This is a genomic window from Frankia sp. CpI1-P (genome assembly GCF_001421075.1).
Classification (GTDB): domain Bacteria; phylum Actinomycetota; class Actinomycetes; order Frankiales; family Frankiaceae; genus Frankia; species Frankia torreyi.
Genome location: NZ_LJJX01000021.1, coordinates 57,672 through 114,753, shown reverse-complemented (window position 1 = coordinate 114,753; position 57,082 = coordinate 57,672). Strand labels below are relative to the sequence as shown.

The window sequence follows — 57,082 nt, the reverse complement described above, 5'->3', positions numbered from 1 at the left end:
ATTCGGCCGCGGACAGGTTCGACATCGGCGCCAGTGCCCGGTTCGCGACCAAGGCGAACAGCACCCGTTCCACCGCGGTGGTGAACCGCCGGTCGGCCACCGCCTTCTCGATCGCCGCGGCGATGCCGAGCTCGTGCCACAGCCCGTCGACGTCGACTGCCTCGATCCGGCCCAGGTTCATCGGTACCCGCGGCTTCGTCGTCCCGCCGAGCCGATGGTTGTACGCCAGCGCGACGTAGCAGACCATCGAGCCGTCGGCGTTCCATCGCCGCGTGAACCGCAGGTACATACTCACACCAAACCATGTCGACCCAGGTGCAGCGACCACGAACAGGCCCGTCGTGTTACCACACCTTCCGCTTCGCAAGCCCGATTTCCATGGTCGACAGCCCCGCTACCTNCACCTTCATGTCAGCGATCTTCACCGTGTGCCCACGAACCGCGGAACCCGGGTCTAACGGACAGTGGATCGAAGNCAAGAGCAAGTGACATATAGGGCATCCACCACATTAAGCGCAGACTCAAACATTCACCAACAGAGGCAAAAAGGAAGCTTGACCCCGAATTCTCCCTGCAGTTAGCATCAAAGAAATTTGATCTTCTCGCTTACAGTATGTGGACGCTAGACTCCGGAGGAACTCGTGGGCGCCCTACTTCTCCGTCGAGGATCAATTACATTCAGCCTGCCAGAGGGCGACGATAAGGATACAGATACCGCCGTCTCCGTCTTCATCCGCGCACCCTATGCGGCAAAATTCAAGATTACAGTTGCCAGGAAGCAGNACTTCGCCAACACCGACACCTGGGAGGACACCGGCGATAAATCCTACACCTATCAGCTCGATACCACTCCGGTCGATATCGAAAAGCTGACTGGAGACATACAAACAGAGATAGACATCTTTCCCGTGGGGAACGATACAGTCAAGTTCGGTTACGATTTGGAACTAGTCTTTATTGACACAGAAGACCCGGAAAATATAGTCCCGCTCGGTCAGAGCTACGGCGGCATCACTTTGAGTCAAGATCGCAGGCAATGGCTTAGTCCGTGACGGCTACACTCGGCTCCGACATCNGGGCGCGGAAAATGCTCAACAAGGCAGTCTTCACCCGGCTGTACCTCGGCAAGGTCCACGCCGGACCTGTCGTGACCGCTGACGATCTCAACGAGCCGTTTGCTACCACCGTTGGCGGCAGGGCGGGCTTGGAGCCTTGGGGGGACTATTGACGACGTGCCGGTGGAGCGCGCTACGCGCGTGGCCCCGGCACGCGAAAGCGGCGTCTCCCTGACGGGTGACGCCGCTTTGCTGGGATTTACTACCACGNCATCGCCGAGCACCGTCTCTGCGGACGAGTGTTCGAGTAAGGCCGTAGTGGTGGACCTTCAGTTGACTGGCAGGGTGCTGATATCCGAACCCTGCGATATTCGACGATCTTGGTGCTGCGTGACGCCGGCATCGGGTCTCATCTCCTGGAGCCCGCCGGTCCGGAGCGAGCTGTCGCGGGCGCGGCGTGACCATCTTCCTGATTGCACACCAGCTGGCCAGGGCGGAGAGGCTGTCGACCGGGTCTCCATCCTGACACCACGCTGTGCCCGATCGGCCCGCCGGCGGAGTTGCGCACCCAGCCGTTCGCCCGCACGCTAGAGATCTGCATCCGCACCGCGCCGCCTGACCCGGACTTCATCGGTGGCGGTGGATGGCACCGCGATCTGTCCGGCGTTTCCTGCTGACCCTGCGGGTGGGCGGCTTGGCAATCGACTGTGTTGTCATGTCCGGTCGTGCCCAACTGGGTGAGATCTTCCGGCGGGCACGGAATGGGCGGCTGTGGACGAACATCGGCAGCATCGCAAACTCTCGACGATGCCGTCGCGACCTTCGGTCCGACCGAGCGGATCGGCGGGCAGACGGTCATCCGTGTTCGTCCGTGAGCGACACGCACCCATCACTGCGCCTAAGTGCTTGTTTTAGATATTGATGGTCTTCGCTCCCGGTAGCTCTCGATCGCCCTTGCGGAAACGATCATCGTCTGCTTCATGGTGACGAGCGAGTCGCCGAGCCATGATCCCGATCATGGCCCAGTAGACGAACGACTCGGAACTGTCCGGCCGGCGCTCNTAATCCCGGGCCAGCCGCCGCCAGGAGGTGACCCACGCCAACGTCCGTTCCACCACCCACCGTTTCGGCAACGGGGAGAACCCCCTCTGCCCGGCAGGCTTACGGACGATGTCCACCGTGGTGCGCAGCACGGTACCGGCCCAGTCGGCGAACCCCCCGGCGAACCCGCCGTCAGCAAAGACATACCGGGTACTCGGGCAGTCGAAATACAGGTCCACCAGCAGCGGCCGGCCGCCGTCACGGTCCTGCACCGACGCCGGGCGCACCAGCACCGCCAGCAGCAGACCCAACGTGTCCACGGCCACGAATCGCTTGCGGCCGTTGACCTTCTTCCCCGCGTCGTAGCCACGGCTGTCCCGCCCGACCGTGGGCGCACCCTTCACCGACTGGGAGTCGACCNCCCCCGCCGACGGCTCGGGATCCCGGCCTTCGAACAGACGGACCTTCCGGCGAAGAGCGGCGTTGATCCGTACGGCGGTGCCGTCCTTCCGCCAGCGGCGGAAGAACCCGTACACCGTCTCCCACGGCGGGAAGTCCGACGGCAACGCTNGCCACGAACAGCTGTTCCGCGCCACGTACAGGATCGCGTTCACGATCTCTCGGCGGGGATGGGCCTCATGACGCCCGTCCTTCGACGGAGCCGGCAGTTCGGGTTCGATCTGCGCCCACTCGGCATCGGTCAGATCCGAGGGATAGTGGTGTGTCCGTGCCATGACCAGCCCCTNCCGCCAGCACCCCCACCCAAACCCCACCATCAACATCCACACCAGTATTCGGTCACGGTCCGCACACAAAAGAAGATCTAAAACAAGCACTAAGACAAATGACCGGGAGGCAGTTGCCCATGAAGGCGATCGTCGTGACAGACCAGGCTGCGGGAACGGCCGGGATGAGGCTGGTGGAGCGGCCCGAGCCGTCGGCGGCGATAAACGATGTCGTCGTTGAGGTCCATGCGTCGGGATTCGTTCCGACTGAGATGGCGTGGCCCTCGACCTGGACCGATCGCGTCGACCGTGACCGAACACCGTCGATCCCCGGGCATGAGCTGGNCGGAGTGGTCACCGCCCTCGGCTATGGCACGACGGGGCTGTCGGTGGGACAGCGGGTGTTCGGCCTCTCGGACTGGCATCGCGACGGCACCCTGGCGCAGTATGTGGCCGTCGAGGCACGCAACCTCGCACCGCTCCCGGGCGACGTCGACTTCACGGTGGGCGCGAGCTTGCCGATTTCGGGGCTGACCGCGTGGCAGGGGCTGTTCGAGCACGGCCGCCTTCAGACGGGGCAGAGCGTGCTCGTGCATGGCGCGGCCGGCGCAGTCGGGACGATGGTGACGCAGCTCGCGCGCGAGTTCGGTGCGTACGTCATCGGCACCGGACGCGCCGCCGACCGGCAGAAGGCGCTCGACTTCGGCGCACAGGAATTCGTCGACCTTGAGAACGACGCGCTGGAAGACGTAGGCGGAGTCGATCTGGTCTTCGATGTCATCGGCGGCGATATCCAGAAGTGGTCCGCGGGTCTGGTTCGAGCCGGGGGAACGCTGGTGTCCGTCGTCGGACCGACCGAGGCGCGGCCCGCCGACGGCCTGGCAGTCGACTTCGTTGTCGAGTCCGATCGCGCTCAACTGGGTGAGGTCGTACAGCGGGTGCGCGACGGGCGGCTGCGAACGAACATCGGCAACGTCGCGACCATCGACAATGCCGTCGCCGCCCTCAATCCGACCGAGCGACGCAAGGGAAAGACGATCATCAACCTTCGTCCGTGAGGACTTCGGGGACAGCGACCGCGGTCCTGCCCTCCTNATGGATCAGCGTCAGCCGCGTGGCCAGGCGGCGAGGGGCCGATTGGTCCGCCACCCGAAGGGCAGGCGGGCTATCTATCGCAACGGGTGGCCACGGNGATACTTACGTTGTCTACGGTCACCGCCTCGTCCACAGATTATCGACCCCAACATTCGCGAATAGAGCTCATTTAACTGGTGGAATGCTGTTATTCNCAGTGTGCAGCGGGAGCGACAGGTCGCGGCGCTACACCGGGCCATCGCCGACACCGAGGCCCGTAGCAAACGCCTGCTACGCAGCTTCGAGCTGGTAGACGACCCGGACCAGGACATGGGCCGCGACATCGCCGAGCGGCGGATCGAACTGAGATCCGAACGAGTGGCTCTTCAGCAGAAGCTGGCCGCGCTTGAGGACGAGAAAGCCGCGGCACCCAATCCCGGCCTACTGCGGGCGCTGCCGGTGGGACCCGTCGAACTCGACGAGCTGCCCGAGGACCTGTCCCGCCGCCTCTTCGAGGCGCTTCGGCTCGAAGTCCGCTACAAGCGCGCGACTAACATCGCAACTTGCCGGATAACTCTGACAGGCGAGACCATCCCGGCCACCGCCCGCGTCGGCGTCGATGCGGTCAAGGCTATGCAAGACGTCCCAAGAAAGATCAACAGGGAGGAAGCAGTCATGCCCGTGCAGATCTCGGAAGGGATCATGCACGGGTCTGCTTGGTGCCCCCAACGGGATTCGAACCCGTGNTACCGCCTTGAAAGGGCGACGTCCTGGGNCGCTAGACGATGGGGGCGCGGTGACGATCACAGGCGGGGCAGAGCCGGCGCTCAGCCACGTCGTCGATCGTCTGAAGCACTGCAAGCATAGGGGATGGCCAGGGTGGCCGACAAACCCGTCCGCGCTGGGTCCGGTCAGTGGCTGCCGGCGGCGTGGGCACGCAGGGCCGGGCGCGGGTCGGCCCACCGGTAGCGAGAGTGGAAGAACGCGCGCACCGGCCGGCCGCCGATCGCGATCGAGTGGGAGATGCGCACCCTGCCGGGGGCACCGCCTGCGCTGGCGAGATCGAAGGACATCGTGACGTCGTCGGCCCGCTCGAGCGGGGTGTTCGGGTCGTAGACGCGCAGGGTCACCGCCATGTCGACCTGGTCGTAGGCGTAGGCCAGGACCTGATGGTTCAGGCCGAGTTGCAGGGGATCCGCCGAGTGGACGGTGATGACGCCGACCGGGGCGAGCCGCCCGGAGTCGAGGTCGAGCCGGATCCGCGGCCATTCGTCCGCGAGACTGCGCAGCCCCACGCCGAGGCGGCCCAGCGCGCTGCCGGGCCGTCCCGGAGCAGAGCCGGGACGATTGGGGACGGAGCCGGGACCGTCAGCGGTGGAGCCGCGGGGGTCAGCGGCAGAGCCGCAAGAGGCAGAGGCAGAACTGCGGCGGTCCGGCCGGCTCGCGCCGGGCCACCACGCGCCCCCGCGGCGCGGCTGGGGGTAGGCGTCGGCCGCTCGCATGAGGCCGTAGTAGCGGGCGACGCCGCGGGGCAGGTCGAAGCTCGCCAGCAGGCGGCGCACGAGGTAGCCGTACAGCGGGGAGCCCCGCCGGGGCGGCTCGACGTCGGGCGGCACGGCGAGGCCGGCCTCGAACAGGTCGCGCACCGCGAAGATCATGCCGCCGCACAGGCCGCGGCTGGCGTCCCCGATCCCGAGGCCCCAGGGCAGGCCGGGCAGCCGCAGGGCCAGCAGGGGCTGGACGTCGAAGCTGTTCGTGAACCGGAACGCGCTGACGCTGGGCAGGAACCCGGGCACGGCAGAGCGAACCACCCAGCTTTGGGGGCGGTCACGGTCCATGGTGCTGCCCCTCGCCCGACCCCACACCGCCTGGCAAGACCAGACGGCGGGTGCCGGTCATCAATCGGTGCACGACGCCGCCAGGCCGCGGTGGCCCCGTCCGACGTCGCCACCGCGTGCGAGGCCGGCGGACGGCCCACCGGGCCGTCCGCCGGTTCCCCAACAGGTCCACCCTGCGCCCTCCCGGTGCTCAGGTGGCCCTTGATGCGGACGTCGACGCGAACCGGACCCCGCCCGGCGGCCTCCCCGCCGGCCGGGCAGCCCGGCGTTCGGATCTTCACACTTCCTTTACGCCAGGTGGCCCGAAGGTGGGGGCCCAGACCGGCCGGCTTGTCCGGTTCTCAACCGAACGGACAGCCTTCCGAGCCTTCGGCCCTGTTCCACAAGGTCAGACCACCGACACCCTCGCACTGGCGGCGGCTGCCGCCCGGACGAGGGAAAGGAGGTGCTTCCGGCTACGCGCCAGGTCAGCGCGATCTAGATGTCGCCTCCGATGCTCGGGACCCCCTTCAGCAGGGCACGCACCTCGGCCTCCCGGTACCGGCGGTGCCCACCAAGGGTCCGAATCGACGTCAGCTTGCCGGCCTTCGCCCACCGGGTCACGGTCTTCGGGTCAACCCGAAACATCGTGGCTACCTCGGCGGGCGTCAGCAGCGGCTCGGCGTCCGGCGTTCGTGTCGTCATTGTGTTGGCCTCCCGTCACAGAGCGTCGCTCCGTCCCATACAGATCGTGCATCCTTCGGGGGCATTTCGGACATGGCACGTCAGGACCATCTGNTGACTAGTCACAGCTCGTCCGAAGCGGACGGCGACTCTCGGTTAACGGAATGCGTCGATCAGCTTGCGGATTCCCGCGCCTGCAAGGGTCTCCACCTCATCAGGACCCGTTCGTAGGCTTCGACCGCTAGGTCTGTTCGCCCACGNCGTAACGCGCTGACAGCCTCGACGATGTCCTCTACCGAGCTGTCGCGCCGAAGCATGTCATCGTCGAGCAGGTCAACTAGCCCGTCGTAGTCCAGTTCGACCCTGCTCTGCGGATGGAAGGACCCCAGCCAACGGGCCAGATCGCCGANGCCCTCGACCGCGGGGGCTTCACTCGAACCCCCCCGCAGCGTCTCCACCGCCTCCACCGCGCGGTTCGCCCGGCGCCGGGCCAGGCTCATCGTCGTCCGGTAGATCATCGACCGCTCGGCGGTGTCTCCGGTCACCAGCGACCGCTCGGCCGGGTCGAACAGCAGGAACCACGGCGGCGGGACCATCCAGGTGCACGTCTGGACGTGGACCTTCAGGCTCGGCCGGCGGGCCTTCCAACGGTCCAGCTCGATCTCGGCCGGCTCGGTGATCCGCCGCGGCAGGAACGCCTCGGCGACCCGCTCGGGCATCAGGCCGCGGAACTCCAGCGCCGCCTGCCACACCCGCAACTGGGTCGACCACGGGCAGACGAACATCAGCCCGTCGATCCACTGCACGAACGCCGACTCGTCGGCCACGTCGAGGGTCGGCCGGATGGTCGCGACCAGGGCGACGACGCGCTCCCGGCGCGAGCCGGCCCGCCGGGACGGCGGCCCCGCGGCCGCGTACCGCTGCCAGCGCCCGCGCTCGGCGGCCGGAAACGCCGCAAGCGGCTCATACACACGCAGGTACGCCGCGGGCGACACGACAGCCATCTCAGCTCCCACAGACCGCGTCCGGCCCGGGCCCCGGCCACGCGTGAGCGGCGTGCCACCCACCCCGCGGGGCGAACCNCGTCACACGCCGCAGCGCCGCGAACGACACCCACGCGGATGCCCTGGAACCTGGCATGGCTCGATCCTGGCACGTCCGCACGCAAGCCGTGCGCGCTACCGGGGCCATAGGGTTCGCCAGGACCCGGCCTACCCCGCCGCCCGCGCCCAGCCGGCCACCGACCCGCAGGTCCGCCTGGCGGACGGCGCCGCGACGGTCCAGGTCCCACGCCGGGTCCGTCCCCCAGGAGGTGNACGATGACATCGTTGTTCGGTGCCGTTCGCGACCACGAACAGGTGCTGCTGTGCTCGGACCAGCGGGCCGGGCTGCGCGCGATCATCGCGGTCTACTCGACCGCGCTGGGCCCCTCCCTCGGAGGCACCCGCTTCCACCCCTACGCCGCCGACGACGACGCGCTCGCCGACGCCCTGGCGCTGTCCCGGGCGATGGCCTACAAGGCCGCCTGCGCGGGTCTGGACCTAGGCGGCGGCAAGGCGGTCATCATCGGCGACCCCGCCCGCGACAAGTCCGAGCCGCTGCTGCGCGCCTTCGGCCGCCACATCGCCTCGCTGGGCGGGCGCTACATCACCGCCTGCGACGTCGGTACCTACGTCGACGACATGGACGTCATCGCTCGCGAGACGCGCTGGGTGACCGGGCGCTCGCCGGCCCACGGCGGGTCGGGCGACTCCGGCGTGCTGACCGCCTACGGGGTCTTCGAGGGCATGCGCGCCGCCGCCCGGCACCGGTGGGGGACGACGGACCTCGCCGGGCGCCGGGTGGGGATCAGCGGCGTCGGCAAGGTCGGCCGCCGCCTCGTCGGGCACCTGTTGGCGGATGGCGCCTCGGTGATCGCCGCGGACGTCGACCCGGCGGCCCTGGCCCGACTGCGCGCCGAGTTCCCCGCCGCGCTGACCGTGGCCGACCCCGACGAGCTGTTCGACCTTGACCTCGACGTCTACTCGCCCTGCGCGCTCGGGGGGGTGCTGGACGCCGAGACGATCGGCCGGCTGCGCGCGGAGATCGTCTGCGGCGGGGCCAACAACCAGCTCGCCACGCCCGAGATCGGCGGGCGGCTCGCCGACGCCGGGGTGCTCTACGCGCCCGACTTCGTCGTCAACGCCGGCGGACTCATCCAGGTGGCCGACGAGATCGAGGGGTACTCGCCAGAACGGGCCCGGGCCCGGGCGGCGCGGATCTTCGACACCACCGTCGAGGTCCTCCGCCTCGCCGAGGACGAGGACGTGACGCCGACGAAGGCGGCCGAACGGCTCGCCGAGCGCCGGATGGCCGAGGTGGGCCGGCTGCGGGGGCTCCTGCTGCGCTGAGTCGGACGCGCTGCGCCGGGTCATCTGTGCCGCGCCGGGTCACGTGCGCCTGCAGTGGGTGACACGGCCCGACCCCGGGCGCCGGGTCACGGCACGTCCGCGCAGGTCAGGCGATCGAGAGAATGTGACGGTGCGCACACCACGGCGTGGCGGGTCGGGTCGCCCGCGAGCCGGTGAGCGGCCCCGATTCCCCGATCGAACCCGCCGGACAGCAGGCTTCACGGAGCGCTTCCGATCGTGGACATCTTGTCCGAGGACAGGCAACTGTCGGGTTGGCGTGCCGAGAAGCCTCCGGTCCCTGTAGTCTCGGGAAGCACGAGACAGTGAGAGCACCGGGGCGGGTCCCCGTCGTCATGTTCGAGGGGGTCGAGCCATGGGGCGCGGCCGAGCTAAGGCCAAGCAGACGAAAGTCGCCCGCGAGCTCAAGTACAACTCGCCCAATATGGATCTCGACCGATTGAAGGCGGATCTGGGCGCGGGCTCGACGCGCGAGAACAACAGCGACGACGCGTATGTAGATGACGATTACGGATACGACGCTTACGCAGACGACGAGGACGACCGCCGTTCCTCCCGCTGACATAGCGTCACGTCGGTAGCCGTCCCGCCGCGGCAGGCTCACCCCGGCGGTCGTCGCCGATGGTGGCGGCCCGGGCTTCGGTCCGGGCATCCACCGCCATGTCGTGCTGCCTCCGTGCACGCGCGATGACGCTGACTGCCGTGCCCATCCTTGGGACGCGGCCGATAAGTGCAGCGTCGCCCTCGCATGCGCCCCGTCGTCGTGGCGCGCCCCGCGTTGGGCACGCAGTCGTCGGCCCGCGGCCCGTCCTCGCCTGGGCGGGCGTATCCCGCGCAGACCGATGGCTGTAGACCGGCCGCGCCGCGGCCCGATGGCCTCGCAGACCAGTGGCGCCGAGGTGGTGCTCCGGCAGTCCGCGCTGCCCGCGCGCCTCGCCCGCAGCGACACGCGCGGGCAGCCCTGGCCGGCGGACACCCGCCGGCCACTCGCTCCGGCGGGGGGCGCGCCCCGGGCCGGGCACCGGCCCGCCTCCGCCGACCGGCTCAGGCCGGGCGACGCCCGGCCGCGAGCGGCTCAGGCCGGGTGCCGGCCAACCAGCCGGGCCCGGGGCGTGGCGTCCGCCCCCGGCTCGCCGGCCTCCGCCGTCTCCCGCACCCTGGCCGCCCTGCCCTCGCCGGGCTCACCGCCGGGATAGGTCTCGTCGGCCACGGCACCGATCTCGCCGACGATCCACGAGGGCACCTCTCGCTCCGCGAGCAACGCGAGCGCCTCGGGGACGACGTCGGCCGGCAGTATCGCGACCATGCCGATGCCCTGGTTGAAGGTGCTCTCCATGTCCGTCTGGTCCACCGCGCCGCGCTCGGCGAGCAGGCCGAAGATCGCCGGGACCGCCCAGGACGCGCGGTCGAGGGTCGCCACCAGGCCGGCGGGAATCACCCGGGCGATGTTCGCGGCGAGGCCGCCGCCGGTGATGTGGGCGAAGGCGTGCACCTCCACCGCTGCGGCCAGGGCCAGACAGTCCCTCGCGTAGATGCGGGTCGGGGTAAGCAGGGACCGGCCGAGTGTGTCCCCCAGGGAGGGGACGTATGNCCTCAGACCCGCCGCAGCGGTTTCGGAGACGCCACCGGGCTGGCCAGAATCGACAGGACCGAACAAGATGTGCCGTACGAGCGAAAAGCCGTTGGAGTGGATGCCGGATGATGCCATCGCGACCACCACGTCCCCGGGCCGGACCCGCTCCGGCCCGAGCACGCCGTCGGCCTCCACGACCCCGACCCCCGTCGCGGCCAGGTCGTAGTCGTCGCTACCCATGAGCCCGGGATGCTCCGCGGTCTCGCCGCCGACCAGCGCCGCGCCGGCCTGCTCGCACCCGGCCGCGATTCCCGAGACGATCTCGGCGATCCGCGCGGGCACCAGGGCGCCGCAGGCGATGTAGTCGAGCAGGAACAGCGGCTCGGCGCCGCAGACGACAAGATCGTCGACCACCATGGCGACCAGGTCGATGCCGACCGTGTCGTGCGTGTCGAGAGCGCGAGCGAGGGCGATCTTGGTGCCCACACCGTCCGTGGACGAGGCGAGCAGCGGCCGCCGGTAGCGCGTCGTGTCCAGGGCGAACAGGCCGGCGAACCCGCCCAGCGAGCCGACCACCTCGGGCCGCGTCGCCCGCGAGACGTGCCCGCGCATCAGCTCGACGGCCCGGTCCCCCGCGGCCACGTCGACCCCCGCGGCCCGGTACGAGGCGCCCGCGGGCGTCGAAGTGCCCGCCGACGTCGGAACGCCCGACGCTGCCGGAACGCCCGACGCTGCCGGGGCGTTCGTCGTCGCCGGGGTGGCCGGCTCGGCCGTGATCCGCTCGGCGCCGTTCATGCCGGCCTCGCCCCGGCCGGCTCGGGCCGGTGCGCGCCGCGGCGCTCCGCCGCCGACGGCGGGTCCAGGCCGGGCACGGGCGCCCGACCGTTCTCCCCTCGGGTCGGCGGCCCGTCGACCGCGCGGGACACGGGATCAGCGCCGTCGGCCAGGCCAGCGCCGTCGGCCAGGCCGACGTCATCGGCCAGGTCGACGTCATCGTGGCCGTCCGGGGACGGATCGCCCCCGTTCATGCCGAGCGTCACCTCCCGGCGCATCGCCTCGGCGATCATGTCTGCGGTCGTCTGCGCGCCGGCCATCGGCTCCAGGCGGTGCTTGCCGAGCTTGTCGGACTCGGTCAGCGGCACCGGGTAGACGCCGTCGAAGCAGGCTCGGCAGAGGGACTCGGCCGGCTGGTGGGACGCGGCGACCAGGCCCTCCAGCGAGACGTAGGCCAGTGAGTCCGCGCCGAGCGAGGCACGGATCTCCTCGACGCCGGCGTCGCTGGCGATGAGTTCGTCGCGGGTGGCGAAGTCGATGCCGTAGAAGCAGGGCCAGCGCACCGGGGGTGAGGAGATCCGGATGTGGACCTCGGCGGCGCCGGCCTCGCGCAGCATCCGGACCAGCGCCCGCTGCGTGTTCCCGCGCACGATCGAGTCGTCCACGACGACCAGGCGGCGGCCCTCGATGACGTCGCGCAGCGGGTTCAGCTTGAGCCGGATCCCGCGCTGGCGGATCGTCTGCGACGGCTGGATGAAGGTGCGGCCCACGTAGGAGTTCTTGACCAGCCCCTCCCCGAACGGGATGCCGGACTGCTCCGCGTAGCCGACGGCGGCAGGCACGCCGGACTGCGGCACCGGGATGACGAGATCCGCCTCGACGGGCGCCTCGCGGGCGAGCTGGCGGCCCACGTCGACCCGGGTGGCGTGCACCGAACGGCCGGCGATCGCCGTGTCCGGGCGGGCGAGGTAGACGTACTCGAACAGGCAGCCGTGCGGATCGGCCTGGGCGAAGGTGCGCGACCGCACGCCGGCGGCGTCGATGACGATCATCTCGCCGGGCTGGACCTCGCGGACGAAGGTCGCGCCGACGATGTCGAGCGCGGCCGTCTCGCTGGCGACGATCCACGCCCCGTCCGGGTGGTCGTCGAGCCGGCCAAGGACGAGGGGATGGATGCCGTGCGGGTCGCGGGCCGCGTAGAGGGTCGAGGCGTCCGAGAAGACCAGCGAGAAGGCGCCGGCGAGCCGGGGCAGCACGGCCATCGCCGCGTCGGCGAGGGTGGGCCCGGGATGGTCGGCGAGCATCGCGGTGATGAGGTCGGAGTCGGTGGTCGCGCGCAGCCGATCCCGCCCGGCACCGAGCCCCCGCGCAAGTTCGACGATGTTGGTGAGGTTGCCGTTGTGGCCGAGCGCGATCGGGCCGCCGAAGCTGGCCGTGCGGTAGGACGGCTGGGCGTTCTCCCAGGTGGAGGAGCCGGTCGTCGAGTACCGGGTGTGCCCCACCGCGACGTGGCCGCTCAGGCTGGACAGGGTGATCTCGTCGAAGACCTGGGCGACGAGCCCGAGCTCCTTGAACACCACGACCGTCCGGCCGTCGCCGACCGCGATGCCGGCCGCCTCCTGGCCGCGGTGCTGCAGGGCGTACAACCCGTAGTAGGCCAGGTTCGCCACGTCCTCACCGGGCGCCCAGACGCCGAAGACACCGCAGGCATCCCGGGGGCCGGGATCATCGGATAGCTCGGACCCCGCTGTGGGGATGGCGCCAATGCGGGCGGCGACGTCTGGCACCAGGACTCCTCGACTGGTCAGGGACACCGGAGAAATGCGGAGGGTTACGCGCGGGACCGCGTCCACGCCGGCCCGTCCTCACTCGTGACGAGACGTGGCGGACCGGTTCCGGCCACCGCCTCGACCGGCAGCTACCTCTCTCCACGCTAGCAGCGACGACGCACATCGGCCCTTGCCTCGCGTGCCGGCCCTTTGCCCCGCAGCCTCCCCCGCAGCCCACCCCTCCGTCACAACAGCGGCAGGTAACCGCTCAGATCGGCCCGCTCGCCGCTGGCGGAGATCCGCCCGTCGGCCACGGCGTCGCCCCACGCCAGCCGCCCCGCGCAGAGCAGGACGAACGCGACCGGCCCGGCCTCGACGACGTTCGGCGGGGTGCCGCGGGTGTGCCGGGGCCCCTCGACCACCTGGACGGCGGCGAAGGGGGGCACGCGCAGCTCCACCGTGTGCCCGGGCACCCGGTGGACGAACAACTCGGCGAACAGCCTCGTCACCACCTTCAACGCCGGCCGCAGCGGCTCGACGCCGAGGTCGAGCCCGTGCACCACCGCCTCCACCGCCCGGGTGCGCAGGAACTCGGTCAGCAGCATCGGGCCACCCGGAGTCGCGACCACCGGGTCGCCGTCGGTGACCCGCGCCAGCGCGGCCGCTGCCGCCGATACCTCGCCCGCCAGCCCCGCGCGCGTCCCGGCCGGTCCGGTCTGCGCCGCCAGGGCCCGGGCGGTGTCCGCGATGGCCTCCGCCTGTGCCCCGGTGCCGCTGAGATAGTCGACCGCCGAGACCAGCCGCGGCGCGGTTGCGGGCGCCGTGGCCGGCCCGTCCGCGGCGAACGGGGCGAGGGCCAGCGACAGCGCGGTCGCGGACCGGCCGACGTGCAGAACCAGCTCTCCGACCGTCCAACCGGGTAACACGCTCGGCGCGGCGAACGCGCCGTCCGGCAGATCGGCCACGGCGCCGGCGACACGCTCCCACTGGGGCACGACGGCCGCGGCGAGCTCGGGCAGCGCCGCCGAGGCGTCCCGGCGGCGGGTGCGGGAGGGCATCGCCCCATCCTGCCCGGTCGGCGCCGGCCCGAGCGAGGCCAGCCTGAGCGAGGCCAGCCCGAGCGGTGCCAGCCCGAGCGGTGACAGCCCGGCCACTGCGCCGCGCGCGATCCGGGCCAACCCGCTCCCGCCGTGGGCGGCGCGGGAAGACGAGGATGGGCGGGTGTCAGTGACCGCCGCACATGCTGCGGCAGACGTGTACGGGACCGCGGCGATCCGGCGGCGGGTGCTGGACGCCTGGGTCGCCTCGCCGGCCCGCTTCCGGGAGGACGCCAACGCGGAGGAGGACGCCGCCCTCGGCGCCTACCACGACCGTCTCGTGGTGGAGCTGCTGCAGAACGCGGTCGACGCCGCGGGCGAGGCCGGCGTGCCGGCACGGGTGCTCCTCCGGCTGAGCACCGACGCCACCGCGCCGGAGGCCGGGCCCGGCGGCCTGCTGGAGATCGCCAACACCGGGGCGGCGCTGTCGGCCGCCGGTGTCGAGGCGCTGTCGACCCTCCGGGCCTCGACCAAACGTGACAGTGCCTCCGTGGGCCGGTTCGGTGCCGGCTTCGCCGCGGTCCTCGCGGTGACGGACGAGCCCGCAATCGTCTCCCGCGGCGGCCCGGACCCGCTGGCGACCGGCGTGGCCTGGTCGAGGACCCGGGTGATCGAGGCGGTGACGGCCCTCGCCACGCCGGCCACCGCACCGAACGGTGGTGACGTAATCGGTGGCGACGTAACGAATCGCGACGCAACGAATCCCGGCTCATCCCTCGACGTTCCCGGCGGCGTCGGCAGCACTCAGGCGGTGCGCCTGAGCGAGGAGCTCGCCCGGCGCGAGGGCGCCGTGCCGATCCTGCGGCTGCCGTTCACGATCACTGCCGGACCGCCGCCCGAGGGCTACGACACCGTCGTCCGGCTCCCACTGCGCGACGGCGCCGCGGTGGCGCTCGCGCGGGAGCTGCTGGCCGGGCTCGATCCCACCCTGCCGCTGGTGCTCGGCGGCCCGGGCGAGATCGTTGTCGACGTGGACGGCGCCGTGCGGACCGTCACCTGTCACTGGCTGCGCGGCGGCCGGGACGGCGGGTGGGACGGCGGGTGGGACGGCGGGTGGGATGCGGCACCGGCGGGCAGCGCCGGGCCGGCCGGCGATCCGGTCATCGAACGCGTCGAGATAGCCGACCTGAACGGCGAGCGGTGGCGCGGGATCGCGCGCAGCGGCGTGATCCCCGCCGCCCTGCTCGCCGACCGCCCGGTCGAGGAGCGGGGACGGACCGGTTTCACCGCCCGGGTGATGGTCCGCGACGGCGGGTGGCCGGACGGCGTGGCCCGGGTGCTGCGGGCGCCGCAGCCCACCGACGAGCCGCTCTCGCTGCCGGTCCTGGCCAGCGTCGAGCTGCCGCTGGATCCATCCCGACGGCACACCGTCGGCGGCCCGTTGCGTGATCGGCTCACCGACGAGCTGGCAGCGGCCGCCGTCCTCCTGGCCGAATACCTGGGCACCGGGCTGGAGCCGGGCGACCAGGCGCAGGCCGGCGGCGGCCCCGGCGCGCAGGCCGCACCGGTCGGGCAGCCGCCCGATCCGCTGGCCGCCCTGACCCTGATCCCGACGGGGCTCCCCCTCGGCGCGGTCGACGGGCGGCTGCGCGAGTCCCTGCTACGGCTACTCCCCGACTCGGCGCTGTTCCCTGGCGCCCTGCGCGGCCGGGACTGCTCCGTGGCCGACCTCGGCCCCGCCACCGACGCCGTGACCGAGCTGCTGCGTGCCCCCGGCCCCCCGGCCGACCCCGCCGGCCAGATCTATCCCGCCAACCCGGCCGACATCGCCAGCCCGCCCGACATCGCCAGCCCGGCCGATCCGATCGCCACGGGCGGTCCGCCGGGTGCGGGCACAGATCCGGGTGCGGGCGGGGCGGAGCTGGTGGCAGGCCTGCTCCCGGCGACGTACGCCGCCCGGCGGTGGCGCACCGCGCTGGACCTGCTCGGCGTCCGGCGGGTGGACAGCGCCGCGCTGGTCGAGCTGCTGTCCGGAGTCTCCCGCCCGCCGGACTGGTGGGGACGGCTCTACCCCCTGCTGGTCGCAGCGCCGGACCGGGACGCCCTGGGGGCGCTGCCGGTGCCGCTCGCCGAGATCGGCGCGGACGGGTCCGACGCGGCCGACGCGCTCACCGCCCCCGCGGCAGCGGGGCCGACCGACGATGGCGGCCTGCGGACCCGCATGGTCACCGGCCCGCGCGGCACCCTGCTGCCCACCGCTGATCTGGACATCGTCGCCCTGGTGCGCTCGGGGCTGCCGCTGCGGGTGGTCCATCCCGACGCCTGCGCCGGCGGCGCTCGGGACGCGCTGCGCACCCTGGGCGCCCTGGAGGGCACGCCGGCCGGGGTGCTGCGCGATCCGGCGGTGCGCGAGGCGGTGCTCGACGCCGAGCCGGACGACCATCCCGACGACCTGCTGGCGCTGGCCGCAGCCGTGCTCGCCCTGGTCCGCGACGCGGGCGAGGAGCACCCGGCGGAGCTCGGCTGGCTGGAGGACCTGCTGCTACCGGCCGCCGACGGCGAGTTCACCCCCGCCGGGGAGCTGCTCGTCGAGGGGGGCCCGCTGGACCGGGTGCTGGCGCAGGACGCTCCGTTCTCGACCCTTTCGCCCGAGGTCGCCCGGGCATGGCCCGCGCAGGTGCTGGAGCGGGTCGGCGTGCTGCACTCCTTCGGCGTGCTACGCACCTATGACCTGCCGCTCGACGCCGACGAGCAGATCCTGCTCGATCTCGACGACAGCGACATCTGGGTCGACGACGTCACAGCGGACGATCATGGCGGCGCGCCGGGAGGCTCGGCGAACCTGCGCCTCCCGCCGGCCGGCGGGCCGCCCGCGCCGGCCATGATCGGGGTGTTCGTCGCGGTGCGCGACCTCGAACTCGTCGACCCGGCGGCCTGGCCAGAGGCGCTCGCCGAGCTGGCCCGCCCGCCGCTGCGCGAGGCCGTGTTCGCCCCGGAACCGTCGTACACCCGGTGGTGGCTGGCGCGGCACGCGGTGCTGCCCGTGGCGGGCACCGACCGGGTGCTGCCGCCGCGCGAGCTGCTGCTTCCCGCCGCCGATCCGCTGCTCGCCGGCCTGTTCGCCCCCGCTGCCCCGCTGGCCGGCGTCGATGACGAGTTCCTGCGCCACCTCGGCGCCCGGCTCACCCTCGACGACGTCCTCGGCGACCTCGGTGCGGTCATGGACCTGCTCGACCGGCTGGGCGACGCCGACCGGGACGTCCCCTGGCCGGCGGCGCGGACGCTCTACATCGCCGCGGTCGACGCCGTGGCCCGGGTGCTCGCGGCACCGGACCGATCCGCGGGCGGCGAGCGGTTCGACCCGCCGCTGACCGTACGGACACCCGAGGGGGTCGTGCCGAGCGGGCAGGCCGTCGTCGTGGACGCGCCCGACCTGCTGGACCTGCTGGGAACCGGTCGGGGCGCGCTGCGGCTGCCGCTGGACCGCGCCGCCGAGGTCGCCCACGTCCTCGGGGTGCCGCTGGCCGCGGAGATCGCGCCCTGCGAGATCGCGGCGGGCGGGGCCGGGGCCGCCACCACCGAGTGGGCCCCGGACGGCCCGGACGGCCCGGAGGGCGAGCCGCGGCGGGCGCCGGACGGCACCCCGTACCGCGTGCACCGCCCGCTGCTGGTCGAGGACCTGACCGGACGGCCGACGCGGGTGCCGTGGCGGGTGCTCGGCGGGATCGGCGGTGAGGTGCACGTCGATGCCGACGCCGGCCCGGACGCGCTGGCCCGGGCGCTGGCCTGGCGGGGCGGGCAGTGGGACCGGCGGCACGCGCTCGCCGCGGAGCTGCGCGACCCGGCGGGCGCGGCCTTCCGCGCGGCGGAGGACGATCTCGACGAGACGTGAGCCGGCGAGAGCCGGCTACCCCTGCCGGCCCCGCAGCCGGTTGCGGCGACGGATCACGATCCACAGCCCGGCGAGCCCGAGCCCGAAGCCACAGATCGCGGTGGCCAGCCACCACAGGTGGCCGTCGTCGCGCAGGTCGTCCAGGAACACCAGCATGACCAGCGCGGCGACGGCCCACAGCACCGTGCCGACGGCGACGGAGACGACGCCGTCGTAGGGCAGCGGCTGGAGCGCCGGCGGGTCGGTCGAGGCCGACCCGCCGGCGACGCCCCCGGCGGGGTCGCTGTTCGCTGACGCACTCATCCCGCCAGACGGTACCCGCCGCCCGCGGGCCGGGATCGCCGGGACGCCCCCACTCGACCGGAACGCGGCACACGATCCCGGTCCGGGGCTTTCCGCGGAAAACTCCATAAACGACTCGGGCGAGTTTCGGAAAATCATTGCGGAAGCCATCGGCTTCCCGTTTTTAGGGAATGCAAACCAAGAGGTCCGACGCTACCGTTACACCATGACTCAGAGCAAAGTAGCGCCGCGGCACGGTACGGTCTCCGAGCCGGCCTCCCGCGCGCACATATACCTCGCCGAATGGCAGTCCGCAGGCCTGGAATCAGGGAAGTTCTTCCCGGAGACGCAGGCCGGGCTGGCCGATCCGTCCGCGCCGGACGATGTCCGGAACGATGCCCNGCCCACCGACGGAAAGATTGCCAGTGCCGGCCAGGATTTTGCCGCCGAACTGGACAAGCCGGGCTCGGACTGGCAGAAGCACTCCGTCGCCGCCGGCCAGCGGCTCACCATCACCTGGAGTTTCCACGCCCCGCACAAGACGCGGCGGTGGAACTACTTCCTGACCCGGGAGGGCTGGGATCCGAACGCCCCACTGAGCCGAGCCCAGTTCGAGCCGGACCCCATCCATCAGGTCCAGAACAGCGGGCAGCCCTACTGGTCGGCCGACGACCTCCTGCCGGAGAACCCGACCCGGCACACGATCGTGCTGCCGCAGCGGCAGGGCTACCACGTCCTGCTCAGCGTCTGGGAGGTCGCCGACACCGCCAAGGGCTTCTACCAGGTCATCGATCTCAATTTCACCGGGTGACGCCAGGTCCCGTCCGCCGGCCGGCTCCGGTCGGCGGATGGGGCGGCCCCGGTCACGACCACGGACGACCACCAGGCACCAGACGAGTACCAGTCACCAGACGACGACGAGGGCAGGTGGGTCACCATGCGCGACGCCGACCGCGGCGTACGAGCTCGGCCGGCTGGGCTACCGGTGCACCGTGCTGGAGGCGTCGGACCGCGCGGGCGGTCGTAACCGCACCGCCCGCGGCGGCGACGTGCTCCGCGAGCTCGGCCCGACCGGCGAGCCGGTCACCACCCACCGGTGCTCCTTCGACGACGGGCTCTACCTCGACCTGGGCCCCGGCCGCATCCCCTACCACCACCGCCGGGTGCTCGACTACTGCCGCGCGTTCGGCGTCGACCTCGAGCCGTACATGACGAAGACGACGGCGAACGTCGTTCACCTCGCCGACGGCCGGGGCGTCCGGTGGCGCAACCGGCAGGTCGCCAACGACACCCGCGGGCGCCTCGCGGCCATGCTCGCCGGGACGCTCGAGCAACGGGACGCCGGGGCCGGGGAGCTGCTGGAGTCGGGATTCTGGCGGCACAGCTTCTACCAGCCGGTGGATTATCTTTGGCAGGCCACGATGTTCCAGCCAGTCGGCGGCATGGATCGCATCGTAACCGCCTTCGAGCGGGAACTTGGCAGTGAATTNGGCGAGGTCGTCGAGCTGAACTCCGAGGTCACCACGATTCGGCTGCTCGATGAGGGTAAGGCGGCCGTCGACTACCGGCGCGACGGCCTACCGCGGACGCTGGTCGCGGACTACTGCGTGAGCAGTATCCCGCTGCCGGTACTGCGGGGAATCTCGACAAACTTCTCCGCCGAGTTCGATGCGGCGATCAGGGCTGTCGAGTTCGCGAGCACCTGCAAGGTCGGCTGGCAGGCCGAGGAGCGTTTCTGGGAGGGCGACGCCGACCAGATCTACGGCGGGATCGGCTGGACGAATCATCCGATCACCCAGCTCTGGTATCCGAGCAACGACTACTTCTCGGCGGCGGGCCTACAAGCAGCTCCTCCAGCCCGCGAGCAACGGGCGTTTCTACGTGCTGGGTGATCAGAGCTCCCCGCTGCCCGGCTGGCAGGAGGGGGCGATGATGCCGGCCCACTACGTCATCGGGCAGATCCAGGGCATCATCCCCCTCACCGTGCCCGAGGCTGTCCGGGTGCCCGATTCGGTCGCCCTCACCCAGGGATCCCGCTGACCCGGCGGCGGCGCTGGGCGTCGAGCCGCCTCGGCCGCGGACAGGTCCGTGCGGGGATTCAGTCCGGGGTCGGACCGAGCGCCCAGCGCCGTCCCGTCACCTGGTCGAGCAGGTCGAGATCGGCGCCGAAACCGGCGCGCAGCCGCGCGGCCACAGCCGGATCGAGCCGCCGCGCCGCGGCCACCACCGCCGGATCGGCGCACCGCGCGCCGACCGGGTCGCCGCACCGCTCGACCAGGACCTCGGCGGGAGGGCCCGCGCGATCGACACCGGCGGGGCCGCGGTGGCGGCCGAGACCGAGGAAGCGGTGGACACGACCCAGCGCGATCGCCGGATCCGCGCTCAGCTCGGGGTAGGGCACGAGGAGCACCTGCTGACGCGGGAAGAGGGTGTACAGGCGCTGCACCTGGGCGCCGTACCGGCCCAGGGCCAGATACCGCCACGGCCAGGACGAGGGGGTGCAGGCCCGCGCCGACTCCGCCGCCAGGGCGCCCTCGAAGTCGGCGATGGGCTCCAGGCCGGACGCACGCATCCGCAGCCAGTGCGCGTGGGCCCGCGCTGCCGGATCCCGCAGCAGGGCGATGAGCCGCACGTAGGGCAGCATCTCGTGCAGGTGCCGCAGCGCCGTGAAGTCCGCCAGGTGGTACGGGGCACTCACGCCGCGCAGGACGCCCGCGGGCGCCGGGTCGACCAGGGCCTCGAACCGCGCCCGGCGACGCGCCGCATCCAGCCCCCACACCCCTGCGCCGCCTTGTGCCGTTTCCCCGGCACCTGACGCGGCACCGGAGTCCGGATCGCCGGGCGGACCGAGAGCGAGAGGCGGACCGAGAGCGGTGATCGGCGGGAAAGTGGTGATCGGCGGGAAAGTGGTAGGCGGGGTGAGAGCGGTGGCGGGCAGGAAGACGGCCGGGCAGCGGCGCAGGTCGGCGAGGAGGATCTCCATGCCCGCGTCCGGCGCACCGATCACGAGGAAATCAGGCAGCGCCATGAGATCTCCTGTTCTCGGCTGCTTCGCGTCCCCGAGCAGCGGATGCCGAACGATCCGCCAGTATATTCCGGCTTCCCCACCGGAAAAATCGACTTTGCTCGACCATCCGCGCGACTCGCGAGCTTCCGAACGAAACCTCCCTAATCGGATAAATAAGGACACGATCCGTCCGTCCGGANCCCCTGNCCCACCCGCCGATCGACCGCGCGGACCTGGAGTCCCAGGCCCCCGCTGCCGCCCGTTCGGTACATCTCATAGCGCCATGTGAAGCAAGTCACACTTTTATTCTCTTGGCGGCGACCGGAGCAGTGTGCTTCCGTTGCTCTTGTGTTGAAGCGGCTGATCCTGGTCACCCGGAGCCATATCGATCTGCTCCGCGTCGCCTCGGCTGCCTGTCCGGCTGTCTGACGGGCGGCCGCCAGCCGCACCACCGGCGCCCGCGCCTGCGGGCCGGCCGGAGCCGCCGCACGGGCTCCGGATTCCCGGCCCAGTGAGGTCCGGCCCCGGCCTGCCGAGGCCCGCCGTCATCGCCACGGGCCCGTAGTCGATCAGGCGCACCCCGTCGTCGCGGTGGCCACCACGTCCCTCCACGCCACCGGCGAAGACGGCCGACACCGTCGACGTCGCGCCCCGGTCCACACCAGCTCGGCCGCCCCATCGTCGCGGTGCCCGAGCGCTGTCCGGCCCCTGGCCCGCGCCCGCCGAAACCGGGACCGGGACCAGCCCCGCCGCCACCGCCCGCTCAGGATTCCCGCCCAGGCCAGGGACCGCCCGACGCCAAGGCCCCGCCAAGGCTCCAAAGCCTGCCAAGACTCCAGGTTCCAAGGCCCACCCGGCTCCACAAACCCACCCGGCCCCGCGCCCACAGCTCCCGGCGACCGGGAGAACCACTGACCGAAAGGCCAGCGATGCCCCCGCAGACGACCACCCTCCCGTACCGGCCGCGCCTGGTGACCACGCCGCCGCGCACGCCCGTCGGGACGGCGGCGACCCTCCCCCGCCAGCCCGCGCCCGCCCCGGCTCACACGCGGGCGACCACGGCACCGGCCCGGCCCGACCACCGCCCGACCACCCAGACCCCGCCCCGCTCGGGGGTCTGGATCGACCGGACCGCCTGGCTCGCGACCGTGGACGGCCGGGCGCTGCAGTTGACCTACCTCGAGTTCGAGGTGCTGGACTTCTTCGTTCACCACCCCGGGCAGGNGCACAGCCGGCAGGCGCTGCTGTCATCGGTGTGGGGGCACCAGGCNGACGACGCCACGTCCCCGGACGTGCGCACGGTCGACGTCCTCGTGACCCGGCTGCGGCGCAAGCTCGGCCCCGAGCACCGGTACCGGATCGAGACGGTCCGCCGGGTGGGTTACCGCTACCGCCCGATCATCGACCCGGCCGTGGCGTCCTGAGGGCGGCCGTCACCGGCCGGTGAGCGGCCAGGACGCCTCCTGCCGGTAGACCGGGGCGGCGCCCGGGCCGCCGTCGACGCTGCGCATCAGGACCAGCCGGTCGACGGTCCACGGCAGCGGTTCCACGTCGGCCCGCAGCAGCTCGACGAGCGGGCCGAGCCCGCGGTGGCCGCGGTGGCCGCGGTCGGGCACCCGGGCGAGCGTCAGGTGCGCTCGCAGCGGCCGGTCGTCCGCCCCGGCGGCGGCGCCGGCCCGCTCGGCCGCCCGCCGCACGCCGGCCGCGAGCGCCCCAAGCGCCCCGGCCGGCGCCGCCGCGGCCCCAGGCCGTGCCGCTGCGGCCCCAGACAGTGCCGCCGTGCGCCCAGGCTGTGCCGCCGTCGGCCCAGGCTGTGCCGCCGTGCGCCCAGGCTGTGCCGTCACGGACCGGGGCCGCACCGCCGTCCACAGCACCCGGTCACCGAAGTGACCGCCGCCGACGGTCTCGACGGCGATCGGGCCGTGCCGCCGCGCCACCCGCGCGAGCCGGGCGTCCAGGTCGCCGCGCCGCTCGTCCGGCACCTGGCCGAGGAAGGCGAGGGTGACGTGCCACCGGTCGGGCGCCGACCAGCGCAGATCGGGGGCGGCTGCCCGGGCCCGGTGCACCGCGGTGCACAACGCGTCGGTCACCGCGGCCGGCGGCACGGCCGCCACGAACAGCCGCGCGGTCAGCTTCGCGCTCCCGGGCGGGCACGCTCGAACACCGCCTACCTCCCCTTTCCGAACCGGCGCCCGTACTTCTTGTGCGCGGCCTGCCGGCTCACGCCGAGCACGTCGGCGATCTCCTGCCAGGACCAGCCCTTGTGCCGGGCGCTGGCGACCTGGAGCTCCTCAAGTGATCCCAACAGGGCTCGCAACGAGGCGACGGCGGCGAGACCCACCCGCGGGTCGTCGTCGCAGGACGCCCCGGCGAGCTTCGTGGNGGTCATGTTCATGGCCGTCAACCCACGTTGACACAGGCAGGTGTGTCAACCCTGATGGACACGACGGCGCGCTGTCCGCTCTGCGCGACAATCGGGGCCATCACCGACCACCGCGGGCGGCCCGGGGGGTGGAACTGCCGTCGGTTTAGCGCCAGGTAACGCCAGTGAGCGCCGTATAGTGGTGGTGTGAACCTGAAGGAATGGGCGGCTGCGAACGGGGTCGGGTACTCCACTGCCCGTCAGTGGTTCCTTGACGGCAAGCTCCCGGTCCCCGCGCGTCGGGTGGGTGGGTTGATCCTCGTCGATCAGCCCGCGCGACCGGTCCCGTCGGGGACGGTGGCGGTGTATGCCCGGGTCTCGTCCGCCAACCAGATGCCGAACCTTGACCGGCAGGTCGCCCGGATCGTCGCCTGGACTGCCAGCCAGAACTTGGCGGTCGGCAGGGTCGTCACCGAGGTCGGGTCCGCGCTTGACGGGCATCGGCGGAAGTTCCTCGCACTGTTGCGCGACCCGGACGTGACGACGATCGTCGTCGAACACCGCGGCCGGTTCGCCCGGTTCGGCGCAGAAGACGTTCAGGCCGCATTGGAGGCGTCGGGCCGGCGGCTGCTGGTGGTCGACCCGGCTGAGGTCGACGACGACCTGGTCCGTGACATCACGGAGATCCTGACGTCGATGTGCGCCCGGCTGTACGGCCGGGGGGCGGCGGCGAACCGGGCCGCCCGCGCGGTCGCCGCCGCCACCGAGGACCGCCCGTGAAGACGCTCCAGGCGTACCGGTTCGCCCTCGACCCGAACGACGCCCAGCTGGCCGGCCTGCGCAGGCATGCCGGAGCGGCCCGGTTCACGTTCAACTGGGGTCTGGCGCGGGTGAAGGCGGCACTGTCGCAGCGCGCCGCCGAGGAGACCTACGGCGTTACCGGCGGCGGGCTGACTCCGGTGCCGTGGACGCTTCCCGCGCTGCGCCTCGCGTGGAACGCGGCCAAGCGGGAGATCGCGCCGTGGTGGGACGAGTGCTCGAAGGAGGCGTTCTCCGCCGGCCTGGACCAGCTTGCCCGCGCGTTGAAGAACTTCACCGACTCCCGCAAGGGACAACGCAAGGGCCGGCGGGTCGGCTTCCCCCGGTTCAAGAAACGCGGGAAGGCCCGCGACTCGTTCCGCTACACCACCGGCGCCTACGGCCCGGCGAGCGACCTGTACGTGAAGCTGCCCCGGATCGGCCGGGTGAAGGTCCACGAGCCGATGGGCGCGCTCACCGGCCGTCTGGCCGATGGCCGGGCCCGGCTGCTCGGCGCGACCGTGTCCCGCACGGCAGGCCGCTGGTTCGTGTCGTTCACCGCCGAGGCCGACCGGGACGTTCCCGCCGAGCCATCGCGCCGGCAGCGGGCGGGCGGGACAGTCGGGGTCGACCTGGGCGTGCGACACCTCGCTGTCCTGTCCACTGGCGAGATGGTTCCCAACCCGAAGCACTACCAGCGCGCCGAGCGGAAACTGCGCCGGGCGTCCCGGGCCTACGCCCGGTCGAAGCCCGGCAGCGCTGGCCGCCGCCAGTGCGCCGCCGAACTGGCTCGTGTCCACGGCCGGATCGCCAACCAGCGGCGCGACGGACTCCACAAGATCGCGACCCGGCTGGCGAAGACCCACGACGTTGTGGTCGTGGAAGACCTCAACGTCACCGGAATGGTCCGCAACCGGCGCCTCGCGAAAGCCGTCGCCACCGCCGGCTTCGCAGAGATCCGCCGCCAGCTTGCCTACAAGACCGGCTGGTACGGATCGGCACTGCACGTCGCGGACCGCTGGTACCCAAGCTCGAAGACCTGCTCCGGCTGCGGCTGGCGAAACCCAAGCCTGACCCTGGCCAACCGCACCTTCCACTGCCAGTCCTGCAGGCTGGTCCTCGACCGTGACCTGAACGCCGCGATCAACCTGCGTATCCTTGTCGCCGCCAGTACGTCGGAGACACAAAACGCCCGTGGAGCCGACCGTAAGACCCACTCCGGTGGGCAGGTGGCTGCGAAACGGGAACCCGGCACGGCTCGCGCCGGTCAGACCGGGAGTGCCGCCCCGCAAGGGACGGCGGCATGAAGCGCCCTATCCTGCGCCCTCATGCAACGGCACTATCAGAGCCGTGACGACGCTCCCCGAGCTGGTGCCACCGCGTGATCCGGCACTGTCCGCGAGCTGGCGGGAACTGCGGCGGCTCGTCCGCCGCCGCCAGCCCGACCTGCCGCTCGCAATGGCGCTGGTCACCGATGGCTCCGACAGCACGACGGCCGAGGTCCTGCGCGACGCCGGGGTCGCGGTCGTCGGCCTGCTCGCCCCGGAGCCGCTGGAGTCGCTGGCCTGGGCGGCCGAGGCGGGGGTTCCCCGCGCCTACGCCGACCTGCTCGCCCTGCTCTCGGACGACATCGAGGCGGTCTGCGTGGAGACCCCGCCGCCCGGCTCGGACATCGTCGCCCGGCGGGCGGCCGAGATCGGCCTGCACGTGCTGCTCGCCGGCCCCGCCACCGCCGAGGCGGAGACACTGCGTGCCGTCGCCGACCTGGCCGAGGAGGCCGATCTCGCCCACGTGGTGGCCCTGGACGGGCGGGCCTGGCCGGCGGCGATCCACGTCGCGGCCACGGTCCCGTCGCTGGGTCGGCTCACCCAGATGACCGTGGTCGGCGCGCCGACCGGCCCGGCCGGCCGGGTCGAGATCATCGATCTCGCGATGCGCTGGTGCGGGGAGATCCTGGCGGTCTGCGCCGATCCCGCCGCGATGCCCGCCGCCACGCTGACCCCCGATGCGCCCGTGACGCTGGCCCTGCTCTCCGCCAGCGGCGCCACCGTGCTGATCAACGAGCGGATGGGCGGCAACCTGGACACCGCCACCATCACAGTGTGTGGGGACGCCGGCCGCATCGTCGTCCAAGGCCGCCGCGTCCGCCGCCAGGACGACGCCGGCGTGCGCGACCTGCTGATGCCCACCCCGCCGACCGCCCGACCCGGACTGATGGAGGCCACCTACGACGTCGTGCGGGCCACCGAACTCGACGACGCGCGGCTGGTGCGGGGCGCCACCTTCCACGACCTGCTCACCGCGAACCGGCTCATCGCCGCCGCCGGCACCTCCCACCAGCGAGGCGGCTGGGTCGAGCTGTGAGGCGGCAGTGCCGTCGCAGTACTACGAGCCGGCGAGGGCGTCCAGGATCGGCGCCGCCCGGGTCAGGGCGGCGATCTCCTCGGCCGACAGCGCGGCGAGCCGGTCGGTCAGCCACTCGTCCCGGCGCCGACGATCGTCGCTGAGCAACGTCCGCCCCTTCGCGGTGACCTCGGCGATCACCTGCCGCCCATCGGTGGGGTGCGGGCGGCGCTCGACCAGCCCGGCGACCGCGAGATGCGCGATGACCCGCGTCATCGACGGCGGCTGGACGCGCTCGTGCGCCGCGATCTCCCCGAGCGTCATCGGGCCGTGGCGCTCCAGCGACGCCAGCGCGGACGTCTGCGTGGGGGTGAGTTGACTCGACCGCTCCTGGCGCATTCGTCGGGAAAGACGCATCACCGACAGCCGCAGCGCGGACGCGAGTTCGGCGTCGCTCGCCGTCTCGGTCTCCATCTTCTGACGGTACTCGTCCNGGGGACCGGAGAAAGGGTGATTTCGGGGGATGCATCGCCAAGAGGACGAAAAGGGGTCGGCCGCCCCCCGGCGGCAGCCGACCCCCCGCACGGCGCGATGTCCTGCGTACGGATGCGACCACCGACGACACCGATCCCGTGCCACCCAGGTTCCACCGCCGCGCACTCGCTGACTTCGGGGAGAGCTCCACAGTTCGCCGGGGGATCTCCTGGCGGGAAGTGGGGGGTAACCCGCAATCCGACAATCGGCGTGTGCGACGCTTGCCGGGTGAGATCCTGGCTACATAACGTCGCCTGACGTGCNGCATCCGCGTCTGCCCGGTCGACTGTCCGCGTGCGCCGCCCGCCACCGCCCGTGGTGTCTGGCAATCGGCGGCTCCGCCACCACCGCTGGTGCGATTGCGTGCCAGTGGCCCGTCTTCGGGCACAGCCCGCTCTTCGCGACCCTCAACGTCGTCGTGGCGCTCGCGTTCGTGCTCACCGCCGCCATGCTCAACGGCGAGGAGTCGCTGGGCAGCGTCACCGCGGCGCTGGTCCTGGGCGGGCTGCTGTGGCCACTGTCGTGGACGTCGAGCTGGGATGCGGGCCCCTCCGCCCTCGTGTCGACGTTCGCCTACACCCATTTCTGGGTCTGCCTCGGGTGGGGCGTGCTGCGTTACCCGGCCGGGCGGCTGCAGAACAACGGTGAACGGGTGCTGCTGGGCAGCGCGGTGCTCGTCATTCCACTGGCAAACCTCGGGCTGATCGGTATCGGCCGACCGGAATGGTTCGGCTACTCCGGGCACCCCGACCTGTGGTGGTACGGCAAGCCGATCGGCCACGGAGCGTTCGACACCGTGGTCTGGATCCTCGACAGCGTGACCCTCGTGCTCGCCGTCGCCTTCCTGCTCGTCGTCCGCGGGCGGCTGCGGCGGTACTCCGAGCTGGACCGGCGGGTCTTCCGGCCGGTGGCGCTCGCGTTGCTGTTGGCGTTCGTCCTCGCGGCGACGGTGAACTTCTTCGTCTACAACCCGAGCGACGGCGACATCGGGCCCGAGTTCGTCGTCATCTCCCTCACCCTGCTGGCGATCCCCCTGGCGTTCGCTGCGGCGGTGCTGCGCCGGGTGTTCGTCCGGGCCCGCATCGCGCAGCTCCTCGCGACGCTGCCCACCCCGCCGGACGTGCGGGCGGTCCGTGCGGCGCTGCAGGCGGCACTGCACGACGGATCCGCCGAGATCCACCTGTGGCTACCCGGGGAGGACCACCACGTCGACGCCGACGGGGCGGTCCGGCCCCCGCCGCCGTCCGGCGCGCCGGAGCTGGTCATGGCGGTGCGGACCGCGGCCGGGGCGCCGCTGGCGGTGATCACCGCCGCACCGGCCATGCGGCGCAACCGCGACCTGGTCGAGGCGGCCGTGCGCGCGAGCGCCATGGCCCTGGAGAACGCCCAGTTGCACGCCACGGTGGCCGCGCAGCTCGACGCCGTACGCGCCTCCCGGGCCCGGCTGGTCGAGGCCGGCCTGCACGAGCGGCGCCGGCTGGAGCGCGACCTGCACGACGGCGCCCAGCAGCGGCTGCTGGCGCTGGCCACCAGACTGGGTCTCGCCCGGACGAAGGCCACCGATCCCGATACGATCTCCGCCATCGAGGCCGCCCGGGAGGACCTGCGCCACGCCCTCGCGGACCTGCGCAGCCTCGCGCGGGGGATTCATCCGGCCGTGCTCAGCCAGGGTGGGCTGCTGCCGGCTCTGGAGGTCGTCACGGCCGCGCTGCCGGTGGAGGTCGAGTTGGACATCCCCGCGGCGCGGTTCGAGGCGGTCCTCGAGGCGGGCGCCTACTACACGATCTGCGAGGCGCTCACGAACACGGTCAAGCACGCCGGGGCCAGCCGGGCCCGGGTCGCGGTGCGCCACGACGGCGACGTCGTCCGCATCGACGTCACCGACGACGGCAAGGGCGGCGCCACCGCGGTCGAGGGTGGGGGGCTGGCCGGCCTCATCGACCGCGTCCGGGCACTCGACGGCGCCCTGGTGATCGTCAGCCCGTCGGGCGGCGGGACCCGGCTGACGGCGAGTATCCCATGCTGACCGTCCCGGCCAGCATCGTCCCGGCCAGCATCGAGCAGAGGAGAACGGACCTGTGCGGGTAGCGATCGCGGACGACTCGACCCTGTTCCGCGAGGGGCTGGCGATGCTGCTGACCGCCGCGGGCGCCGAGGTCGTGGCGCAGGCCGCCACCGCCGAGGACCTCATCCGCGGGCTCGGGCGCAGCCGGCCGGACGCGGTGATCCTGGACATCCGGATGCCGCCCACGTACACCGACGAGGGTCTGGTCGCGGCCGAGCGGATCCGCGCCCAGCACCGCGCGATCGCCGTACTCGTCCTGTCGACCTACGCCGAGACGCCCTACGCGCTGCGTCTGCTCGGCGACGGCAGCGGCGGTCTCGGCTACCTGCTCAAGGACCGGGTCGACGACGTCGGGGCGCTACAGGACGCGCTGCGGCGGGTGATCGACGGACGCCTCGTGCTCGACGAGGAGATCGTCGCGGGCCTGCTGGCCCACCGACGGCGCGCCGACGAGCTGGCCCGGCTCACCCCGCGGGAGCGCACGGTGCTCGCGCACATGGCCGAGGGACGGTCCAACCAGGGCATCGGTGCCCGCCTGCATCTGGCGCCCAAGACCGTGGAGAACCACATCGCCGGGGTCTTCAGCAAGCTCGGGATGCCGGCGTCCGCGGACGACAACCGTCGGGTGCTCGCCGTGCTCACCTGGCTGCGCAACGCCGCCGAGGCGGGCGAGCCGGGTGCCGTCACGGGAACCCCCGCCGGCGCATCTTTCGGTATCACACCGGGAACCCGCTCGACGAGTGGCTCCGGGCACCGGAGTGACCTCTCCCCGTTCGGGTAGGTGCAGGCCGCCCGCCCGGTGGATGGCCGCATGCTCACCGAGCGTGCCACGCACCATCACCGCAGCCAGGGGATGTGTTCTCCGACAAGGGGTGGCGCAGCACACGTGGGATGAGGCTCACCGATCACGCGCATGTGCAGCCNCGAACGGCCAGACTTGGGAAGAACCATGTGAGCCAGCAAACCGGCGTGAGCGCTCCGTACCCGGATGCGCGCCCCGGCTGGGGCCAGAGCCGTCACCAGCGGCATCGCCACCGCGAGAGGAGCCCGGCGTGTCCGAGCAGGTCAGCACACTGACCGTCACCGACAACCGAACCGGTAAGACGTACGAGATCCCGGTCACGGACGNCACGGTACGCGCGAGTGCGTTGCGTTCGATCAAGACGAACGACGACGACTTCGGGTTGATGGCGTACGACCCGGCGTTCACGAACACCGCGAGCTGCCGCAGCNCCATCACCTACATCGACGGCGACGCCGGCATCCTGCGCTACCGCGGCTACCCGATCCAGGAGCTCGCCGAGAAGAGCAGCTTCCTCGAGGTCGCCTACCTGTTGCTGGCGGGCGAGCTTCCCTCCACCGACGAGCTGTCGACCTGGGAAGACGAGATCACGCACCACACCCTGGTGCACGAGTCGATCAAGAAGTTCATCGACGGGTTCCACCACGACGCCCACCCCATGGGCATGCTCGTGTCCACCGTCGGCGCGCTGTCGACCTTCTACCCGGACGCCAAGACGATCGACGACCCGGGCCTGCGCCGGCTCCAGATCGTCCGCCTGATCGCCAAGATCACGACGCTGGCGGCGTACTCCTACCGNCACTCGGTCGGCTTCCCGTACGTCTACCCGGACAACGACCTGTCGTACGCCGGCAACTTCCTCAACATGATGTGGAAGGCCACCGAGCTCAAGTACGAGCCGGACCCGAACCTGGAGCACGCCCTCGACGTGCTGTTCATCCTGCACGCCGACCACGAGCAGAACTGTTCGGCGAACGCGATGCGCGCCGTCGGCAGCTCGCAGGCGGACCCGTTCTCCGCGGCCGCCGCCGCGATCGCCGCGCTGTACGGCCCGCTGCACGGTGGGGCGAACGAGCAGGTGCTGCGGATGCTCGCCGAGATCGGCTCGGTCGAGAACATCCCCTCCTTCATCGCCCAGGTGAAGGACGGCAAGAAGAAGCTGATGGGCTTCGGCCACCGGGTCTACAAGAACTACGACCCGCGCGCCCGGGTGATCCGCCAGGTCGCCGACGAGGTCTTCAAGGTCACCGGCACGAACCCGCTGTTGGACCTGGCCATGGAGCTGGAGCGGATCGCGCTGGAGGACGAGTACTTCATCGCCCGCAAGCTCTACCCGAACGTCGACTTCTACACCGGCATCATCTACCAGGCCATGGGCTTCCCCGTGGAGATGTTCCCGGTGCTGTTCGCCATCGGCCGGATGCCCGGCTGGCTGGCCCAGTGGGAGGAGGGCCTGCTCGACCCCGAGCAGAAGATCGCCCGCCCGCGCCAGCTNTACGTCGGCTACGACCAGCGCCCGTACGTCCCGATGGACGACCGCGGCGCGATCGCCGACACCGAGGCCGACCCGATCGCCGCCCAGGCCGCCCAGGCCGCCCCGGAGCGCCCCCTGCGCTGAACGGCGGATGCCGCCGCCGGCGAACCCGGTCCCCGTCGGCTGCCGCGCCGACGACGACGGCCCGCGGGAGAGTCTCTCCCCGCGGGCCGTCGTCGTCTCCGGCTGCGGACCCGCCGCTACAGGCGCTCGACCACGTAGTCGATGCTGGCGACCAGGGCCTCGACGTCGGCCGGTTCGATCGCCGGGAAGCAGGCGACACGGAGCTGGTTGCGGCCGAGCTTGCGGTACGGCTCGACGTCGACGACGCCGTTGGCGCGCAGCACCTTGGCCACCGCCGCGGCGTCGACCCCGTCGAAGTCGATCGTCACGACGACCTGGGAGCGCTNCGCCGGGTCGGCGACGAACGGCGTCGTGTACGCCGTCTTCTCGGCCCAGGTGTAGAGGATCGACGAGGACTCGGCGGTGCGGCGCACGCACCACTCCAGGCCGCCCTGGGCGAGCATCCACTCGATCTGGTCGGNGAACAGGAACAGCGTCGCCACCGCCGGGGTGTTGTACGTCTGGTCCTTGGAACTGTTGTCGCGGGCCGTGGTGAGGTCGAGGAACGGCGGGATCCACCGGTCGGTCGCGGCGATCTCGGCGAGCCGCTCGATCGCCGCCGGCGAGAACAGCGCCGTCCACAGGCCTCCGTCGGAGGCGAAGCACTTCTGCGGCGCGAAGTAGTAGACGTCGGCCTCGGTCACGTCGACCGGCAGGCCGCCCGCGCCGGAGGTGGCGTCGACCAGGTGCAGGGCGCCGGCGTCGGCGCCGACCGGGCGGCGCACCGGGCGGGCGACGCCGGTGGAGGTCTCGTTGTGCGGGCTGGCGTAGACGTCGATGCCGGCCTCGGGCGCCCAGTCCGGGTGCGTGCCCGGGGCCGAGGACACCACGGAGGGCTCCGCCAGGAACGGCGCGCCCTTTGTCGTGTCCGCGAACTTTCCGCCGAACTCGCCGAAGACGAGATGCTGCGACCGGGTACGGACCAGGTTGAACGCGGCGGCGTCCCAGAACGCGGTGGCGCCGCCGATGCCGAGCACGACCTCGTAGCCCGCGGGCAGCGAGAACAGCTCCGCGAGCCCCGCGCGCACCCGGCCGACCAGGCCCTTGACCGGCTTCTGCCGGTGCGAGGTGCCGAGGTAGGTCGCACCGCTGGCGGCCAGGGCGGCGACGGCGTCCGGGCGGATCTTCGACGGGCCGCAGCCGAAGCGGCCGTCGGCCGGGCGCAGGGTCGGTGGCAGTTCGATCGCGGCGGCGTCAGCCACGGGGCACCCCCGGCGAGACGTCGCCGAGCGGACGCGGGTCCGGGCCGACGTAACGGGCGGACGGGCGGATCANCCGGCCGGTGCGCTGCTGCTCGAGGATATGGGCGCTCCAGCCCGCGGTGCGGGCGCAGGTGAACATGGACGTGAACATATGGGCGGGCACCTGTGCGAAGTCCAGTACCACGGCCGACCAGAACTCCACATTCGTGCGCAGCGGGCGGTCGGGGAAGCGGTTGGTCAGCTCCTCGATCGCCGCCNCCTCCAGCGCCTCGGCCACCTCGTAGCGGTCGGAGCCGAGGTCGCGCGCGGTGCGGCGCAGCACCCGGGCGCGCGGGTCCTCCGCGCGGTACACCCGGTGGCCGAAGCCCATCAGCCGCTCCTTGCGGTCCAGGGCACGGCGGACGTAGCCGAGCGGGTCCCCGGTGCGCTCGACCTCGTCGAGCATCGCGAGCACCCGGGAGGGGGCGCCGCCGTGCAGCGGCCCGGACAGCGCGCCGACGGCGGCGGACAGCGCGGCCGAGGCGTCGGCGCCGGTCGAGGCGACCACCCGGGCGGTGAACGTCGAGGCGTTCATGCCGTGCTCGGCGGCCGACACCCAGTAGGCGTCGACGGCCTGGACGTGCTTCGGGTCCGGCTCGCCACGCCAGCGGATCATGAACCGTTCCGTTATCGTCCGCGCGCGGTCCACCTCCTTCTGCGGGACCGCGGGCTGCCCCAGGCCCCGGGCGGACTGGGCGACGAAGGACAGCGCCACCACCGACGCGCGGGCGAGGTCGTCGCGGGCCTGCTCGGGGGTGATGTCGATGAGCTGGCCCAGGCCCCAGTAGGGGGCGAGCATCGCCAGCGCGCTCTGCACGTCCACTCTTATGTCACCGGAGTGCACCGGCACCGGGAACGGCTCGGCCGGCGGCAGCCCGGGCTCGAACGCACCATCGACCAGCAGCCCCCAGACGTGGCCGTAGTCCACCTTGCCGACGAGGTCCTCGATGTCGACCCCGCGGTAGCGCAGCGCGCTGCCCTCCTTGTCCGNCTCGGCGATCTCCGTCTCAAAGGCGATCACGCCCTCCAGACCTGGCTTGAAATCGCTCGTCTTCTCGGCCATCGAGTCCGGATCTCCGCTTCTGTCTGTTGGTTCGACCGGCGATCTGTTGCTTCGACCGGCGGCCCGCCGTGCCTGCCTCGTCGGTCCTGCTCCATCCGATCCTGCCCCGCGGCATCCGGACGCGCCAGAGCGCCGCCGCTTCGCGCCGTTCCCGCCGGCCCGCCGACGGACGCAGCAGCCTCACACTTCGCCAACCCCGACACACTCACCTGACAATTTATGAGATACCTCACAACCACTTTGTCCGTTTGTGAGGCTATTTGCAGCAACCTGCCGGAAGCGACGTCAGGGACGGCCGACCAGCGGCGATCTCGCCGCGCTACGGTCGGCAGGAGGAAAGGGCCCGCCTGACCGGCGGTCACGCTGCGCAAAAACTGGATCAGGAGCTCGGGAGATCATGGCGTTCGTCTTCATCAGTCATCGCGCGGCGGACATCGCCAGCGCCGAACGGCTGGGGCGGGCGGTCAACGCGGTGGGCCATGCGGTGCACCTGGACCGTTGGGAGGTACGCATCGGCGATACCGTGCCCATGTTCATGAATGACACACTCGCCACCGCGGATTTTCTCGTGCTGGGCCACTCCACCCTGGGAATTCACGCGCCATGGATAGCGCAGGAATTTCTGCCAGCGCTCGCCGCGGACCTCTCGTCTCGCGNGATCATCATGCTGCCCGTGATCCTTTCCGGCGCCGAGGCCCCCACCCGACTCGGCGGGCGGCCCTGCCTCGACCTGACCACCAACTGGGATCGCGGGGTAGCCGCGGTCCTGCGCGAGCTCGGCTGAGCGCGGGGGCGCGGCTGGCACGATTCTCCGATGGCCTCCCTCCCGCCGTCCGACGCCTCCCCCCGCCGCACAGCCGTCCCCACCGGCACAGCCTCCCCCGCCAGCACAGACTTCTCCGCCAGCACAGACTTCTCCGCCAGCGCAGACTCCCCCGCCAGGACGGATTCTCCCGCCGGCGGAGACTTCCCGGACGGGCCCGACCCGGCCGGCCAGCGGCAGAGCTACCACACCGGTCGGTTGGAACCGGAGCAGCTTGCGGCGACCTGGGTCGACCAGTTCGCCCGCTGGTTCGCCGACGCGAGCACCGCGGGCGCGGGCGTCCCCGAGGCCAACGCGGCAGTCTTCGCCACCGCGTCCGCGGACGGCCGGCCGAGCGCGCGCACGGTACTGCTCAAGGGTTTCGACCACCGCGGCTTCGTGATCTACACGAACTACACCTCCCGCAAGGGTCGGGAGAGCGCCGAGAATCCCTTCGGCTCGCTGGTCTTCCCCTGGTACGCGCTGGAACGGCAGGTCGTGNCCATCGGCGCGGTGGAGCGCGTCAGCAGGACCGAGACCGAGCACTACTTCGCCTCCCGGCCCCGCGGGTCCCAGCTCGGTGCCTGGGCCAGTCACCAGTCGCAGATCATCGAGTCCAGGGACGTCCTGGACGCCCGCGCCGCCGAGCTCGCGGCCCGCTGGCCCGCGGGGACCCCGGTGCCCACTCCGCCGTTCTGGGGCGGGCTGCGCCTCGTGCCCGACACCGTCGAGTTCTGGCAGGGACGGACGAACCGGCTGCACGACCGGCTGCGCTACCGCCGCGCCTCCACCACGGACCGCTGGGCCGTCGAGCGCCTGTCCCCCTGACACCCAGCCCTCACCCGGCCCTCGCCCGGCCCTCGCCCGGCCCAGGCCGATCCCGGCTAACGCCCTGTCGTCCACGCTCTCGGCGGGGGTGCCGGCGACGTCCTCGCCGACCGGTGTGATTGCGGAGGCTCGGGTCCGGCGGCAACCGGTGTACCGGCACCTGGTGTTCACGCCGTCGCCCACCTGAATCGCCGCCCCGAACCCGGCCGGTTTTCCGGATCCGGTTGTCCGGACGACATTGTTCGGAACCGTCCGTCCGCGGCCGGATTCCCGTCGCGCGGATCCGACGGACAACCCGCCGATGACGCTCTGCGTGGTAGTGCGGCCGTGACTCNGTCGCCGTCCCGCGGGCTGAACTCGACCGGCCGAACCCAAGGGGACGCCGCCGAGATGAAAACACGCACAGTCCGTCGGGTTCAGCCGGTTCCCCCACCGCGAAACCTGCCGTGCCGGAATCCGCGGCGGCCACGGGCCGGGCCAGCGCGCCAACCCACGCCGACGGAAAGAGCGCCAACCCACGCCGACGGGGTAGGACGGACGGCCGCAACGGGCCAGCCCACGTGGGGCGCCGCAGACAGGGGCGACGCGGACGGGGGCAGCCGGGAGTGGGACGGAGCCGTCAGGAACCTCGCCGCCGACGCAACCACCGGCCGAGCGGACCGCGGTGGCGACCGGCGGGGCACCGAACCGCCCCGCCTTCCTCCGAACGCGGATACCGCCGGCGAACGCGCGGCGAACGGCGTCGTTCAGCGCCGGCGTTCATCCGGACGCCACTCGGCTGCGGCGAACACCACCGGATGACCACGAATCACCGCGCCGTTCACCCAACGGTCCCGCTACGACCGACCCGGACGTAGCGGGACGTCCGCCGCGTTGCTACCTTCTTCCCGATAAAAGCTTCCCGTCGAGGTTTTCCTGACCCGGCAGATGTCGAGGGAGACGGATTCATGCGCAGCACCAGAATGCGGGTCGTGGTGGCCGGCGTTCTCGGCGTGGCGGCGATCGCACTGGCCTCGCCAGCGTCCGCCGCGACGCCGCCACCCGCGCCGACCGAGACCGCCGCCGTCAGCTCACCCACTCCGACCGCCCCCGCGGCCGCCGGCGCGTCTTCCAGCGCATCGCCGACCCCGACCCCGACCGCCACTGCGCTTGCCGCGACCAGTCCGTCCGCCGGCCCGAGCGCGACCCCGAGTGTCGACCCGAGCGCCACGCCGAGCCCNGTGGCCGGCGCCACGGCGAGCAGCGACCCGAGCGCCTCGGCCTCGGCCTCGGCCACCCCGGCCGCCGCGGCGGCCTCGACCGGCGGCACCGGTGACCCGACCCTCGACGGGTTCCTCGACCTGTTGCCGTTCAAGGTGCCGCTGGACAAGGAGATCAACGGCGTCGAGGACATCGACGTCAACCCCCTCGTCCTCACCTTCACCTGCAACGGCAGCGAGCCGGCCTGGAAGCTGAAGAACACCGGCGACAAGAGCTTCGGCTTCGGCTGGTTCGACACCAACCTCGGCGGCGGCATCCTCGACATCGGTCCGAAGCAGTCCGTGGACATCCCGTCGAAGGCCCTCGCCGTCGTCGGCTCGCCCTGGGACGCCGAGACGAAGCTCCTGCTCGTGACCGTGCCCACCGTCGGCGTGTCGAACTGCGGCGGCGCGACGAGCGCACCGCCGGCGATCGCGGCGCCCGCGGCGCTGCCGATCGCCGCACCCGCCGCCAGCAGCTCCGTCACGGCCGAGCCGTACTACACCGGATGACCATCAGCCGGTTCAGCTCCAGGACGNCCGCGGGAATCCTTGCGGCCGTCCTCGGCGGCGTGGTGCTCACCGGGTGCGGCGGCGGCGACGGCAGCCACGACGCCGCCACCAACCTCTCACCGCAGATCCGTAACCAGCTCGCCGCGATCGCGGGCCTCGGGCAGAGCAAGAGCACGGTGGTCACCGCCGTCGGCACGAGCGTCGACATCTACAGCGCCCCCACGGACACCCAGCCATCGTCCACGCTGGCGAGTCCGAACGAGAACGGCGTCAGGCGGGTCTTCCTGGTCCAGGCCAAGATGNCCGGCTGGTGGCAGGTGATGCTGCCCGTCCAGCCCAACGGCAGCACCGGCTGGGTCAAGGCCGACCAGGTCAGCGCGTCGGAGACGCCCTACCGCCTGGTCGTGTCCCGCGGTCACCACCTTCTGCAGGTGTTCAGCGACGGCAAGCAGATCGCGCAGGAGCCGGTGGCCATCGGCACCACGGACACGCCGACCCCGGGCGGCCGCTTCTACCTGATGGAGCTGCTTCGGCCGCGCAACCCGAACGGCCCGTATGGCCCGTACGCATTCGGCCTGAACGGCTTCTCCACGTCGCTGAGCTCGTTCGACGGCCGCAAGCCGGTGATCGGCCTGCACGGCACCAACGAACCGAAGATGATCGGTAAGGATGTCAGCCACGGCTGCATCCGGCTGAGCAATGACGCGATCACCCGCCTCGCCCAGACCGTCCCGCTGGGCACTCCGGTCGACATCGTCGCCTGACCACGCCGGCCGTCTCGGCTCGTCGAGATGGCGGCTCGTCGAGATGGCGGGTCCGGGCGGCGGGTCCAGCCAGGCCGCCGTCCGATCAGGCGGGCGGGGAGCCCCGCTCGCCGCCGACCGGGGCAGGCCGGGCCGCGGCGGCGATCCGCAAGTCGGCGACGAACCCTCCGTACACCTCGTCCCGGCTTGCCGGGTCCGCCCGCAGCACGGCGCTGGGATGCAGCGTGGCGAGCAGCTGGGCGTTCGACCCGGGCGGCCCGGGCAGCAGCCGTCCGCGCATCCGCGTCACCCGGAACGACGGCCCGAGCAGGGAGGCACCCGCCGTCGCGCCCAGCACGACGACCAGCGACGGCCGGATGACGTTCAGCTCGGCGGCAAGCCAGGGACGGCAGGCGGTGATGTGCCGCGCCTGCGGCGTCTGGTGGATGCGCCGGGGTCCGTTGCCGGTGCGGTAGCCGAAGTGCTTCACGGCGTTCGTCGCGTACAGCTCGGCCCGATCCAGCCCCGCCTCGCCGAGCGCCCGGTCGAGCAGCTTGCCGGCAGGGCCGACGAAGGGCTGGCCACGGCGGTCCTCGACGTCTCCGGGCTGCTCGCCGACCACCACCAGCCACGTGCGCGCGGGGCCGGCGCCGAAGACGGTTCGGGTGCCGGGCAACTCGGCGAGGTCACAGCCCCGGCAGTCCGCGGCGGCCGCGGAAAGCGCCGGCAGGTCCGCGCCGGGAGGCACCACGACGGGCTGCATGCTCATCCTCAAGATTCAAGCGGACGCGCCGGTCTGCGGCCCCGCCGGGGTGGGCGTGGCGCGCCACGCGTGGGTTGCCCTCCACACCCCACGCGGGCGCGACCACCTCCGGCGGAGCCCGTCACTTCTCCACCGGGCTTCGAGCGGGAGATCCCTGCCCACACACTCCCTGCCCTGGAACAAGGGTGGCCAATCCCCGCCCGCCGTACCCATCGGACCGCACAACCCGCGTGTCGGATTCACGACACGTGTCGCGCTTGCGGGCAAGCCATCCATCCGCTAGATGATCCCGACGATGACCGGCTCCGTTTCCCGAGTTCGGAGCTGTCCGAGCCGGCTCAGCCGCGGCGGCGGGCCGCCTCGTAACGGGCCAGCGCCTCCCGCCGCTCGGTGGCATGGTCGACCACCGGCGCCGGATACCCCGCGGGCGGGCCGCCGGGCAGCGTCCACGGCTCGTGCACCTTCGCCCCCGGCACGTCACGCAACTGCGGTATCCACCGGCGCACGTAGATCCCGTCCGGGTCGTAGGTGCGCCCCTGCGACACCGGGTTGAACACCCGGAAGTACGGTGCCGCGTCTGTACCCGTACCGGCCGTCCACTGCCAGCCGTGATGGTTCGACGCCAGGTCGCCGTCGACGAGATGGTCGAGGAACCACCGCGCCCCGTGGGTCCAGTGGACGTGCAGGTCCTTGCACACGAACGACGCCTCGATCATGCGCACCCGGTTGGGTACCCAGCCCTCGGCGAGCAACTGGCGCATGCCCGCGTCGACGATGGGGAACCCCGTCTGCCCCCACTTCCAGGCCTCGAATCCGGCCTCCGGCGGGTCATATGCCATGTCGGCCAGCGCGCCGGTCAGATCCGTCCGCGCGGATGCGGGATTCGCCGCGAGCACCTCGGCGTAGAACTCCCGCCACGCGAGCTCCGACCGGAACTTCTCCGCGTCACGCTCCCGGCCGGCCGCCTGCTCCCTCCCGCCGGACCCCGCCGACGCAGGGGAGGCCGTCGACACAGGGGAGGCCGTCGACACAGGGGAGGTGGCTCGGTTCAGCTCGGCGAGGATGGTCCGCGGATGGATGCAGCCGTACTTCAGGTAGGGCGACAGCCGCGAGGTGGTGTCCAGCCCGGGCAGGTCGCGCCGCTCGGCGTAGCCGGTCAGCGATCCGTGCAGGAACTCGGCCAGCCGCTCGCGCGCGGCGGACTCGCCCGCCGCGGGCAGCCGGACATCCCCGAGGTCCGGATCGGCCGGGATGCCGTCCGAGGCCAACCGCGCCCAGCACGCGCCGGCCGGCTCGGCGATCGGGCGGCGCCAGCCGTGCTCCTTCCACGCCCGGTAGAACGGCGTGTAGACGCGGAACGGCGTTCCGCCCGCCGTGGCCAGCCGGCCCGGCGCGACCGCGTACGGCGACCCGGTCCGGACGAGCTCCCGGCCGTCGGTGCGCAGCGCCTGCTCGACCTCGCCGTCGCGACGCCGCCCGTAGGGCCCGTAGTCCGCGGCGATGTGCACCCGGCGCGCGTCGACGGCCCGCGCGACCGCGGGGACGACGTCCACCGGATCGCCGCGGCGCACGCACAGCCGGCCGCTCAGCCGGTCGTCCAACTCCCGCAGGCAGCGGTACAGGAACGCGAGCCGGACCGGCCCGGCCGGGCGGCACAGCACGTCGTCGAGGACGAACAGCACCAGTACCTCGTCGCCCCCGTCTGCCGCCGCGTGCAGCGCCGGGTTGTCGCTCAGTCGCAGATCCCGCCGCAGCCAGCAGACCGACACCGTCATGCGACCGGACGTTAGACCGGCACCCGGACCGCGCCGTGGCAGCGCGGGACGACGCCCGGAGGACCCGCCGATCTATAGCTGTGCGTCATCAAAAGATTACCGTGAGCTTATAATCGGTGGGTGCAGGTGACCGTCGCCATCGCGTGGGATCGCGGCTTCTCGGACGCCTGGTCCCGCATCGCGGAGACCGGGCCGAAAATCGGGGTCTTCCTCGCGATCTGCCTGTTCGGCGGCCTGCTGGTCCGGGCCGGGGCGCGGCTGCTGACCGCCCTGGCGACCCGGCTGGGAGTCGATGGGGTCCTCGACCGGGGCGGCCTGCCGGCCCTGCTGCGTCGGCCGGCCGCGGACGTTCGCACGGGCGCGGTGCGGATGCTCACCGGCCTCGGCCTGCTCGCGGTGCTGCGCGTCGCCGTGGGGGTCTTCGGCCCGAGCGCCGCCGAGGACACCGTCACCGACCTGCTCGCGCTGCTGCTGCACACCATGCTCGCCGCCGTGATCATCGCGATCGGGGTCAGCCTCGCCCGGCTCGCCCGGACCTTCGTGCGCGAGGCACTGCGGGAACTCAGCTACGCGCGCGCGGCCGGNAACACGGTGGCCGCCGTGCTCGTGATCGCGTTCGGCAAGGCCGGTCTCGACGAGGTGGGCATCGCGACGTCGGTCACGACCCCCGTGCTCTGGGCCGTCCTCGCCACCCTGACCGGGGTGATCGTGGTCGGGGTCGGCGGGGGCCTCGTCCGCCCCATGCAGTTGCGCTGGGAGGAGATCCTCGAACATGCCGAGGACACCGCCGCCCAGGCTCGGCTGACCTGGCGCGCACGCCACCCCGACCCCCATCCCGCCGACCCCCATCCCGCCGACCCAGGCCCCGGCGCCGTCGACCCCGGCGACCCGAATCCCGGCGACCCGAATCCCGGCGACCCGAATCCCGGCGACCCGAATCCCGGCGACCCGGACCTGATTGGCGCGGACCCCGCCGATGTGCGCCCCGCCGACGGGGAAGGCTCGTACGTCGACACCGCCGGGCCGGGAGGCAGCGGGCCGGGGCTCGCGGAGCTGGCCGCCGACCCGGACGTGCCGGTCGAACCCGATCCGACCGCCGGCCCGGTGACGCCGTCAATCCCGGCCCCGGCGTCGGGAGCGGTCGCCGCCACCGCGCCCCGCCCGTCGATCCCGCCGCCGAGTGAACAGGTCCCCTTCGAACCCGCCGCGCCCGACCGGACCTCGGCATCCGCCTCGCCGCCACGGCTGAACGACCCGTCCCGGCCCGCCGACCGGCCCCGACCGGAGGGACCCCCGTAGCCTGTGGCTCGCTCCCGCCTCTACCGTCACGCAGGGACCAGTGGATGTGCGTTAGGCGAACTACGGCGCGTTCGGCCCCTGGGTGGGGCACTCTGGGAGAGGACGGGATGTCAACGCCGGTCGTGGACCTGAACCGCCCATACCGCCCGGACCCGGATACCTGATCCAGACACCTGACCCAGCCAGGAGACCCGCCGATCGATCTCCACATGACCGATCTTCGCGGCAGGAACCTCATCAACGTCACGAGTGGCGAGCGGAGGGACATCTCGGTGGAGGAGCTTTCGGACATGGAGCGTTCCCGGCTGCTCCTCGGCTGGCTGGCGGCGCGGCGCGCGGTGGACAACTGTCTGTCGGACCTGCTCGCCGCCGGTCCCGCGGGAGAACGTCGGGTGCGCGAGTCGCTGGCGCTCGTCGACGACCTGGAAAGTCGCGCCCAGGAGGCATTCGACCGCTACCGCACCGCCGCGGAGAGCACCCCGGCTCCCCCGCCGCGTCCGGCCGGCCGCTGGGCGCCGCCGGTTGGTGCGGAGCGCCCCCGCCTCAATGTGGTCCGCGCCCCGGAGGGCGACCTCGCGCGTAGTAGTTCCAACACGAAGAGTAATCACCGACACCGGTGACGCCCAGCCCGCGCCCGGCNGGTCAGAATGGCCACCGTGCCGGCCGTTCGTCGCCGCCGCGTCACCGCGGTCTGGCTCCTCACCTTCCTGCTTCCCGTGATACTGATCGTAACTGGCTGTAGCGGGTTGAGTGGAACCCGCCGCGGCGGTGTGGTCCCCGGGGGCACCCCGACCGCGACGCCGACCACCGGGCCGGACGCATTCGAGCGGTCCGGCCGCGGCATGCCGATCCGCATCACGCTGCCGCCACCCGGCACGCCCCGGCCGTACCCGCTGATCGTGGCGCTGCACAGCCTGCACTACGACGGCACCGACCCCAAGGCGCACTGGGATCTCGACGGCCTCGCCCGCACCGCGGGCCTCGCCGTCGTCTACCCGGACGGCATCGGCAAGGCCTGGAACGCCGGGACCTGCTGCGACACCGCCAAGATCAACAATACGGACGACGTCGGTTGGCTGCGCGCCCTGATCGCCCACCTGAGTGAGAACTACCCGATCGACCGCACGCGCGTCAGCCTCATCGGCCTGTCCAACGGCGGGATGCTCGCCTACCGGTACGCCTGCGAGCACGGCGACGAACTCGCCGGCATCGCCGTAGTAGCGGCGAGCCGGCAGGTGGCGCAGTGCCAGCCGGCAGCTCCGCTGACCGTCGTCGTCGTGCACGGCGGAGCAGACGGTCACGTCCCCTACCTGGGCTCGCAGTGGTCACCGGTGCTGCAGACCGCGATCACGCCGGTCGAGGAGAGCATGGCGCCGTTCCGCGTGGTGGACCAGTGCCCGCTGCCCAGCCAGCCCGGCGACACGATCCTCACCGACTCCACCGGGGTGCCCTGGCACGCCGCGCAATCGCCCACCGCCCTGTCCGCCGGGCAGCAGCCCGCAGTGGCCATCGGCTCGTCCGCAGCGCCGACGCCGCCCTCCGGGACGCCGACACCGCTGCCCGACGGTCTGACCGCCCCCGCCGGCCCGCCGGCCGTGCCCGTGACGACCGCACCGGTGGCCGTCCGCCGCGAGACCCGGTGCGCATCCTCGGCCCGGGTCGTCCAGTACCTGCTGCCCTCGATGGCCCACGGCTGGCCGCCTGCCACCGGACCGAACTCCTTCGCCACCACCGGGGTGATCTGGAACCTGCTGGCGCCGGCCCGGTCGGCCCGTCCCGGGCCCCGGCTGTGACGGTGAACGCCGGTCAGGCCGCCGGGGAGAACGACGCGCGCAAGGCGCCCATCAGCGTGTTCAGCGTGGCGGCCGCGCTGGTCGAGACCCTCGCGATGAGCACGTAGACGGCGCCATTCGTGGCGACCGTCCGCATCAGGTAGGACACGCGCTGGCCCTCGCGGTCATAGGAACCAGCCAGCTCCTGGGTCGGCTGGCCGCTGGTGTCCGTCGCCGCGCCGGAACGCTCCTTCGTCAGCCCCGAGACCGCGTCGAACTCGCCCGCCTGGACGTGTGTGAGCGCCGCCGTCTGGTCAGCACCGGCGATCCGGGCGACCCCGATCATCTGCGGGCCGTAGTCCGAGACGGTGCCGGGCTCACCGTAGAAGATGCCGGTGTTGTCGCGACGCTGCTTCCACACCGGCGGGTGGGAGAAGGTCGCCTTCTGCAACGGGTCCGTGTACGGGGCCCAGTCCGCCGGCACGGCGATCTGCCCCGCGGCCGATTGGCCGGTGCTCGCGGCGGCAGACGCGCCCGGCCCAGTCGCCGCCGGCGCGCTGGCGGCGGCGGAGGCTGACGGGGACGGCACCGCGGGCGCGTCCATGGCGGTGCGGCCGCTGGGGCGCACCTTCTCCCACACGACGCCGGCACCGACCCCCACCCCGAGTGCGACCGCCAGCACCACCAGCGCGACGCCGAGACGGTGCAGGAAGGACATGGAGTCGGCACCGCCACCATCGCGGCGACCGTCGAGCTCGTCGGCCTCGTCGAGGTCGTTGACGTCGTCGGGCTCGGGAAAGTCGCGCTCCATCGCCGCAGTGAGGGGACCACCCGAGCGGCGCTGCGCGGGCGTCCGATCGCCGCCAGCGCGATGCGGCCCCGTGCGCTTCCTGATCATGGTGGGTGGCGAGTCCGATGGCCGCTNGCCCTCCCGGCCGGCGGTGGGGCCGCCGGCGCCGGCCCGTCCCGGGCCGCCCGAGCGCTGCGCCCGGGACGGGCGTGCCGCGCCCGTGGGCCGGTCGAAACGACCAGGATCGGTGTGGTCGCCGCCGGAACCCGGCCCCGGCGGGCCGGGGCGCGACCGGTCGAGGCGGGTGTCCTCGACGCCTTCGGGTGCCGCGAAGCGTGCCCGCGCGCCGGTGCCTCCTGGCCTGCCCCCGCTCCCGGGGCGGCCTGACCGCCTACCAGCGCCGGGCGGCGGGCCGTCGTCGGCCGGGCCGCCGCCGGGCCCGAACCCCGGCGGGGTCGTCCGATCCCGCGGGCCGGCGTGGCCCGAGCGGCCTGGCCGCCCAGCCGGTTCCCCGTCGAGGGCCGGATCATCCGCTCCGGCCGCGGGGGCCGGCCGCGACCGCACGACCGCGTGTCGGCCCGTCGTCCCGGTGGGGGCACCCGACCGCGCCGTCAGGCCGCCGCCGGGCTCGCCCGCCACGCGCCGATCGCCGACCGGCGGGACGAGCGCCCTGCGCATGGAGGTTCCGGCGCCGGCCGGACCCGGACCGCCGTCTCGGCCCTGCGGGCGGCGGCCTCGACCGTACGGATCGTCTCCCGCGTCGTGCGCGGGCCCGAATTCGCCGCCCGCCCCCCCAGGGAGAGAGGAACCGGTCGGCAGGCCGCCGGGATCGTAGGAGCCGGTGTCCGTCCCATAGCTCGCGGCCGGCGGCCGATGGCCATAACCACCGTCGGCCGGCGGACCGCCATAGCCACCGGAAGCAGGCCGATCCCCATAGCCACTGGAAGCGGGCCGACCGCCATAGCCGCCGGGAGCGGGCCGATCCCCATAACCATCGGCGGCGGGCCGATCCCCATAGCCGCCGGCGGCGGGCCGATCCCCATAGCCGCCGGCGGCGGGCGCGCTGCCATAGCTGCCGGCGGCGGGCGGGCCGCCATAGCCGTCAGGGGCGGGTTGACCGCCATAGCCGGCGGCCGCGGCCGGGTGGGGTGCTGCATCGGCCGGAGGGTAAGGCCCGCGCGGCGGGAGGTTTTCCCCGGGCCGACGGTAGGCGGGCTGGCGGTGGTCGTCGTCCCACTCGGCCCGTCGCGCACCGTCCGTCACCAGACGACCTCCGATCCCGAGCCCCCACACACGTTCGTTCGTCCCACCGGTGTACCACGGAGTTGCCGACACATAGCGCGCGCCTAGTTGACAACATCCCGCCAGAGGCATAGAGGCCGGGTCGGATACCACCGACCTGGGGCGGTATCCTCCCATGGCGCACCGGGCGCTTGATGGGGGGATCATCGTTGAAGGGCTTCAAGCAGTTTCTGATGCGTGGGAACGTGGTCGACCTCGCGGTCGCCGTGGTGGTCGGCACCGCCTTCACCGCAGTCGTGACGTCCCTGGTGAAGACCATCTTCACCCCACTGATCGCGGCGATCTTCGGCAAACCGGACTTCTCGGCCCTCACGTTCACGGTTAACGGCAGCATGTTTCGCTACGGAGAGTTCATCAACAGTGTCATCGCCTTCCTCTCCGTGGCGACTGTGATCTACTTCGTCGTGGTGCTCCCCCTGAAGACCATCAACGACCGGCGCGTCCGGGGCCAGATCCCGCCCGAGGAGGACGTGGCGCTGACCGATGAGGCGCGCCTGCTCACCGAGATTCGTGATCTACTGGCGGAACGCCGCACCACCTCCTGATCCGGTCGATCGCGGAGGGACTCCGCACCGATCCATCCCGTCGATCGCTTACCCGAACGTTGGTCGGCATTCAGGAATCGCTCAGGCTCGCAAGGGAAAGTGCCTACCATGACACCGCGTCTCCCCTTCAGCAGCGGCGCCGAGGACGCTCAGGCGGACAGCGGCCGGGAGGAGTCCGGCGCCGGGCACGACTCGCCGTCCCCCTGGGCCCCGCCCGCCGAAGGCGCATTCGGATCCCGGGCCGAACAGCCCCACCCGGCCGGCCCCGGCAGCTCCGCGCCCGACCGTCCCGTGCCGTCGTCGCCCCCCGGGACGCCCTATGGCACTCCCACGCCGATCCACCCAGCCACCGGCCCCGGTCAGACGGCGCCGTTCAACACGGGCGGTCTCGCGTCCGGGTCCTGGGGCCAGCCCGGCCCGGGTCCGGGGCAGGGTGGCCCGGGNCAGAGCGTGGTCAGGGCGAACGCCGGTCCCGGCGGGGTGAGCGGTCCCTACGGCCCGGGCACTCCGGGCGCTCCGGGAGCCGGCGGTCCGGGCGGGCCGCACGGTCCTGGTCTGCCGCCCGGTCCACCGGCGGGGGGGCAACCGTGGGGTGGCCAGTGGGGCGCTCCCGGTGGGGGTGTTCCTCCTACCACGTATGACATTCACGGCAGCCGGCTCACGACGGCGACGGCCTCCCCGCTGCCCTGGCGGCGGCGGCGGCTGGTGGCCGCGGGGCTCGCCATCGCCCTCGTCTCCGCCGGCATCGGGGGTGGCGTCGGCGCTCTGGTCGCCGACAACGACGGCGGAAACACGGTCGTCACCACCGCCGGGCTCGAACGCAGCAGCGACAGCTCCGGCGGAACATCCCCAGCGGCCTCCGGCACCGTCGCCGCGGCGGCGCAGAAGATCCTCCCCAGCGTGGTGACGATCTCCGAGGAGTCGAGCAGCGAGGCGGGCACCGGTTCCGGAACGATCATCCGCTCGGACGGCCACATCCTGACGAACAACCACGTCGTGTCGGGCGCCTCGGACGGCNGCACCCTCACGGTCACCCTGCAGGACGGCCGCACCTTCGATGCGCAGGTCGTGGGGACCGACCCGAGCTCCGACCTCGCCATCATCAAGATCAACGCTTCGGGGCTGACCGCGGCGACCTTCGGCAACTCCGACTCGTTGAGCATTGGCGAGCTGGTGGTGGCGGTCGGCAGCCCACTCGGCCTGAACGGCACGGTGACCTCCGGCNTCGTCAGCGCCGTGCACCGACCGGTCCGCACCGGCGACTCGACCGTGCAGGACCAGCAGAACACCGTCCTCGANGCGATCCAGACCGACGCGCCGATCAACCCGGGTAACTCCGGTGGCCCCCTGGTCAACAGCCGCGGCGAGATCATCGGGGTGAACAGCGCGATCGCAACCGTCGGCGGCGGCGGGGGCAGTCCGTTCGGCGGCAGCCAGCAGTCCGGCAACATCGGCGTCGGTTTCGCGATCCCCGGCAACTACGCCGAATCAGTGGCCACGCAGCTCATCACCACCGGGCGTGCGCAGCATCCCTACCTGGGCGTCACCGCGTCGACCGCGGCGGAGAACACGCGCTCGACGGCGTCCAGCGGGACCGGCGCCCAGATCCGGTCGATGGTCTCCGGCGGCCCCGCGGAGGGCGCCGGCCTGCGCACCGGAGACGTGATCACCAAGGTCGGCAACCGGGCCGTCAGCGACGTCGACTCCCTGATCGCGGCGGTGCGCTCGCACGCCATCGGGGACGAGGTCGAGGTGACGTACACCCGCAACGGCCAGACCGGCACCGTGAAGACCCGGCTCGCCCAGCAGCCACCGACCTCCTGAGCACGGCCCTGAGCACGGCCACGAGCAACGCCCTGATCGTCGCCGTCGTACCGCTTCGGAGCCNACATACCGACCCCGCAATAATCGTGGGCCAATCCGGCGGACGGTCGCGAATGGCCGGGCCGGCGCGGAAGGCCCGCTGGGCCCGATCGGTCGTGGAATTCGGGGCATGGCCGTCGGCGGGCTATTCGTCCGCCCGTCTTTCTAACTAGTCCGCCGGCGGGACATGGCGACTTCGGCCACGCACCATCGCCAAACAAAGTAACTACAAGTAGGCAAAAGCTATCAAAGCGCTACCGACGTGCGGGTCAAGCGATTCCGGCTGTCGAATCGACGACAACAAAATCCGCACAACGTTCACCCGTTAGGGAGGCCCACCTCCTAGCATTGACCCCACCATCCGTTCCGGGCTCGCGGTTAGTCGACCGGGGAGAAGCTAAAGTATGGACGACGACGCGGACCTGGCGGCCCGTGTCCGACGCGGTGATCGGCAGGCGTTCGACGACCTCTACGATCTCTACGCGGACGATGTCTTCTCCATGTGTCTGCTGATCCTGGGTGATNCCACGGTGGCCCGGGCAGCCGCCGGTACGGCGTTCGCCCTGGTCGCCCGCACCCGTCTCAACCCGCTGAGCGACCCGGCCCGGCTGCGGTCCTGGCTGCTGGAACTCGCCCGCGGCAGCGCCCTGGCCTGGTCGGGATCCCCGCAGGCCCGCAGCATCCCGGTGCCCCACGGCGTGCCGCCCGAGGAACTCCTGGTCGGCTCCGTGGTGCCGGCGCCCGCCAGCCTGCGGGTGGGTCTCGCCCGCACCTTCGACCGCGCCGCCGCCGTCGCAGAGGCCGCTGCTGNCAGCCGCCGAGTCGCCCCACCCGCCGCCCCCGCGGCGCCCCGAGAGATCAGCCTCGTCAAGGCGCCGGCTGGGCCCCCAGCTACCCCCGTGTCCGACGCCGCGGAGACATTGATCGCCCCCGCCACCGTGCGCGCGCTGCCGCTGATGCGGATGGACGCCGAGGTCGAAGCCACCAACACCGCTCCGGCGTTCGGCCGAGGGACCCTGGCCTGGCGCAGCCGGCCTGCGATGGCTGCCGCGGCGGCGGTCGTCGTCGCCGCGGTCGGTCTCACCGCGGCGATGAACTGGCCGTCGTCCGATCCCCGCCTGATGTCCGAGAACGGCGTGGCGGTGGTGAGTCCGCCGCGGTCTCTCGACGTGGTTCGCCCCGCCACCGCGCCCGCCGCCCCCAGTGGGGGCACCGCGGCTGCCCCCACCGTCGTCCCGACGGTGGCCGGCGCCTTCACCAGCCGGGCCGCGGCGCCCAGGGAAGTACGGCCCCGCCTCGTGGAGCCAATCGCTCGAGACGTGCACAGGTCCGAGCCGTCCGCCGCGCCAAGCATCGACCGCCCCCGCGCAACCTCGGCAGCGCCCTCGACCACGGCGCCGCGCACCACTCCGCCGAAGCTCCCGGCCAGCACCGCTCCGGCCACGACGGCTGCGACCTCTCCGGCCTCTGGGACCCCTGGGACCTCCGCATCGACGACCCCGCCGAGGGCACAGGCGCCACAGCCGACAGCCACCGTCCCATCGCCGGGGAGCGCGCCACCAACCAGCGCCGCGTCGCCCCCCACGACGCCGCCGGGCGGAAATGTTCCGTCCGCGCCAGTCGCCCCGTCCAGCCCTCAACAACAATCCGCCCGGCCGCCGGCGGGCCAGAGCACCGGCAGTACTGGCGGCACTGGCAGTACTGCCGGCACTGGCGGCACTGGCGGCACTGGCAGTACCGAAGGCACCAGCCCGACCGGTGCCGGCCCGTCCGAATCCGACGAGCGCATCGTCGGCCCCGTCACCGCACCGGCACCGGTCTCCGTCTAGCCGACGCCCGTCAGCGGACGGTGTAGAACAGCGTCGTCACGTACTGGTCGAAGTCGTTGATCCGCAGGGTCAGCCGGAGCTGCCACTTCCCCGCCAGGGGCGCCTGCACCCGGTCGCTGCGTGCGTGCCCCGGCGCGGCCAGGTCTAGCGGTACCTCGAACGGCCCAAGATCCGCGGTCGGCAGGGATAGTGCCGCGCTTGCCTGCACCAGCTTCTGCGGCTTACCGCTGGGCGCCCAGGTGTACACGTCAAGCGATTCGGCTCCGATCCTGGTCGGGGCGACCCGCACCTTCACCGTCATCGGGCCGGCGAACGCCGTCCCGGTGAACGGCGGTGCATAGCTGGTGCGCGCGGGAACCATGTTCACCAGCGTCGCGGTAAGCCCCAGTACCACCGCCCCGACGACCAGCTCCGAAGCGACACCACGCCGCAGCCCGGTCAGCGCGCCGACGCTGGGCGCCGTCCCCGTCCCATCCGGACCGGAGCGGACATCGACATGATCATCTGCATAGTGACGACGCACCCACCGCTGGGCGAGGGCGCCGAGAGCGATCATGCCAAGGACAAACCACACCTTGTAGAGCAGCAATCGCCCGTAACCGGTGTCGATGACCGCTCGGAGCGTTCCGATCTCCCGCCAGCTCTGGAACAGGCCGCTGATCACGATCACGGCCACGGCCACGGCTGCCACGCGTGACCAACGCGGAAGCACCTCCGCCAGCTCCACCGCCGCCGCCCGGCGGACCAGGAAGAGCGCGATGACCACCAGCCCGCCGATCCACACGGACATGCCAAGCACATGCACCGTCAAGCTGGCCGTCGCGAGCCACACCAGATCCCCTGCACTGCCGTGGCCGATCGCCGCCAGGGTCACCGCCACCACGAGTCCGAGACCCGCCAGCTCGCAGGTGCGCCACACATCCAGCGAGCCGATACGGAACATCCGGCGCAGCAGCGGAACCGCAAGGCAGAGCGCAAGCAGTCGGATCAGTAACAGGTGACCGAACCGCTCCTCCAGGGTCGCCGACAGTACCGACCAGCGGCCCAGTCCGCTCATTCCCAGGCCGGCGGTGTACGGCCCCTGGAGGAGTAGCTGCCCCAGCCCCGCGAGCGCCGACAGTCCCCATGCCCCCGCCACCAGTTGGCTCGCACCGCTCAACCGCAGGCCCTGCGGCCACAGCATCAGCAGAAAGAAGCAGGCCCNCAGCAGAACGCCGATACCTGCGTATCCAGCGAACCGCGCGACACCGAACAGGAATCCGACCGTCCGCGAACCGGAGGTGTCNGCCTCCGCGCTGGCAGCCCCGGCCTCCGGCGGTCCGCCCACACCGAAGGCGAAGGCACCCGAGATCGGGTGACTGTCCGCAGAGATGACCCGCCAGCTGGCCACGTAGGTGCCCCTGGGCAGATCGGGTCGCAGCGCAACCATCGCCTGGGACGCCTTCTGCCCCGAATGCGCCTGTCCGTCGTCGACCCGGGCACCGGCCGAATCGAGCACTCGGATGGAATCCCGCGAGACCCGAACCGACTCGCTGTAACTGATCACAACTCGAGTCGGCGCCGCAGCAAGCGCCGCGCCGTCCGCCGGACTGGTGCCCGTCATCAGGGCGTGAGCAGACGCCGGCGCAACGCCGAGCCCAAGCCCGATCGAGGTGGTGACCATGGCCAGAACGGCCATGGTCACCACCATCACTCTTCGCATGGAGTTACGCCCGCCGCCGCGAGGTCACCAGTGCGAAGGCACCGGCCAGCAGACCGAGCGCGCCCAGGACCACTCCGACTATCCCGAGCCAGCGAGCGGTCCCGTCGCTGCCATCCGGCTGCGAGGTTTCCGCGGCGTTCTGCGTCGACACCGAATCGTGGGCGCCGGTGGATGAACCCGCGGCCGCTCCGGCTGCGGTTACCGTCAGCGACGGCGCTGGCTTCTCCGGTTCCCCGGCTCCAGGCTGCGCCACATCGACCCACCGCACCACGTCCCCGTTCGAATAGGTCTGCAGCGTCTTGAACGTGAGCTGTCCGGCCTTGTCCGGCAACGGACCGGCGGAGACGGTGAACGTGTCAAACTCCCCCGGCTTGATCCCCTGACTCCCCTGCGCCGTCCAGGTGATGCGGGTGACCACCTCGCTCACCTGGCCGTCGTCTGTACTCAGAGGCTTCGCTGGCGCCGCCTTCGCGACCTTGTAGGTCCAGCCGGCCTTGGGCTGCACCGACACCGACGCGAGCGGTGTGTCCACGGGGAACTGANCATCGATACCAGTGGTGGACGCGTTGTCCTCCTCGGTCGGCACCTTGAACGAGAGCGTGGCGTAGCTACCTGCGGACGCCGTGGACGGTTGAAGGGTGACGTGCGCGGAGGCCGGCACTGTCATGGCGAGTACGGCCGCGCCGGCAACCACGCCGAGTACGCCCGCACGACTAAAGAGGCGAATCATATAAATCCTTCCAAACGGTCCCACAGCGCAGCGGGAACACAGAGATTCCGTGTCTCTCGGGCGCCGGAGTGTCGTTCGTCAGGCCATGGCAAAAAGCAGCGATGAGCAATCTGTGGCACACCGCTCCATCCGACCGATCTCCGGCTGGCCCTGCGGCGGACCACGCCTACGGGCGGATGGCCCGAGCGGTCGGGTATGGGGGCGGGGGGCCCGTCGGCGGACGTCGACGCGTGGCACCGGCGGGACCGAGGGCACGGCCCGATCCGCCACCGGCCGGAACAGACGGAACAGGACCGCATGGGGACGGAGCCCGGACGCCGACCACAGCACACGCTCCGCGCGGCGCAGCAGCACCGCGACGCACACCGCCGCCAGACCGTGCGCGAACACCATCCGCGCCTCGATCGAGCAGCCGCCCGCCCGATGCGTGTGCGGGTGCGCGAGAGCAAAGGTGATGTGGAGCAGAACCTGGGTCCCCGCGACGCCTGCCACGAGCATCGGAAGGCGCCGCTCCCGGCCACCGAGGCCATAGGCGATCCGGGTGAGCAGGAGAAAGGCAATGATCATCGTTGTGGCCGGCGACCGCTGGGCACCACCGACCACGTGCGCCGCCCACGCCAGGCACACGGAGGACGACGCGAAGGTGGCAGCTCGTCCAAGGCGAGCCGTCCCTCCACCCGCCGACCAACCTGTGCTCACAGGGACCAAGACTGCCATGTCCGACCCGCTCATCGCCACACCCCCTCCCGCAACGTCGTCAAGCCGTCAGTTGTCCTGCTGGCAGCTCCCCCCGAAATCCGTCAACCTCGGACGGTCAACACCCATCCACGGGTAGCGTCGGCCTTCTCCGACGCCGGAGCCCAGGATCCCGAAGAAGGGCTGATGCATCGTGCGGGTGGTCATCGCCGAGGATTCGGTACTGCTCCGTGAGGGGTTGCGTCGCCTTCTCACCGACGCCGGTTGCGAAGTAGTCGCCACGGTCGGAGACGGGCCCGGCCTGGTCGATGCGGTGGTGGCGCACCAGCCCGACGTCTCCGTCGTGGACGTCCGAATGCCTCCGTCCCACCGCGACGAAGGGCTGCGAGCCGCGATCAGGGCCCGCTCCGAGGTCACCGGCTCACCGGTTCTCGTCCTGAGCCAGTACGTCGAGAAACAGTACGCGGCGGAGCTTCTCGCTGACGGCGCTGGCGCCGTCGGCTATCTCTTGAAGGACCGCGTCGCCGACGTGCGTGAGTTCGTTGACGCGGTACGTCGGGTCGCCGCAGGCGGCACCGTCATGGATCCGGAAGTGGTGGCACAGCTTCTCGTCCGGAATCGTCGTAACGACCCCATGTCCGCATTGACCCCTCGGGAACGAGAGGTCCTCACTCTCATGGCAGAAGGCCGATCGAACACCGCGATCGCCGCACACCTGGTCGTGAGCAGTGGCGCGGTCGAGAAACACATATCAAACGTCTTCTCGAAACTCGGACTCGAGCCGACCACGAAGGACCACCGTCGGGTCCTGGCGGTCCTCGCCTATCTGCGGAGCTGAGCGACTCGATCGGCAGCTCACCCCCTCCAGCAATTCGAACATGTGATCGATTATGTAACTCGCGCGCACGCTTGTCAAGCGGACCCGGCGTTCACCCCACAACAGCATGGCCATCCACGGCCGCTCCCGTGGACGCGCCGGCGATCACAAGAACGAGATGTGCACCGCGGAGCAGAGAAGCGTTGACATTGGCAGCCACAACCCCAAGAGAGGCAACCGCGACCGACCGCGATGCTGGATGACCTCCTCGACGTGAATTGCGGTGATGCGCGGCACTTGACGAGGAGGCCGACGTGACGCAAAATCGAACACATGTTCGACGATGATCTGAACGCCCTCCCCCTCCCCGACCTTGAGGTGGAAGTCTGCAGCTGGGCTGGTCGCATCTCGGCAGCGACCTGCCGCTGGCTGACTCTGATCGCCGCCTTCGACCGCCGGAAGGGATGGTCCGCAACCGGGCTGCCGACCTGTGCGCACTGGTTGGCCTGGCGCTGCGGGATCGGCCTGCGCGCGAGCTACGAGTATCTGCGCGTCGCTCGCGCACTCCAGACACTTCCACAGATCAGTGCGACCTTCGCCCGAGGCGAGATCTCCTACTCCAAGGTCCGAGCCGTCACGCGCGTCGCAACCCCGGACACGGATGCCGCGTGGGCTCACNAGGCGGCGCGATGNTCAGCCCGCGAGCTCGAACGACTCGTCTCCCTCCAGTCGAAGATCGATTCAGNCGGCCAGGACGACCGCGAGAAGAACAGCGGCAAGAAGGACTCCGTGCGCTGTTCCTGGCATTGGAACGAGGACGGCACCTTCTTTCTGATCGCCCATCTCGATTCGGAACGTGGCGCGGTGGTCGCCAAGGCCCTCGCGATGGCCGCGACAAGTCTCGACCAGTCGGCCGGACCACGTGACGACGAGAAGATGTCTATCGATTCAGCAGACGACCCGGAAAAGGTGGTGCCACAAGCCCTGCGAGTCGACGCGCTCGCGGGAGTCGCGGAGTCCTTCCTTACCCACGGCGCGCCGGGACTGACTGATCCGACTTCATACACCGTCAACGTACATGTCGATGTCGACACTTTGATAGGCGGGGCCGAAACTCGTNGGGACGACCGAACCCAAAAGGCCGAGAAGAAGGATCCTAGCGGTCGGACCTGCGAGATCGAGGGCGGTGCCACGCTCGCGCCGAGTGTCGTCCGCCGGCTGTCCTGCGACAGCCTTCTCCGTGCGGTTCTGACCGACCCGAAGGGAAACCCGCTCGCGCTCGGACGCACCCGACGGAGCCCATCCACCAAGCTGCGGAGGGCTATCTATGCGCGAGATAAGGGCGTCTGCCGGTATCCCGGCTGCCGACACACCCAATGGCTTCAGGTTCATCACTTGCAGGAATGNGGCATCGAGAGCGGGCCGACGGATCCCGTGAATCTGGTTCTGCTCTGTTCACTCCATCACCGGCTGATTCACGACAGAGGCCTGGTTCTCGAACGGCGACCGGCCGGAGACCTCCTGGTCTTCCATCCGGATGGTANGGTCACGCAGGAGGCGCCAACGATCAGCAGCGATCCTGACCCGCTGCGCTTCTTCCGCTCTGCCACGCCCCGTGGGCCTGGCCACGGATCCTCGGTCGGACAGGCGGCGTGAGCGCCTCCGCCCAAGCCGAGTGCCGGTCGATCCGCACACGTCGCACTCGACCAGATGCCCCGTCTCGTGACCCAGTCTGGCGTGACACGAGGTCGGTTGCCTGGCTACGTGAGGCGATGCCCGTAGGCTCCCGGTCTTGTGAGCCCCATCCTCGCGTCCGGACGAGCTGGGAACTTCCTCCGATCTGTGTTGATCATTCTTCTGCTCGTTCTGATGATGCGGACGGCCTACCTCCTGTGGTTCTTCCACACCCCGGCCTGGACGTCGCGACCGCACGACGTCCGCTACTGCGGCGGATGGTACGAGCGAGCCGACGCGCCGGATGTCACTGGCCGGCAGGCCAGGAGGACCGCTGGCGGCGACCTCAAGCCAGTGATGCGGTCACCGGTCTTTCGGCCGATCACCGCCTACCGTCCGTCCTCGACCTGCCCGCAGTATCTGTTCNCCAAGGTCGGCAGGGACGTCTACGTGACCTACCGCGCCACCGAAGACTGAGCGGAGTCACTCAAAGCCGGTCCGGTGAGCACGTAGACCCGGGCGTGTATCGAGGTGCGCTGCTGCAGCGCCGCGCGGACCGCCCGATGCAGCCCATCCTCGAGGTAGAGAGCACCCCCCCATTCGATCACGTGCGGGAAGAGGTCTCCATAGAAGGTCGAGTCCTCATCGAGCAGCACATCCAGCGCCAGTACCCGTTTCGTCGTGACGAGCTGATCGAGCCGGACCTGGCGAGGGGGAATGGCCGCCCAGTCCCGCTGGCCAAGGCCGTGCTCGGGGTACGGGCGACCGTCTCCGACCAACTTGAAGATCACCGGCACCTCCTCCTCGAGGGCGAGACATCCGTCGACTACGACAGCCTAGAATCCCCGCCCCGTCCATAAGACCCCGGTCGGCCCAGAGCGGGAACCGGGTGGACATCAGGACCACGGCCGTGTGGNGGATGCCCACATCGGGCCGGCGTATCCCTTGACCTCTGCATCCAGCCTGGCTTAAGTAAGCCTTACCTGAATACATGGAGGTCTCGGTGACGTCGCCAGCCCACACCCAAGACATGATCACTATGGCTCGACAGGCGAGGACGGTCCTTGCCGGTGGCCGCACGGCACTGCTGACCCTCCCCTGTGAGCAGGCACGGGGCTGGGTGGGAGTGATCGATGACGGGGGTGAGCCGGTGCTGATGGCGAGCGCCGTCGGCCGGCTGGCCAGCGCTGCCAGGAATGGGAGGCGAAGNTGGGTCGAGGTGCCAGGGCACTCTGGCGAGCGGCTGATCCTGACCGGTCCGCTGCGGGTGGTGCCCGGTACCACAGAGCAGATCCTGAGCCGGCTCGACGATCTGGGTCGCATGGTCAGCACGGAGGACGGCGTCACCGATGGCCTTTCCGTGCTGGCGCTATCGGTCGAGGACGTGGTGCTCTGCCT

At 71.7% G+C, this 57,082-nt stretch carries 44 protein-coding genes, 1 tRNA gene and 33 pseudogenes (1 of these 78 running past the window's edge); 47 read left to right on the top strand and 31 right to left on the bottom strand.

Translation table 11 applies throughout. The features are described from left to right. Positions 1-1,746: 1,746 nt before the first annotated feature. Positions 1,747-1,930: pseudogene (locus tag FF86_RS66595) on the top strand (NADP-dependent oxidoreductase); the annotation flags it as partial. 36 nt (positions 1,931-1,966) lie between these two features. Here the strand turns inward: FF86_RS66595 and FF86_RS62530 are convergent. The 4 pseudogenes from FF86_RS62530 to FF86_RS49685 all read right to left on the bottom strand — a co-directional run. Beyond that, positions 1,967-2,116, bottom strand: a pseudogene (locus FF86_RS62530) (hypothetical protein); the annotation flags it as partial. 1 nt (position 2,117) lies between these two features. Further along, positions 2,118-2,516: pseudogene (locus FF86_RS49695) on the bottom strand (transposase); the annotation flags it as partial. A gap of 1 nt (position 2,517) precedes the next feature. Further along, a pseudogene (locus FF86_RS49690) lies at positions 2,518-2,666 on the bottom strand (transposase); the annotation flags it as partial. 1 nt (position 2,667) lies between these two features. Next, positions 2,668-2,841 (bottom strand): annotated as a pseudogene (locus FF86_RS49685) (transposase); the annotation flags it as partial. A 120-nt stretch (positions 2,842-2,961) separates the two neighbouring features. Between FF86_RS49685 and FF86_RS62525 the strand changes: the two are divergent. Together FF86_RS62525 and FF86_RS62520 are read left to right on the top strand one after the other, a co-directional pair. Further along, positions 2,962-3,166, top strand: a pseudogene (locus FF86_RS62525) (NADP-dependent oxidoreductase); the annotation flags it as partial. A gap of 1 nt (position 3,167) precedes the next feature. Further along, on the top strand, positions 3,168-3,879 hold a 712-nt coding region (locus FF86_RS62520), incomplete at its 5' end, for an NADP-dependent oxidoreductase (RefSeq protein WP_255355810.1). 733 nt (positions 3,880-4,612) lie between these two features. On the opposite strand, the gene FF86_RS15815 is transcribed toward FF86_RS62520, so the two are convergent. The 4 genes from FF86_RS15815 to FF86_RS15800 form a co-directional block, all read right to left on the bottom strand. Further along, positions 4,613-4,688 (bottom strand) — tRNA-Glu (locus FF86_RS15815). Positions 4,689-4,806: 118 nt separating this feature from the next. Beyond that, a complete protein-coding gene (locus FF86_RS15810; RefSeq protein ID WP_063870406.1) occupies positions 4,807-5,691 on the bottom strand; it encodes a hypothetical protein in 885 nt (294 codons plus the stop codon). Between the two features lie 519 nt (positions 5,692-6,210). Beyond that, positions 6,211-6,417, bottom strand: a complete 207-nt coding sequence (gene bldC, locus FF86_RS15805; protein ID WP_009741343.1) for a developmental transcriptional regulator BldC — start codon at positions 6,415-6,417, stop codon at positions 6,211-6,213. 389 nt (positions 6,418-6,806) lie between these two features. After that, on the bottom strand, positions 6,807-7,400 hold a 594-nt coding region (locus FF86_RS15800), incomplete at its 3' end, for a hypothetical protein (protein WP_242418845.1). 315 nt (positions 7,401-7,715) lie between these two features. Between FF86_RS15800 and FF86_RS15795 the strand changes: the two genes are divergently transcribed. Both FF86_RS15795 and FF86_RS15790 read left to right on the top strand, forming a co-directional pair. Beyond that, positions 7,716-8,786: a Glu/Leu/Phe/Val dehydrogenase dimerization domain-containing protein gene (locus tag FF86_RS15795; RefSeq protein WP_044885472.1), complete on the top strand. Its 1,071-nt coding sequence runs from the start codon at positions 7,716-7,718 to the stop codon at positions 8,784-8,786. Positions 8,787-9,159: 373 nt separating this feature from the next. Next, the gene (locus FF86_RS15790; RefSeq protein ID WP_011601395.1) at positions 9,160-9,366 is read left to right on the top strand and encodes a DUF3073 domain-containing protein; all 207 of its coding nucleotides are present in this window, start codon (positions 9,160-9,162) and stop codon (positions 9,364-9,366) included. 513 nt (positions 9,367-9,879) lie between these two features. Here FF86_RS15790 and FF86_RS49670 read toward each other — a convergent pair. From FF86_RS49670 to FF86_RS15775, 4 genes and pseudogenes are all read right to left on the bottom strand, one after another. Then, a pseudogene (locus FF86_RS49670) lies at positions 9,880-10,394 on the bottom strand (AIR synthase-related protein); the annotation flags it as partial. Position 10,395: 1 nt separating this feature from the next. After that, positions 10,396-11,172, bottom strand: a 777-nt coding sequence (purM, locus tag FF86_RS49665; RefSeq protein WP_242418844.1) for a phosphoribosylformylglycinamidine cyclo-ligase, incomplete at its 3' end; no start/stop codon positions are given. Continuing rightward, positions 11,169-12,938, bottom strand: a complete 1,770-nt coding sequence (gene purF, locus FF86_RS15780) for an amidophosphoribosyltransferase (protein WP_044885471.1) — start codon at positions 12,936-12,938, stop codon at positions 11,169-11,171. The genes purF and purM, both read right to left, overlap by 4 nt. 227 nt (positions 12,939-13,165) lie before the next feature. Then, positions 13,166-13,978, bottom strand: coding sequence for a sterol carrier family protein (locus tag FF86_RS15775; protein ID WP_044885499.1), 813 nt, complete (start codon positions 13,976-13,978; stop codon positions 13,166-13,168). Between the two features lie 163 nt (positions 13,979-14,141). On the opposite strand from FF86_RS15775, the gene FF86_RS15770 reads away from it, so the two are divergent. Beyond that, on the top strand, positions 14,142-17,849 hold the full coding sequence (locus FF86_RS15770; RefSeq protein WP_044885470.1) for a sacsin N-terminal ATP-binding-like domain-containing protein: 3,708 nt from the start codon (positions 14,142-14,144) through the stop codon (positions 17,847-17,849). 15 nt (positions 17,850-17,864) lie between these two features. Here FF86_RS15770 and FF86_RS15765 read toward each other — a convergent pair whose 3' ends face one another. After that, positions 17,865-18,152, bottom strand: coding sequence for a DUF2530 domain-containing protein (locus FF86_RS15765; protein WP_044885469.1), 288 nt, complete (start codon positions 18,150-18,152; stop codon positions 17,865-17,867). A gap of 205 nt (positions 18,153-18,357) precedes the next feature. On the opposite strand from FF86_RS15765, the pseudogene FF86_RS49660 reads away from it, so the two are divergent. The 5 genes and pseudogenes from FF86_RS49660 to FF86_RS49645 all read left to right on the top strand — a co-directional run. Continuing rightward, positions 18,358-18,532: pseudogene (locus tag FF86_RS49660) on the top strand (chitin-binding protein); the annotation flags it as partial. Position 18,533: 1 nt separating this feature from the next. Beyond that, a partial coding sequence (locus tag FF86_RS15760) for a lytic polysaccharide monooxygenase auxiliary activity family 9 protein (protein ID WP_242418843.1) occupies positions 18,534-18,942 on the top strand: 409 nt, incomplete at its 5' end. Positions 18,943-18,979: 37 nt separating this feature from the next. Beyond that, a pseudogene (locus FF86_RS49655) lies at positions 18,980-19,620 on the top strand (flavin monoamine oxidase family protein); the annotation flags it as partial. Position 19,621: 1 nt separating this feature from the next. Further along, positions 19,622-20,023 (top strand): FAD-dependent oxidoreductase (locus tag FF86_RS49650; RefSeq protein WP_242418842.1); only part of this gene is annotated, 402 nt, incomplete at its 5' end. Further along, positions 20,013-20,171 (top strand): hypothetical protein, encoded by a 159-nt coding sequence (locus tag FF86_RS49645; RefSeq protein ID WP_242418841.1) that lies wholly within the window; start codon positions 20,013-20,015, stop codon positions 20,169-20,171. The genes FF86_RS49650 and FF86_RS49645, both read left to right, overlap by 11 nt. Before the next feature lie 58 nt (positions 20,172-20,229). Here the strand turns inward: FF86_RS49645 and FF86_RS15750 are convergent, their stop codons facing one another. Continuing rightward, complete coding sequence (locus FF86_RS15750; RefSeq protein ID WP_044885467.1) at positions 20,230-21,159, bottom strand: sulfotransferase; 930 nt, start codon at positions 21,157-21,159, stop codon at positions 20,230-20,232. 264 nt (positions 21,160-21,423) lie between these two features. Here FF86_RS15750 and FF86_RS66590 point away from each other — a divergent pair, with 264 nt between their 5' ends. The 3 genes and pseudogenes from FF86_RS66590 to FF86_RS49635 all read left to right on the top strand — a co-directional run. Next, positions 21,424-21,567 carry a putative leader peptide gene (locus FF86_RS66590; protein WP_372666233.1) on the top strand — a complete coding sequence of 48 codons (144 nt, stop codon included), beginning with the start codon at positions 21,424-21,426 and terminating at the stop codon, positions 21,565-21,567. 796 nt (positions 21,568-22,363) lie between these two features. Beyond that, a pseudogene (locus tag FF86_RS49640) lies at positions 22,364-22,408 on the top strand (hypothetical protein); the annotation flags it as partial. Between the two features lies 1 nt (position 22,409). After that, positions 22,410-22,562 (top strand): helix-turn-helix domain-containing protein (locus FF86_RS49635; RefSeq protein ID WP_242418851.1); only part of this gene is annotated, 153 nt, incomplete at its 5' end. A 9-nt stretch (positions 22,563-22,571) separates the two neighbouring features. Here the strand turns inward: FF86_RS49635 and FF86_RS15740 are convergent. Together FF86_RS15740 and FF86_RS49630 are read right to left on the bottom strand one after the other, a co-directional pair. Further along, positions 22,572-23,252: a 2'-5' RNA ligase family protein gene (locus FF86_RS15740; RefSeq protein ID WP_044885465.1), complete on the bottom strand. Its 681-nt coding sequence runs from the start codon at positions 23,250-23,252 to the stop codon at positions 22,572-22,574. A gap of 53 nt (positions 23,253-23,305) precedes the next feature. Continuing rightward, a complete protein-coding gene (locus FF86_RS49630) occupies positions 23,306-23,479 on the bottom strand; it encodes a helix-turn-helix domain-containing protein (protein ID WP_396229904.1) in 174 nt (57 codons plus the stop codon). A gap of 228 nt (positions 23,480-23,707) precedes the next feature. Between FF86_RS49630 and FF86_RS15730 the strand changes: the two genes are divergently transcribed. From FF86_RS15730 to FF86_RS15720, 3 genes are read left to right on the top strand one after another with little or no spacing between them, the layout of a single operon-like run. Continuing rightward, the gene (locus FF86_RS15730) at positions 23,708-24,280 is read left to right on the top strand and encodes an IS607 family transposase (RefSeq protein WP_044885464.1); all 573 of its coding nucleotides are present in this window, start codon (positions 23,708-23,710) and stop codon (positions 24,278-24,280) included. Next, positions 24,277-25,605 (top strand): IS607 family element RNA-guided endonuclease TnpB, encoded by a 1,329-nt coding sequence (tnpB, locus tag FF86_RS15725; protein ID WP_044885497.1) that lies wholly within the window; start codon positions 24,277-24,279, stop codon positions 25,603-25,605. The genes FF86_RS15730 and tnpB overlap by 4 nt, the downstream gene beginning before the upstream one ends. Before the next feature lie 43 nt (positions 25,606-25,648). After that, positions 25,649-26,662, top strand: coding sequence for a Gfo/Idh/MocA family oxidoreductase (locus FF86_RS15720; RefSeq protein ID WP_044885463.1), 1,014 nt, complete (start codon positions 25,649-25,651; stop codon positions 26,660-26,662). Positions 26,663-26,683: 21 nt separating this feature from the next. On the opposite strand, the gene FF86_RS15715 is transcribed toward FF86_RS15720, so the two are convergent. Continuing rightward, entirely contained in the window at positions 26,684-27,115 is a 432-nt protein-coding gene (locus FF86_RS15715; RefSeq protein WP_044885462.1) for a MarR family winged helix-turn-helix transcriptional regulator, read from the bottom strand. A 508-nt stretch (positions 27,116-27,623) separates the two neighbouring features. On the opposite strand from FF86_RS15715, the gene FF86_RS64145 reads away from it, so the two are divergent. The 7 genes and pseudogenes from FF86_RS64145 to FF86_RS62505 all read left to right on the top strand — a co-directional run. Then, positions 27,624-29,201, top strand: a complete 1,578-nt coding sequence (locus tag FF86_RS64145) for a histidine kinase (RefSeq protein ID WP_313954342.1) — start codon at positions 27,624-27,626, stop codon at positions 29,199-29,201. A gap of 52 nt (positions 29,202-29,253) precedes the next feature. Further along, the gene (locus FF86_RS15705; protein WP_044885460.1) at positions 29,254-30,021 is read left to right on the top strand and encodes a response regulator transcription factor; all 768 of its coding nucleotides are present in this window, start codon (positions 29,254-29,256) and stop codon (positions 30,019-30,021) included. A gap of 220 nt (positions 30,022-30,241) precedes the next feature. Beyond that, a pseudogene (locus FF86_RS66585) lies at positions 30,242-30,368 on the top strand (hypothetical protein); the annotation flags it as partial. Between the two features lies 1 nt (position 30,369). After that, a pseudogene (locus FF86_RS49620) lies at positions 30,370-30,472 on the top strand (hypothetical protein); the annotation flags it as partial. Position 30,473: 1 nt separating this feature from the next. Beyond that, positions 30,474-30,840: pseudogene (locus FF86_RS49615) on the top strand (citrate/2-methylcitrate synthase); the annotation flags it as partial. A gap of 1 nt (position 30,841) precedes the next feature. Next, positions 30,842-31,536 (top strand): annotated as a pseudogene (locus tag FF86_RS49610) (citrate/2-methylcitrate synthase); the annotation flags it as partial. 1 nt (position 31,537) lies between these two features. Continuing rightward, a partial coding sequence (locus FF86_RS62505) for a hypothetical protein (protein ID WP_255355813.1) occupies positions 31,538-31,660 on the top strand: 123 nt, incomplete at its 5' end. Between the two features lie 116 nt (positions 31,661-31,776). Here FF86_RS62505 and FF86_RS49605 read toward each other — a convergent pair. From FF86_RS49605 to FF86_RS15690, 5 genes and pseudogenes are all read right to left on the bottom strand, one after another. Beyond that, positions 31,777-31,985: pseudogene (locus tag FF86_RS49605) on the bottom strand (phosphoserine transaminase); the annotation flags it as partial. A 1-nt stretch (position 31,986) separates the two neighbouring features. After that, a pseudogene (locus FF86_RS49600) lies at positions 31,987-32,120 on the bottom strand (phosphoserine transaminase); the annotation flags it as partial. A 1-nt stretch (position 32,121) separates the two neighbouring features. Next, a partial coding sequence (locus FF86_RS15695) for an aminotransferase class V-fold PLP-dependent enzyme (RefSeq protein ID WP_242418840.1) occupies positions 32,122-32,901 on the bottom strand: 780 nt, incomplete at its 3' end. A 73-nt stretch (positions 32,902-32,974) separates the two neighbouring features. Beyond that, a pseudogene (locus tag FF86_RS49595) lies at positions 32,975-33,158 on the bottom strand (citrate/2-methylcitrate synthase); the annotation flags it as partial. A gap of 1 nt (position 33,159) precedes the next feature. Continuing rightward, positions 33,160-33,930: pseudogene (locus tag FF86_RS15690) on the bottom strand (citrate synthase 2); the annotation flags it as partial. A 470-nt stretch (positions 33,931-34,400) separates the two neighbouring features. On the opposite strand from FF86_RS15690, the pseudogene FF86_RS15685 reads away from it, so the two are divergent. From FF86_RS15685 to FF86_RS49570, 6 genes and pseudogenes are all read left to right on the top strand, one after another. Then, positions 34,401-34,659: pseudogene (locus FF86_RS15685) on the top strand (toll/interleukin-1 receptor domain-containing protein); the annotation flags it as partial. Between the two features lies 1 nt (position 34,660). Then, positions 34,661-34,787 (top strand): annotated as a pseudogene (locus FF86_RS49590) (toll/interleukin-1 receptor domain-containing protein); the annotation flags it as partial. Positions 34,788-34,817: 30 nt separating this feature from the next. Further along, positions 34,818-35,306 (top strand): annotated as a pseudogene (locus tag FF86_RS49585) (pyridoxal 5'-phosphate synthase); the annotation flags it as partial. A gap of 1 nt (position 35,307) precedes the next feature. Next, positions 35,308-35,633: pyridoxal 5'-phosphate synthase (locus FF86_RS49580; protein ID WP_242418839.1), on the top strand; the 326-nt coding region annotated here is incomplete at its 5' end. 1,220 nt (positions 35,634-36,853) lie between these two features. Next, positions 36,854-37,384, top strand: a 531-nt coding sequence (locus FF86_RS15675; RefSeq protein WP_242418838.1) for a hypothetical protein, incomplete at its 5' end; no start/stop codon positions are given. Positions 37,385-37,687: 303 nt separating this feature from the next. Then, positions 37,688-38,148: L,D-transpeptidase (locus FF86_RS49570; protein WP_242418837.1), on the top strand; the 461-nt coding region annotated here is incomplete at its 5' end. An 85-nt stretch (positions 38,149-38,233) separates the two neighbouring features. Here the strand turns inward: FF86_RS49570 and FF86_RS15665 are convergent. Together FF86_RS15665 and FF86_RS15660 are read right to left on the bottom strand one after the other, a co-directional pair. After that, positions 38,234-38,890, bottom strand: coding sequence for a UdgX family uracil-DNA binding protein (locus tag FF86_RS15665; protein WP_082121897.1), 657 nt, complete (start codon positions 38,888-38,890; stop codon positions 38,234-38,236). Positions 38,891-39,228: 338 nt separating this feature from the next. Continuing rightward, complete coding sequence (locus FF86_RS15660) at positions 39,229-40,665, bottom strand: deoxyribodipyrimidine photo-lyase (RefSeq protein WP_044885452.1); 1,437 nt, start codon at positions 40,663-40,665, stop codon at positions 39,229-39,231. Between the two features lie 120 nt (positions 40,666-40,785). Here FF86_RS15660 and FF86_RS66580 point away from each other — a divergent pair. The 10 genes and pseudogenes from FF86_RS66580 to FF86_RS49545 all read left to right on the top strand — a co-directional run. Continuing rightward, a pseudogene (locus FF86_RS66580) lies at positions 40,786-41,249 on the top strand (hypothetical protein); the annotation flags it as partial. A gap of 1 nt (position 41,250) precedes the next feature. Further along, a pseudogene (locus FF86_RS49565) lies at positions 41,251-41,964 on the top strand (hypothetical protein); the annotation flags it as partial. 209 nt (positions 41,965-42,173) lie between these two features. After that, a complete protein-coding gene (locus FF86_RS15650) occupies positions 42,174-42,584 on the top strand; it encodes a hypothetical protein (protein WP_236705335.1) in 411 nt (136 codons plus the stop codon). Between the two features lie 27 nt (positions 42,585-42,611). Further along, positions 42,612-43,757, top strand: a complete 1,146-nt coding sequence (locus FF86_RS15645; protein ID WP_044885450.1) for a PHB depolymerase family esterase — start codon at positions 42,612-42,614, stop codon at positions 43,755-43,757. A 904-nt stretch (positions 43,758-44,661) separates the two neighbouring features. Beyond that, positions 44,662-44,913, top strand: a pseudogene (locus tag FF86_RS35965) (hypothetical protein); the annotation flags it as partial. 1,064 nt (positions 44,914-45,977) lie between these two features. Next, on the top strand, positions 45,978-46,373 hold the full coding sequence (gene mscL / locus FF86_RS15630; RefSeq protein ID WP_044885448.1) for a large conductance mechanosensitive channel protein MscL: 396 nt from the start codon (positions 45,978-45,980) through the stop codon (positions 46,371-46,373). Positions 46,374-46,823: 450 nt separating this feature from the next. Further along, positions 46,824-47,390, top strand: a pseudogene (locus tag FF86_RS49560) (peptidase S1); the annotation flags it as partial. 1 nt (position 47,391) lies between these two features. Further along, positions 47,392-47,597 (top strand): annotated as a pseudogene (locus FF86_RS49555) (S1C family serine protease); the annotation flags it as partial. Between the two features lies 1 nt (position 47,598). Then, positions 47,599-47,671 (top strand): annotated as a pseudogene (locus FF86_RS49550) (hypothetical protein); the annotation flags it as partial. A 1-nt stretch (position 47,672) separates the two neighbouring features. Beyond that, positions 47,673-48,197: S1C family serine protease (locus FF86_RS49545; protein ID WP_242418836.1), on the top strand; the 525-nt coding region annotated here is incomplete at its 5' end. An 850-nt stretch (positions 48,198-49,047) separates the two neighbouring features. On the opposite strand, the gene FF86_RS35960 is transcribed toward FF86_RS49545, so the two are convergent. From FF86_RS35960 to FF86_RS15605, 6 genes and pseudogenes are all read right to left on the bottom strand, one after another. Beyond that, the coding region (locus FF86_RS35960; RefSeq protein ID WP_396229903.1) for a hypothetical protein at positions 49,048-49,680 on the bottom strand (633 nt) is incomplete at its 3' end. Between the two features lie 395 nt (positions 49,681-50,075). Next, the gene (locus FF86_RS15615; RefSeq protein ID WP_313954341.1) at positions 50,076-50,855 is read right to left on the bottom strand and encodes a CopD family protein; all 780 of its coding nucleotides are present in this window, start codon (positions 50,853-50,855) and stop codon (positions 50,076-50,078) included. A 496-nt stretch (positions 50,856-51,351) separates the two neighbouring features. Then, on the bottom strand, positions 51,352-51,668 hold a 317-nt coding region (locus FF86_RS49540), incomplete at its 3' end, for a copper resistance CopC family protein (RefSeq protein WP_242418848.1). Between the two features lie 103 nt (positions 51,669-51,771). After that, positions 51,772-52,309, bottom strand: a pseudogene (locus tag FF86_RS15610) (YcnI family protein); the annotation flags it as partial. 1 nt (position 52,310) lies between these two features. Next, positions 52,311-52,497, bottom strand: a 187-nt coding sequence (locus FF86_RS49535) for a DUF1775 domain-containing protein (protein WP_242418835.1), incomplete at its 3' end; no start/stop codon positions are given. 78 nt (positions 52,498-52,575) lie between these two features. Continuing rightward, the gene (locus tag FF86_RS15605) at positions 52,576-53,064 is read right to left on the bottom strand and encodes a hypothetical protein (protein WP_063870410.1); all 489 of its coding nucleotides are present in this window, start codon (positions 53,062-53,064) and stop codon (positions 52,576-52,578) included. Positions 53,065-53,386: 322 nt separating this feature from the next. Here FF86_RS15605 and FF86_RS15600 point away from each other — a divergent pair, with 322 nt between their 5' ends. The 6 genes and pseudogenes from FF86_RS15600 to FF86_RS49510 all read left to right on the top strand — a co-directional run. Beyond that, positions 53,387-54,031, top strand: a complete 645-nt coding sequence (locus FF86_RS15600; RefSeq protein ID WP_044885443.1) for a response regulator transcription factor — start codon at positions 53,387-53,389, stop codon at positions 54,029-54,031. Between the two features lie 312 nt (positions 54,032-54,343). Continuing rightward, positions 54,344-54,688: pseudogene (locus tag FF86_RS66575) on the top strand (DUF222 domain-containing protein); the annotation flags it as partial. A gap of 15 nt (positions 54,689-54,703) precedes the next feature. Next, positions 54,704-54,755 (top strand): annotated as a pseudogene (locus FF86_RS49525) (hypothetical protein); the annotation flags it as partial. Position 54,756: 1 nt separating this feature from the next. Then, positions 54,757-55,129 (top strand): annotated as a pseudogene (locus tag FF86_RS49520) (HNH endonuclease); the annotation flags it as partial. Between the two features lies 1 nt (position 55,130). Further along, a pseudogene (locus FF86_RS49515) lies at positions 55,131-55,416 on the top strand (DUF222 domain-containing protein); the annotation flags it as partial. Positions 55,417-55,804: 388 nt separating this feature from the next. Next, a pseudogene (locus tag FF86_RS49510) lies at positions 55,805-56,110 on the top strand (hypothetical protein); the annotation flags it as partial. Positions 56,111-56,139: 29 nt separating this feature from the next. Here FF86_RS49510 and FF86_RS15585 read toward each other — a convergent pair. Further along, positions 56,140-56,475 carry a type II toxin-antitoxin system VapB family antitoxin gene (locus FF86_RS15585; protein ID WP_009741388.1) on the bottom strand — a complete coding sequence of 112 codons (336 nt, stop codon included), beginning with the start codon at positions 56,473-56,475 and terminating at the stop codon, positions 56,140-56,142. 419 nt (positions 56,476-56,894) lie between these two features. Between FF86_RS15585 and FF86_RS15580 the strand changes: the two genes are divergently transcribed. Beyond that, the coding region annotated (locus FF86_RS15580) for a DUF2470 domain-containing protein (protein ID WP_242418834.1) crosses the window boundary (this coding region is incomplete at its 5' end): on the top strand, positions 56,895-57,082 show 188 of its 567 nt. 379 nt of the annotated region lie beyond the right edge of the window.

Excerpts from the sequence above, each read along its gene's own strand:
- bldC (WP_009741343.1), bottom strand. The coding sequence starts at position 6,417 with ATGACGACACGAACGCCGGACGCCGAGCCGCTGCTGACGCCCGCCGAG.
- FF86_RS15795 (WP_044885472.1), top strand. The coding sequence starts at position 7,716 with ATGACATCGTTGTTCGGTGCCGTTCGCGACCACGAACAGGTGCTGCTG.
- FF86_RS15790 (WP_011601395.1), top strand. The coding sequence starts at position 9,160 with ATGGGGCGCGGCCGAGCTAAGGCCAAGCAGACGAAAGTCGCCCGCGAG.
- FF86_RS15775 (WP_044885499.1), bottom strand. The coding sequence starts at position 13,978 with ATGCCCTCCCGCACCCGCCGCCGGGACGCCTCGGCGGCGCTGCCCGAG.
- FF86_RS15765 (WP_044885469.1), bottom strand. The coding sequence starts at position 18,152 with ATGAGTGCGTCAGCGAACAGCGACCCCGCCGGGGGCGTCGCCGGCGGG.
- FF86_RS15750 (WP_044885467.1), bottom strand. The coding sequence starts at position 21,159 with ATGGCGCTGCCTGATTTCCTCGTGATCGGTGCGCCGGACGCGGGCATG.
- FF86_RS15715 (WP_044885462.1), bottom strand. The coding sequence starts at position 27,115 with ATGGAGACCGAGACGGCGAGCGACGCCGAACTCGCGTCCGCGCTGCGG.
- FF86_RS64145 (WP_313954342.1), top strand. The coding sequence starts at position 27,624 with ATGCTCAACGGCGAGGAGTCGCTGGGCAGCGTCACCGCGGCGCTGGTC.
- FF86_RS15665 (WP_082121897.1), bottom strand. The coding sequence starts at position 38,890 with ATGCAGCCCGTCGTGGTGCCTCCCGGCGCGGACCTGCCGGCGCTTTCC.
- FF86_RS15660 (WP_044885452.1), bottom strand. The coding sequence starts at position 40,665 with ATGACGGTGTCGGTCTGCTGGCTGCGGCGGGATCTGCGACTGAGCGAC.
- FF86_RS15650 (WP_236705335.1), top strand. The coding sequence starts at position 42,174 with ATGACCGATCTTCGCGGCAGGAACCTCATCAACGTCACGAGTGGCGAG.
- FF86_RS15645 (WP_044885450.1), top strand. The coding sequence starts at position 42,612 with ATGGCCACCGTGCCGGCCGTTCGTCGCCGCCGCGTCACCGCGGTCTGG.
- FF86_RS15615 (WP_313954341.1), bottom strand. The coding sequence starts at position 50,855 with ATGTCCGTGTGGATCGGCGGGCTGGTGGTCATCGCGCTCTTCCTGGTC.
- FF86_RS15605 (WP_063870410.1), bottom strand. The coding sequence starts at position 53,064 with ATGATCATTGCCTTTCTCCTGCTCACCCGGATCGCCTATGGCCTCGGT.